Origin of the sequence: Paenibacillus sp. GCM10023250 (assembly GCF_042653205.1) — a bacterium.
Lineage (GTDB): Bacteria > Bacillota > Bacilli > Paenibacillales > Paenibacillaceae > Paenibacillus_Z.
Genome location: NZ_JBHSHY010000014.1, coordinates 56920 through 114590, shown reverse-complemented (window position 1 = coordinate 114590; position 57671 = coordinate 56920). Strand labels below are relative to the sequence as shown.

Genomic DNA, 57671 nt, shown 5'->3' with positions numbered 1-57671 from the left:
CCGCCTACGAAGAACTGGCCGGCTGGGCCGCCCGGCAGCTGCCGGGGACCGAACCGCGGCGCGACGACGCGGCGATGGCGCCTTACGCGGCGGCGATCCGCGCGTATCTGGAAGACGGCGCGCGGGACGCCGACGTTGCGATCGACCTGCGGGGCACCGCGTTCCAGCTGTCCGTCTGGCAGGAGCTTCGCCTCATTCCCTCCGGCGAAGTGCGCGCTTACGCGGACGTCGCGGAGCGGCTCGGCCGTCCATCCGCGGTGCGGGCGGTCGCCGGCGCGATCGGGGCGAATCCCGTGTTGTTCTTCGTGCCCTGCCACCGCGTGCTCGGCAAGAACGGCGCGCTGACCGGCTTCCGTGCCGGCATCGCGATGAAGGCGGAGCTGCTCCGGCGCGAAGGAGCGCTCAGGGCAACGTCGTGATTTTCTATTTCTTCGCATTGTCGGCCGCGGCGGCCGTGCTGCTGCTCGCGAACCCGCGCGGCACCGCGAATCGCTGGGCGGCGTTCTTCCTGGCGTGCGCCGCGGTCGGCGGGCTGGAGGAGGCGCTGCGCGAGGCGGGCCAGCCGCGCGTCGCGGACGCAGCGGTCTACGTCAATCAGACGTGGACCCCGCTGGGCATTCTCGCGTTCAGCTTGACGTACGCCGAGGCATGGCCGAGGCGCCGGAGGAACCGCGCGCTGCTGCAAGCCGCGCTGCTGATCCCGGCCGCCGCGACGCTCGCCGTGACGCCGATGGAGCCGGCGATCCGCGTCGACTTCGGCCTGCTGCTCTGTTGGGTGGGGCCGTATTACGCCGCTTCCTGCTGGGTGCTGCTGCGCGCACTGCTGGCGGAGTCGGATCCGCGGCGCAGACGGAGCCGGCTGCTGACGGCGCTGATCATCGTGCCCACCGTGCTCGCGGCCCTCGTGTTCATCAACGTGGCCCGGGCGATCGAACCGGACTTCGATTTCTTCACCTACATCTCCGTCTTCGTCATCTATTCGCTCGCCATGGCGCTCCTGTGCGTGTTCATGTACGGCTTCCTCGGCGTCAAGCTGCGGCTCGAGCGCGATCCGCTCGACGCGACGATGGAGGCGGTCAGCTCGGGCACGGCGATGCTCAATCATACGATCAAGAACGAACTCGGCAAAATCTCGCTCAGCACGCTCAATCTCGGCCATCGGCTGCCGGAGGACGACGACGAAGCGCGGCAGCATCTCGCCATCATCTCGCAATCCTCCGCGCATTTATTGGACATGGTGACGCGCATTCACGGGCAGACGAAGACGATCGTCCTGCGTGAGCAGCCGCATGCGCTGGAAGCCGTCGTCCGCGATTGCCTCGCCCGGCATGCCGACGAGCTCGAAGCGCGCGGGATCGCCGCCTCGTTCAGCGTGCTCGAACGCCCGTTGCTGATGCTGGACGCCGTTCACTTGCGGGAGGCGATCGGCAACCTGATCGCGAACGCGGCCGAGGCGATGGAACGGGGCGGCCGTCTGCGGCTGACGTTGGACGGCACCAAACGGCACGTGCTGCTGACGGTGGCGGACGACGGTCCCGGCATTCCGAAGGAACTGCAGCGGCGCGTTCTGGAGCCGTTCTTCAGCACGAAGAGCCGCACCGACAATTACGGGCTCGGCTTGTCGTACGCGTACAGCGTCATGCAGCTGAGCGGAGGGACGCTTGCCGTAGGCAGCGAGCCGGACCGCGGCACGCGCGTGACGCTGGCATTCCCGCGCAAGAAACAACGGAAGGACTGAATGTACGGACATGAATGCGATCCGCGTAGTTCTGGTCGAGGACGATCCCGGCTGGATCAAAGCCATCACCGCCTTTCTGAACCGGGAGGAGGATCTGCTCGTCGTCGGGGCGGCTACGAACGCGGCGGAAGCGGCGTCGCTCGCCCGCACGCTGGCGTTCGATGTCGTTCTCATGGACATCCAGCTGACCGACCGCAAGCTCGAGGGCATCTACGCGGCGATGGAGATCCATGAGCTCGCGCCCCGGGCCAAGATCATCATGCTGACGTCGATGAGCGAGGAGACGGTCATGACGAAGGCGTTCACGGCCGGCGCCGTCAATTATATCGAGAAGACGAACTATCTCCATCTGCCGCACGCCATCCGCGCGGCGTACCATCATTCGGCGCCGATGGACGCGCTGCTGAAGGAGTTCGCCCGGCTGAAGCGGGAGGAGCAGCTGAAGCCGCTCACCGCGGCGGAGCGCGAGGTGTTCGAGCTGATCGAAGCGGGCTACACGCAGCCGCAGATCGAGCGCAAGCTGTTCAAGGCGGAGAGCACGCTGAAGAACCAGGTCAACAAGATGCTGAAGAAGCTCGGCGTCCGCAGCAGCAAGGAAGCCGTCGAGAAAGTGAGGCGGATCGGGCTGGCGCCGGAGAAGCCGGACGGCGGGCGCGACGGGGCGGGAGGATCGGAGGAACCGCGGGCGTGAAGCCACGCTGGTGCGGCCGGAAGAGACGCAGGCAAACGCAATGGGCCTAGGGGTACTAGAGATTCTAGTACCCTCTTCGCCGTGCGTACCATGAAAGTTGGTTCTGCCCGAGGCCCGGCGGCAGCCATTATACTTGGCCTCGAGAGGAGCTGACGTGTGGACCATGAAGCGAAGCAAACCGATATACGTCGAAACGATCATCCGCACCGACATGGAGACGCTGTGGAACCATACGCAGCGGCCGGAGCTGCACCGGCAGTGGGATCTTCGGTTTACGGACATCACGTACCTGCCCCGCGCGACCCCGGAGGCGCCGCAAACGTTCGCGTACGCGACGCGGATCGGGTTCGGCCTCGCGATCGCCGGCACGGGCGAGTCGCGGACGGCGATGTATACGAAGAGCGGCGAACGGTTGTCCACGCTGGTATTCCGCTCCGGCCAGCCGTTGTCGCTGATCAGCCGGGTAACAGGTTACTGGAGATACGTGCCGCCGAAGAGGGACCGGAAAGCCAGGGCGGCCAATGCGCCCGAAGAAGCAAGCGCCGACGGAAGCATGGACGGAAACGATGGCGGAAGCGACCACCGAAGCGATAACCGAAGCGATCACCGAAGCGCCGGTAACGGCAACGAAGGCGTCCGGTTCATTACGCAGTTCGACTACCGGCCGCGCTTCGGCCCGCTCGGCCGTCTATTCGACCGCTTCGCGTTCCGTCCGCTGTTCGGCTACGCCACGGCTTGGAGCTTCGACGCGCTCCGCCTGTGGATTGAAGCGGGCATACCGCCGCGGGCCGCGCTGCGGCAGGCCGTCGTCCATTACGCGTGCGCCGGGACGCTCGCCTGCCTGTGGCTGGCGCAGGGGCTGCTGCCGAAGCTGCTGTTCCCGGACGCCGGCGAGCTCGCGATCCTGGCGGCGACGGGCTGGATCCCGGCCGGCTGCGAGCCGCTCGCGGCGCAGCTGCTGGGCTTGGGCGAAGCCGGCCTCGGCCTCGCCACGCTGCCGCTGCACCGCCGCGGGCGGTTTCTCGCTGCGCAGGCGCCGCTGCTGCTGCTGCTCGCGGGACTCGGCGCGGCCGGCGATCCCGCGCTGCTGCGCTCGCCGTTCAATCCGGCGCTGCTCGGCGCCGGCATGGCCGCGCTCAGCCTGGCCGCCGCGCTGACGGCGCGGGAGCTTCCGGACGCCGGACGCTGCCTGCGCGCGCCGCGGCCGAAGGGAGGGCGGGCGCGATGACGGCGGGCTCGATCAACGAGCGCGCGCTCGGGACGGCGTTCGCAAAGCTGCATCCGCGAATTCGGCAGCGGTTCGGCTTCGGCAGCCGGGACGGCATCGCCTCCATCGGCGAAGGCGTCATGGAACGGATCTGGTACAACAAGTGGGCGGCGGGACCGCTCTGGCTCGGCACGGCGCGCCACATCATGTTCCCGCGGGCGGGCGCGGGCATTCCATTCACGATCGCCAATTACGCGTACATGGACGATTTCGGCCGCGAGACGGTCACATGGAGCCGCCGGTTCCGCTTCCCGGACGCTGTCCGCAAGTTCGACGCGACGATGATCTACAGCCGGGAGCGCGGGCGCATCGTCGATTATTTGGGCACGAAGCAGCATTTGGCTGTCGACCTCGAGATGGCGGCCTCGCCGCGCGGCGGCATCCTGATCCGCTCGGGTGAGCAGCGCTTCTACGAAGGGCCGGTCGGGTTCCGCTTCCCCGAGCGGCTGACGGGCCGGGCGGAGGTGCACGAGTGGTACGACGACGAGGCCGATTGCTTCCGGATCACGGTCGACGTGGCCAATCCGCTGCTCGGGCCGGTCTTCCGGTACGCCGGCTGGTTCCAGGCCGCGACCGTGCCGATGGATGGCCGGCGCATCCCCGCCGAGGCGATGCCGACGCGCGCGGAATGCCGGGAGTGACGCCCGCCAGCCGTTAACGCGCTTGTCCGCCTCGCTGATCGATGCTCCGGCCCTGCGGCGATTTCCGCGCGCCCGCGGCTTGCCCGTGCATCCCGTTAGCCGCGTCCAGCGCCGATTCGTAACCCGGCGGAGAAAACGGTATAATGGAGCCACGAAGCGAGGAAGGATGAGGAAATTGATCGAGATCGAAGCCTACACCGTAGAGAAAATCAAGGATCCGTTCGGCATTTTGCCCGGGGAGCGATACGAATTCAAGCTGGAGATCGACGTCGCGGAGGACGACGAGCTGTACGTCGAAGGAGGGCTGTACATTCGGGCGATCTACAGCACCGACGGAGAAGCCGGGAGGCTTGTCAAGTACGAGCTGTACAAACGGATGAACGACGCGTACTACGATTTCGAGCTGGAGGACGAGGAGGAGCGGATGCTCGAATCGTTTTGCGAGGCGCATTTCTCCGAGGCCGAGGAATAGAATAGAAGCGGGCGGGCTGCCGGCCGTTTCACGAAGGCGAGGCCCGTGTAATAAGGAGTACGGCAAGCGGATATGCGGGCCGACACCTCGTGAACAGGCGGTGAATGACATGACAGTCCATTATTTGTTGAACTGTTACAACAACCAAATTTTGGTGAAGCAGGTGGACGGCGAAGCCGAGGCCTTCCATGTCAACATTCAAAGCAACAGCAATCCGCTCAGTTTCGGCAACACATTGTACGCGGCTTCGACCAAGGAGCAAGCGGTACGGATCGCCAACCAGCTTTGCGCGTTCTACTCCATGGCGAGAGTGAACGGCTACCGGCTCGAAGGCACGACGTTCCGCGGCGAGAACAAGCCCGACATCGCCGTCGAGGACGTGCTCAAGGTCGAACGGACGAAGGACGAAATGCACGAATTGCTGCAGCGCGCGTAGCCTCCGTGCATGCGCTCCCAATCCGGCCTAAAGCCCGAATACGCACAGGACCTTCGCCGAAGGTCCTGTTTTTTGCATGTCGTGCCGATATCCGGCAGAACCGGGCGCGAAAGTGGACATGGCCCGCGCCGGCGTCCTATAATGGAGGGTATGTTGTCGCCGGCCGGTGCCGGCCTTAACGAAGGAAACGGGGCATCGCACATGAGGAAATTCAAGAAATTTTACATCGAAATCACAAGCGTCTGCAATTTGGCCTGCTCATTCTGCCCGCCGACGGAGCGGGCGAAAGGCTTCATCTCCGTCGAGGACTTCACCCGGACGCTGGAGCAGATCAAGCCGCACGCCGACCATATATATTTTCACGTCAAAGGCGAGCCGCTGCTGCATCCCAAGATCGATACCTTGCTCGACCTCGCCCACGAGCGCGGCTTCAAGGTGAATCTGACCTCGAACGGCACGCTGCTCCACAAGGCCGGACCGAAAGTTCTCGGCAAGCCGGCCCTCCGTCAGATCAACTTCTCGCTGCACAGCTTCGACGGCCACGAGGGCTCGGTCGACAAGGAAGGCTACATCGGCAAGGTGCTCGCGTTCGCGAAGGAAGCCGTCGCGGCGTCGGACGTGCTCATCTCGCTGCGGCTGTGGAATTTGACGGAGGATAACGCCACGAACGTCGCGCGGCAGCGCAATCAGGCGATTCTCGACCAGCTCGAGCGGACGTTCGGGCTCGAGTTCCGGATTCAGGACCACTATACGCGGGGCAAGGGCATCAAGCTCGCCGACCGCATCTACCTGAACCACGACCACGAGTTCAAATGGCCGGACCTGAAGGAGAAGGAAGACGAGAGCCGCGGCTTCTGCCACGGCCTGCGCAACCAGGCGGGCGTGCTCGTGGACGGCACCGTCATTCCCTGCTGCCTGGACGGCGAAGGCGTGATCGATCTCGGCAACATTCACCAAACCGCGTTCTCGGACATCATCGAGGGCGAGCGGGCGAAGCGCCTGTATGACGGCTTTTCCCGCCGCGAGGTGGTCGAAGAGCTGTGCCGCAAATGCGGTTATCGGCAGCGGTTCAGCATCTGAAGGAAAGAGGGTGCGTAACGATACATGGCATACACGACATCAAATCCCAATCGATCGGTCGTGCGGCTGGGGGATGATCGGAAGCTCCGGGTCCCGCTGTTCTACATCGCGGCCGCGATCCTGCTCGCCAAGCTGGCGCTGCTTCGCTACTTCCTGTTCGGCGAGATCAAATGGCCGCGGCTGTTCGCCGACGCGTCCGCGCTGCTCGTGCTCCTGTGCGCGCTGGAGCTCGCGACGCCGGCCCGGCTCAAGGCATGGGCCTACGGCGGCTTGAACCTGCTCGTGTCGCTCCTGTTTTTTTCGTCGGCCGTTTATTTCGAGCATTTCGGCTCGGTGCCGACGTACACGGCGCTCTATGAACTGCATCAAGTGACCAAGATTCAGGACAGCGTCGAATCGACGATCCGCTGGAGCCACTATTGGTTTTTCCCGGACATGCTGATCGGGCTCGCCGTGTGGATCGCCGCCGCGGCGGCCGCCAGACGCGGAAGCCGGGGCAGGGCGTTCCCCGCGGCGGCGCCGATGTACCGCGTCGCGCTGAGCGCGCTGTTCATCCTCTGCGTCGCGATGTCCGCACGGATCATCCACGTCGGCATGCCGATCGAGAACGAGCTCGTCGAAGCGGAGGACGAAGGCTTCCTGAATTACCAGGTGTCCGCGGCCATCAAGGCTGCCAAGGACAACAGCATCGCCTCCGAGGGCAACACGGCGGACTTCGTCAAGCAGGCGAAGGACCTGCAGGCGACGTACCCGTACAAGGACAAGCCGGGCGGCGCGCCCGCCTACTTCGGCTCGCAGAAGGGGAAGAACGTCATCGTTATCCAAATGGAGGCGTTCCAGAACTTCCCGATCCACTTGAAGCTGGGCGGCAAGGAAATTACGCCGGTGCTGAACGGGCTGGCAGACGGAGGCCTGTACTTCCCGCATATCTTCCAACAGATCGGTCAAGGCAATACGTCCGACGCGGAATTCATGTCCAACACGTCGATCTATCCGACCGCGAAAATCGCCATGTCGACCGGCTACGGCGACCGGAACCTGCCGAGCCTGCCGCGGCTGCTGCAGCAGAACGGCTACGCTGCCGACACGTTCCACGTCAACGACGTGACGTTCTGGGACCGCAACAAGCTGTACGCGGCGCTCAATTTTAACCGGTACTACGACAAGCCGTATTACAAGAACGACCGGTTCAACAGCTTCGGCGCATCGGATGAAGAGCTGTACCGGGTAGCCGTCGAGAAGCTCGGCGAGATCGCCAAGACCAAGCAGCCGTTCTACGGGCAGATGATCACGGTGTCGAGCCACTTCCCGTTCGACGTGCCGGCGGACCGCGCCAAGCTGACGCTGCCGGACAATCTGAAAGGGACGCAGCTCGGCAATTATTTGCTGGCCGTCAATTACACGGACTACGCGATCGGCACGCTGATCGACCGCCTGAAAGCGAGCGGCTTGTGGGATGATACCGTGCTCGTGCTGTACGGCGACCATTTCGGCCTGCAGCCGACGGACAACGACCCGGGCGCGGTCTCGAAGGCGCTCGGCGTTCCGTACGACCCGAAGGTGTCGCGCTTCAACATCCCGCTCATCATTCATCTGCCGGGCGAGCAGCAGGGCAAGGTGGTCGATCGGGTCGGCGGGCAGGTCGACATCATGCCGACGATCGCGAACCTCCTCGGGATCTCGCTCGAGCAGGCGAACTTCACCGCGTTCGGGCACGATCTGCTCAACATCGACCATAACGTCATCGGCTCGCGCTATTATTTGCCGACCGGCTCGTTCTTCAACGACAAGATTCTGTTCGTGCCGGGCAAAGGCTTCGACGACGGGACTGCCGTCGACCTGCGAACGCTGAAGCCGGTAACGGACTTGGCGCCGTACCGCAGGGACTACGACTACATCCTGAAGCTGATGGACGTGTCGGACAATTACGTCCGTTCGCTGCCGAAGCGCTAAGCCGAAGGAAAATGAGTCTTATGTGATAAAAGCTGATATGGCGATTGACAGGCCGGTATGCCGCCGTCGCGCCGTCCGTTCGCGCGTCACAAAGCCGCGTCCCGATGAGGACGCGGCTTTGTGGCGTTCGCGCCGCGAACCCCCCGGACTAGAAGGCGCTCGCGGTAGAAGCGTATAATAGAAGCGTCGGGGGTGAACGCGATATGGTGAAGAAAGGGTTGCTCATGCTCGGCGTTTTCCTGGTGCTGATCGCCGCTCTGGCGGGCGCGGGGCTGTGGTATGTCAAGCCGCAGGAGAAGCTCGATCTGGCGTACCAGACCGTAGCGCTGAAGCAGCGGGCGATCGATATGGCAAGAAACTTGAGCACGACGCTGACGCTCTCGGAAGCGGACGTCGACAACATCGCCAAGGCGTACATTGCATCCAATCCGCGTTACGGCCCGGACGTGACGGTGACCGGGGCGCGCTTCGACATCGAGGACGGCCGCATCGCCGCGCATTATAATTTCAAGGTGAAAAACCGGATTCCGGCCGGTATCGTCGTCTATTACCGCGTCCAATGGCGCGATCCGAATCTGGTGGCCGTCGTTGACGAAGCGAAGCTGAGGAGCCTGACGCTGCCGAAGCGCTATATCGGCGATATCGTCATTCCGCTCGGCAGCCGCGTGCCGAAGCCGATTCGCGTCCGTTCCGCGGCGATTCAAGGCGACAAGCTGGTCATTACGGTCAACAAGCCCACCTTGGCCGAGCTGACCCAGCTGCTGCGCCGGGAGCTCGGTTTATAGGCGGGCTTGAGATAGAGGGCGCAAGCGCCTCCGCGGGGTTAACGCAGTCTTGAGAGCAGCGGGCGGAGCGTGCCGATCATGAACGTGCCGACGGCGGCTTTGATGAAATCGCCGGCCAGGAACGGATAGCAGCCGCTTGTCATCGCGGCGCTGAAGCTCAGCTTCGCTTTGTAAGCCAGCCACGGCACGCCGCCGGCGTAGGCGAGCGCGACGCTGAACAGCACGAGGCTGAGGAACAGCAGGATATAGCCGCCGCGGTTCAGCTTCTTCGCGCGGGCGAACAGCCGGTCGCTGGCGAGCCCGATCAGCAGCGCGGATAGCGGGAACATCCATATGTAGCCGCCCGTCGCGCCGAAGATGACGGAGATGCCGCCGCTGCCGCCGAGAAGCGGCAGCCCGGCTGCCGTCAGCAGGACGACGATGAAGATGCTGAGGAAGCCGTAACCGGCGCCAAGCAGTCCGCCCGCGAGCATGACGGCGAGCGTTTGCAGCGTGATCGGCACGGCCGAGAACCACAGCGGCACCTTCACGAAGCTGAAGGCGACGAAGAGCGCGGCGAACAGAGCGGTGAAGACGACGCTGCGGATCCAGTCTGCGGAATCGGCGCGCTTGACGTCCGCGATGGCGGTTTGCGCGCTGTTGGTCGGTAAGGTAGTCATTGTCTTTTCTCCTCCTAAATGTTAACCTTGTTATCCGTGTGTGGTTAACAAATAGCATCATAGCATGGGAGTAAACTTTTGGGAAGAGGGAATTCTGGTTGGAAGATCGCGTTGAGCACAAATTGGTATTGGAGCACGTGACCATCCCGGGCGCGCCGGATTCGGGGGAGGCGGCGCCGCGGCTGGCAGACGTGCGTCTCGAGCTCGGGCCTGGGGAATGGGTCAACCTCGTCGGCTTGAACGGCAGCGGCAAATCGTCGCTCGCCCGGCTGCTTGCCGGCCTGGTCATCGACGGCGTGCAGGGCACGTGGAACCGCGGCTTCGCTGGCGCGCTGCCGTCGCCTTACGTCATGCAGCAGCCCGACGCGCAGCTGTTCGCGGAAACGCCGCGGGAGGAAATACGGTTCGCGCTGGAATGGCGCGGACTGCCGCCGGCGCGAATCGTAGCGGAATCGGAAGCGGTCTTAATCGAGACCGGCCTCCATGCCGTCGCGGACCTGACATGGGACAAGCTGTCCGGCGGCCAGCGCCAGCTGGCGGCCGTCGCCGCGGCTTCGGCGACGCGAACGCCGCTCATCGTCTTCGACGAAGCGACCTCGATGCTCGACGAGCAGTCGCGCCGGGGCGTGCGCGCCATCGCAGCCAAGCTGCACCGCGAGGGGACGGCGGTCGTGTGGGTGACGCAGCGGCTGCAGGAGCTGGGCGCCGGCGACCGGGTGGTCGCAATGGCAGCAGGCCGCGTCGCGTTCGACGGCAGCGGCGGACGGTTTTTGTACGGCGCCGGCTATCCGCTTGAGGTCGGCGCGGAGCAACCGCCGTGCGCGGCCTGCGGCCTGCGGCTGCCGTACGTCTCGCGGCTGGCACTCGAGCTGGCGCGCGCCGGCAGGCTGCGGCCGCCGTTCCCCGAGGCCGACGATGCGGACGGCTGGGCCGAGGCGTTGAGGCAGGTGACGGTGCGATGAACGGCATGCAATCGATATCGCTGCGTTTGCACGGGATCAGGCTCGTCGATGAAGCCGGCGCGCGGCCGGGGAGCGGCACCGCCGCAGCCGCCGACGTGCTGGAGCTGGCGCCAGGGACGATCACCGTGCTCGCGGGCGCGAATGGCGCGGGCAAGACCCGCCTCCTCGAGACGATCGCGGGGCTCCGCGAGCCCGCCGGACTGTCCGCTGCCTTCGGCGACGACGCGATGTGGCTGCGCAAGCGGACGTTAGGGCGGACGCGGCTCGTGCCGAATCCGCGCGCGCTGCTCGCCTACGCGTATGCCTGCCAATCGCCCGAAGAGCAGCTGTTTTTGCGGACCGTGCGGGAAGAGCTTCGCTACTCGCTTCGCCCGTACGCGCTGTCGGAAGCCGAGCTCGAGCGGCGGACGGACGCCGCCTTGCGGGCCGTCGATTGGGATCGCCGCTGGCTGGCGCGCGATCCGTACGCGATGAGCGGCGGGGAGCGGAGGCGCACGGCGCTCGCCTGCCTGTTCGCGCCGCCAGCGGCGTGGCTGCTGCTGGACGAGCCGACGGCCGGTCTCGACGCGGACGGCCACGAGCTGCTCGCGGAGCAGCTGCGCCGCCGCGCCTCGGAAGGGCAGGGCGTGCTCTTGATCTCGCACGAGAGCGACTGGGCATTCGCGCTCGCGGATCGCATCCTGCTGCTGCACGCGGACGGCGCCGTCCGCGCTTGCAGCCGAAGCGAGCTGCTCGCCAATCCGCAGTGGCTCGCCGAGGCGGGCATGGACGTGCCGGATTGGCTCAAGGTCGCGCGGATCGGGCTGGCGCTCGGCGCCCCCGAGGCCGCGGTTTGGGATCCGCGCGGGCTGGCCGGCGCGCTGGCGGCACTGCCGCCGGACGATGGCTTCGCCCGCGGGCACGCACAAGCGGCGGCTGCCGCCGGGGCCGCCGTCGCCGAAGTAGGCGTCTCGCCGCCCGAAGCGGCTGCTGCCGCGCCCGCGCCGCTGCCGTTCGCCCGCGCCGCGTCCATGCCTGCCCGGCAGCCGTTCCGGCTCCGGCCGGGCGCGGACGACGTCTCGCCGATCGCACGGTTCGACGCGCGCGCGGTCTGGCTGACGTACATCCTCGTCTCGACCGCGATCTTGAACGCGCGGGGCTGGACCGCCATCGGCGCGTCCGCGGCGCTGGCGGCGGCGGCAGTCTATTTCGGCCGCATCCCGCTTCGCCGCTGGAAAGGCGCGATCCGGGCGATCGCGACGTTCACGGTCGCCGTGTCGCTGTTCGCCGGCTTCGGCGGCGCGGCGGGAACCGCCGGTGCAGGGACCTCGGCCGGCGATGGCCCGTGGAACGCCGCCGCCGCGCTCGAGTCATTCCAGTCGCTCGTCCGGCCTTTCATCGTTATGCTGCTCGGCTTCGGCCTGCCGATCGCCGTGACGCCCTTACGGCTACGGCGCGCGCTGGAGCAGCTGTTCGCCCGGTTCGGCCGGATGCCGGCATGGGGCACGAAGCTGCTGCTGACGATTACGCTCCTGCTGCGCTTCGTGCCCGTGCTGCTCGCGGAATGGGAACGGTTCGCGCGGATCGCCGCGGCGCGCGGCAAGCGGACGGGCGGCTTCCTGCGCGGCGGCGTCCGGCGGATCGTCGAAACGGCGCTGCCGTTCATGCTGTCGCTGTTCCGGCTGGGCGACGCCGTGACCGACGCGCTCAAGAGCCGCGGCGTTGGCGCGCAGACGCATCCGACACTGCTGGCCGCCGAGGCCTGGCGGGCGCGCGATACGGTCCTCGTGCTCGGCGGCGCGGCCGTCTGCGCGATGATGTGGCTTTGAAAAATAGGAATTTCACCCGGAATGGGCTATTATAGGTTAGTAGATTCCGAAAGGAGGGGTCCGATTCGATGACGCAGCGACTGCAACCGAATCTCAACCGCACTTATATGTTAACATTGCTTGAAAGGCTGCTGAACACGCCGAGCCCGAGCGGCTTCTGCGACGCGATCATGAAGGTGATCGAAGCGGAAACGTCCAAGCTGGGCTATGAAATGACGCGGACGCCGAAGGGCAACGGCATCATCGCGATTCGCGGCGCGAATCCCGGCACTGACGGCGCGATCGCGCTGACCGCGCATGTTGACACGCTCGGCGCCATGGTCCGCTCGATCAAGCCGTCCGGGATGCTGCGGATGACGCCGGTCGGCGGCTACGCGATGGCGACGGTGGAAGGGGAATATTGCCTCGTACATACGCGGGACGGCCGCGCTTACGAAGGCACCGTTCTGACGACGATGCCCTCCGTCCACGTCTACGACGACGCGCGCGACCAGAAGCGGGTCGAAGCGAACATGGAGGTCCGTATCGACGAGCCGGTCAAGAACAAGGAAGACGTCCTGAAGCTCGGCATCGGCGTCGGTGATTTCATCTCGTGGGATCCGCGGACGCGCATCCTGCCGAACGGGCTCGTCAAGTCGCGGCATCTCGACGACAAGGCGAGCGTGGCGGCGCTGTTCACGCTGCTCGAATGGATGAAGCGCGAAGGCCGTACGCCGGAGCGCGACGTGAAGATCATCATTTCGACGTACGAGGAAGTCGGCCACGGCAGCTCGCACATCCCTCCGGACATCTCGGAGATGATCGCCGTCGACATGGGCGCGCTCGGCGAGGACCTGTCCGCGACGGAATACGACGTGTCGATCTGCGCGAAGGATTCGACCGGCCCGTACGACTACGCGATGACCTCGGCGCTGATCGCCCTCGCGAAGCGCGAAGGGATTCCGCACGCGGTCGACGTGTACCCGCATTACGGCTCCGACGCTTCCGCCGCGCTGCGGGGCGGAAGCAATATCCGGGCCGCGCTGATCGGCCCGGGCGTGCATGCGTCGCACGGCATGGAACGGACGCACGCGGACGCCGTCGCGAATACGGCCGCGCTGCTGGCGGCGTACTTGTTCGAACCGCGCGCCTGAAGCGTTACCCGTAAAATTACAAGTGGACAACCGCAAAACCGACATTATATGATGAATAGTGGGTGATTCGACATGACGACAGAGAACAACGTATCCAATTCCAACGAAACGCAGGGTACGCAGGAACAAGGAAACGTTTCGGAGGCCGAATTCCGGCAGGTCGTTCAAGCGCTGCATGAGAATGGCCTGCGGGCGCTCCGCTTCAAATTCGAAGACGAGCAAGTGGACGGACAAGTGTTGAATCACGAGGTTTACGGACCGATTTTTACCTTCAAAATCGAAACGAAGGACGGTGGCAAATACGCGACGGGCTTCTTCATGCGCGAGCTGCTGCATACGTTCCAAAACAACGAAGATCCGGCGCTGTGGATGTCTTCGTTCTTCTTCGAGCTGATGGAAGGCAACGAGGGCAAGGACAAGCTGCTGCCGATGCCGCCGCAATCGGAGGACGAAGCCAAGGCGCTGATCGACAACGTCATCGTGCCGTACTGCGCCAAGACGGTCCGCGAAGAGTTCCCGAACGAGCAGATCTACATCGACCTGGATTTGCACGAGGAGCACGGGCCGGTACTGGAAGCCGGGTTCACGGGCATCACCGACGGCAACAATATCTGCGCGCTGCCGCTGCACGTGCTGATCGCGCACTTCCTGCTCAACCGCGATCCGGCCGAGCCAATGATCCAAGGCTTGTACCGCATTCGTCAAGAGCACGGACTAGAAGCGTAATTGCGGTGCCGCTAAGCGGACATAGAAAAAAGCCTGAGCGATCAGGCTTTTTTCGTTGTTATCCTTCGTTTCCATTCAGCTTGCCCCCGTTGTTCGCCGAATGAGGCGAATGCGGAAGCCGTCCAGGCTACGCCTGCAGCGGATCGGCCGGGGCGGCTACGGCGGCTTCCTGCTTCTCCGCGCGCATGTACAGGACGAGGCCGACGATGATCAGCAGGCCGCCGAACAGCTGGAAGCCGGTAACCATCTCGCGGAACAGCAGCATGGCAAGCAGGCTGGCCCCGACGGGCTCGGCGAGCACCGTCATGGAGATCGTCGTCGGTTTGACATATTTCAGCAGCCAATTGAAAATCATATGCCCGAACACGGTCGGCACGACGGCCAGCAGCGCAAACACGAGCCATTCCTTGGCGGGATAGCCGGTCATGGGAATGCCCAAGGCGAAGTTGTAGCCGGCGAAGCAGGCCGCGGTAATTCCGAACACGATGAGGCTGTACAAGTACGACGGGAGCCGGCGCATGAGCTGCTTCGCGATCAGCATGTTGATGGCGACCGCCAGCGCGCCGAGGAACGAGAGCAGGTCGCCGAAGAACGCGCGCTGCGACAGCCCGACGTCCCCGGAGCCGATGCTGATCGCCCCGACGAGCGCGACGAGCATGCCGGCGACGGCGATTTTGGACGGCCGGTCCTTGAATATGAAGTAAGCGCCGACCATGACGAAGACCGGCTCCAGCGCGAGCAGGATGGTGGAGCTGGCAATCGACGTATACGTGAGCGAAGCCATCCACAACAGGAAATGAAGCGCGAGGAAGATGCCGGCTGCGATCAGCAGCAGCCAGTCTTTCCGGCTGATCGCGGTCAGCGTCTTCAGCTGCTTGCCGCCGAACGGGAGCAAGATCAGAAACGTAAAGAGCATCCGGTACATGCCCTGCACGGAGACGGGAGCGTCCGAGGCGCGGACTAGAATGGGCGCGAAGGAAATCGCGAGCATGCCGACGAGAAGCGGGATGGCCGGCGAGATCGCGGGTTTGGAGGATTGCGAAGATGACTGCACGATGATGGTCCTTTCTGCGGCTTAGCTGTAATGAGCGTCGAACGGAGTTCGGCATCCTTCATTATGCACCTCCGGGCTGGTCCAGGCAAGAGAAGAAGCGCGATTCGGCGGACCGCGTCAGGCTGGCCCAGCATTCGTCATAATGTTGCCATTTGTGATGCATGGCGAAGTCTGTTATCATTTTTTTTGAAAAAAGACGGGCAGCTCCGGCAAGGCGGGCTGCCGAGGGGGAGACGAGACTAATGGGCGTTCCGGCAGGAGTGTGGGTGTGCGCGGCGATCATCGCGGTGCTCGTGACGTGGATGACGATCTGGGTGACCAACAAAGCGTATTCCAAGCGATGGGAAGACTCCGGTATGGACAAGGAAAAGGACAACGGAGACCGCACCGGGTAACGGCCGGTCCGCTTGCCTTTTATCATGAACGGCTTGGACCGCAAGCATAAAAGCATCAGAGGAGGAATTAAGCATGGATACCCCTAACGCGCTTCCGGATGTGCGCGTGTCGCAGGTCTTCAACGCGTCGATCGACAAAGTATGGCGCGCCATATCCACGTCGGAAGGACTGGCCGCCTGGTTCATGCCGAACGACTTCGCGCCCGTCGTCGGCCATGAATTTCGGATCGATGCGGGCCCGTTCGGCATGCAGCCGTGCGTGGTCAAGGAGATCGAGCCGCCGTCGCGCATCGCGTTCCAATGGGGGACGGAATGGACGGTCACGATTCTGCTCGAAGACCAAGGCGATAACCGGACCGCCTGCACGCTCGTCCATGCCGGCTGGCGCGCGGACGGCATGACCGAATTCAATATGCCGCACGCGGCCGTGCGGGAACGGATGGGCGAGGGCTGGGTCGGCATAGCGGCCAAGCTCGGCGCCGTCGTCGAGGCTTGACATGCCGGCGCTGCCTTCCGGCAAGCACGAAGCCGGGCGGAGCTTGACCTCCTTGTGAAAACCCGTGGGTTTCGGACCGCGGGTTTTTCTGGTACCCTTTACATAGGACGAAAAGGAGGAATGTTCCATGTTATCCGCTGCGATTCAATACATTGGACAAGTCGGCGTCATCCTGAGCCGCAACGGCTTTAAACTGGCCGTCGACCCGTTCCTGAAGCCGGATGCGCCCGGCGGCCCGCCGACCGAGTGGGTCCGCGCCTACCCGCCGCCGGTGGATCCCCGCGATCTGACCGACTTGAACCTGGTGCTCGTCACTCACGAGCATGGCGATCATTTGGATCCCGTCACGCTGCGCGCCATCGCGGAGGCTTCGCCCGGCTGCAAGTTCGCCGGTCCGGACGTCTGCGCCCGCATCCTGGTCGAGAAGGGCATTCCCGCGGAGCGCGTCATCAGCCTGCGGCACGGCGAGGCGTTCCCGTGCGAGGGCGGATTGACGATTCATCCCATCCCGGCGTGGCACGAGACGCGCATCGTGGACGCCGAGGGCTGGGACCGCTTCCTTGGGTATATGTTCGACTGGGACGGCATTACGATCTACCACGCCGGCGATACGCTCGTCGACGAGGTGCTAGTCGCTGCCTTGAGGCCGTTCCGGATCGACATCGGCATGCTGCCGATCAACGGGCGGGACCTGTTCCGCAACCGGCGCAGCATCGACGGCAACATGAACGCGCGCGAGGCGGCCGAGCTCGCGGCGGACGTCGGCATGGATTACGTCGTGCCGCTGCATTTCGATCTGTATATGAACAACAGCGAGGGCATCGTCGGCTTCGTCGGCGAGCTGTTCAACCGGTTCCGCGGGCAGAAATATCACATCTTCCAGCCTGGGGAAGTGTGGGTCTACGTCAAGACGAACGAGATTTGAACGCCGCCTTGGCGCGGCCGATGGGAGACTGCTTGCCGGAGGCTTAAGTTTTACGAATGATCTGCTTGCATAATTGAGAGGAGCGATAAGTGATGAAATACCGCAAATTGGGACGGACGGGACTCGAAGTGTCCGTCATCGGCGTCGGCACGTGGCAGTTCGGCGGCGAATGGGGCCAGCAGTTCGCGCAGGCCGAAGCCGACGCGATCCTGGACCGGGCCGCCGAGCTCGGCATTAACCTGATCGATACGGCGGAATGCTATGGCGACCATCTGTCGGAGTCGCTGATCGGCGACTACTTGTCCCGCCGCAAGCGCGAGGACTGGATCGTGGCGACGAAGTTCGGCCACCATTTTCACGAACGGTTCACGCGAACGGACGATTTCTCGCCCGCGGACGTCGTCCGCCAGCTGGACGCGTCGCTGAAGGCGCTCAAGACCGATTACGTCGACCTGTACCAATTCCATTCCGGTCCGGACGCGGTCTTCGACAACGACGAGCTGTGGGCGGTACTGAACGAACAGAAGCAGGCCGGCAAAATCCGGCATCTCGGCACGTCCATCGGCAGCAATGCCAATGTCCATCAGACGGACGCGTCGACACGGGTCGGCTCCGAGGTGATCCAGGTCGTGTACAACCGCCTGGATCAAGTGCCTGAGGAGGCTGTGTTCCCGTCCTGCATCCGCCAAGACCTCGGCGTGCTGGCGCGGGTGCCGCTCGCGAGCGGGTATTTGAGCGGGAAGTACAAGCCGGACGCCGTCTTCGACAAGACCGACGTCCGCCATCGGCACGACCGCGAGAGCACCGTCAAGAAGCTCGAGGAGGTGCAGCGCATCGCGGCCGAAGAGGTGCCGCAGGGTGTCGACATGGCGGCCTGGGCGCTCGCCTGGTGCCTGAAGCATCCGGCCGTCACGGCCGTCATTCCGGGCTGCAAGAGCCCGGAGCAGGTCAACTCCAACGCCAGCGTGGTCGCGCTGCTGGAGGACGGCCATCCGCAGGACGTAAGCCGCTGATCGGACGGAAGCGCAGCGATTTCGCGGGCTGTGCCCCTAGCGCCCTTTGCGCTTCTAGCGCCGCGTGCATCGCAAGCCGTGTATGCCGCGGGGGTCGCAGGCGCTTCCGGCCCGAAACGAACGATGCCGATCACGATAAACCGTTCCCCGAGGGGAGCGGTTTTCTTGTATTCGCGGCACTTGAGGCCGAGCAGAATCGACAAGCAGCGAGCGAGACCGGCAGCACCCGCGTCTTGGCCGGAACGGCGGCATCCGGGGGCTTTTCGGTTCCCGCGGCGAAACGGCCGAGGCAGCTCCTGTGCGCCTTCATGGCAGAAACTTCCATCCAAGCGGGAGCCGCAAAATAATATTGCTGATCTCTGGTTCAGAGTGGTAGTTTAGTAGATACCAGGCAATTTACGAGACGCGGGGAGGTTGAAGGACGGTACATGAAGGCTTTAGGATGGACACGCCGGCTGGCGGCGCTGTTGGCTTTGGCTTCGGTCGGATGGGCTTCTCCCGTCCATGCGGAGACGGCGGACGAGGCGCGGCCCGAGCTGGCCTCCGAAGCGGCCGTGCTGATCGAAGCCAAGACGGGAACCGTCTTGTACGCGCGCAATGCGGAGAAGCAAGAATATCCGGCCAGCATCACGAAGATCGTTACGGGCATCGTCGCGATCGAGGACGAGCGGGATATGTCAGCGACGGTCACGGTCTCGAAGGAAGCGCGCGGCGAGGACGGGACGCGCGTTTATTTGGCGGAAGGCGAGAAGCTGCCGCTGCTGAATTTGCTCTACGGCATGCTCATGAACTCCGGCAATGACGCGGCGACGGCCATCGCGGAGTACGTCGACGGCTCGAAGGCGAAGTTCGCGGAGCGGATGAACGAATTCGCGAAGGACAAGATCGGCGCGGCGAATACCCATTTCGTCAATCCGAGCGGGCTGCCGGACCCCCGGCAATACACGACGGCGATGGACATGGCGAAGATCACGCGGTACGCGATGCAAAACGAGCTGTTCCGCACGATCGTCGGCACGAGGCGCATGCCCTGGAACGGCCAGGAGTGGAAGTCGGAGCTGATCAACCATAACGAAATGCTCGGCCAGTACGAAGGGACGACGGGCGTCAAGAACGGCTATACGGGCGATGCCGGCTTCACGCTCGTCACGTCGGCGAAGCGAGACGGCATGGAGCTGATCGGCGTGCTGCTGAAATCGCCGTCGAAGTCGCTGCTGTACCAAGACATGACGAAGCTGCTGGACTATGGGTTCCGGCAGTTCGAGCTGCAGCGGGTATCGGCCGCGAATCCCGCCTATCCGCTCGCGGCCGAGGCGAATTTTGTCCAGACGGGTCCAATGTACGCGGCGGTGCCGAAGGGCGAGACGCCGGCCGTATCCGTCGCGCCGGACGGCACGGTGACCGTACGAACCTCGCTCGGCGACGCCGAGGCAGGGCGGCTGCAGCCGTCGGTCCCGTCGCTTGCGGCCATCGCGGCGCGTTATCCCGCGGTTAAGGCGGCGGCGCTTCACGCGGACGGCAACAAGCGCGCGCCGGAGCCGGGAGCGGTCACGAAAGCGGAAATATTCGTCGTATGGATCGGCATGCTCATCTACCTCGGCCTGATCGCGGCCATCCGCGCGAAACGTCAGCGGCTGGAGCGGGAACGCAGCTTCTAGCGGCTGCCCGAAAATGTTTCCGGGCAGAGGTAAATCGGACACAGGCGGCGTATATATAGCATGTAACCGTATCCAAAACGAGGAGATGGTAGCGATGAAACTATCGGTGGAACAGTCGGCCGCACGTTGGTATATTAGGGAAATGGATTTGTCGGACGGCGATCATTTGCGCATATTCGTCAGGCTTGGCGGCAGCGGCAGCGTTCAACCGGGCTATTCGCTCGGCGTGATGAAGGACATCCCCCGGAACCCGGGAATCAAGGACGTCGTGGAAGGCATCACGTTTTATATGGAGTCGGACAATCTATGGTTTCTGGAAGACCGGGAGCTGATCATCCGGTTCATGGAGCAGGAAGACGACATCTCGATGGATATCGAATGAATGTGAAATCGACTACTTAAATCGGCGCGAGAAGATTCCCGGCCCGAGAAACGGAGCGACAGACGTGAAGCTGTACCACTTCAGCGAAAATCCCGACATCCGCCGGTTCGTCCCGCGGCAGCTGCCCTACCGGCTGCACGAGCCGCCCATGGTATGGGCGATCGACGAGCGCCGCGCTTACAACTATTATTTTCCGAGGGACTGCCCTCGGGTGTGCTATTGGACGGAAGCGGAGACGACCGCCGAGGACCGGGAGCGGTTCTTCGGCTTTTCCAATGCAAGCCATATCGTCGCCGTGGAGGCCTGCTGGCTGGACCGTATCCGGGACGTGAAGCTGTACCGCTACGCGTTCGAGCCCGGGCCGTTCGAATCGTACGACGGCAACGCGGGTTATTACGTCGCGCGCCAGGCGGTCGAACCGGCGTCGTTGGAGCGGCTGGACGACTGCCTCGGCTTGCTGGCGGCGGCCGGCATCGAAGTCCGCGTCACGCCGTCGCTCCATCCGCTCAAGGACGCGCTTCCGTCGTCGACGGTGAACTTCTCGATGATCCGCATGGCGAACACGCGGCCCGAGCCGTGAACCGGCGAGCGGACGCCCGCCCTTGCCCTGGGGGGCGGATGCCCACTATAATGGTTCCATGAAGCCGGCAAGGACGTGAAGCAGCATGGATTTCAAAAAATACAAGACGTTTCAGGTCGTCGCGGACACGCTCAACCTGACGCATGCCGCCGCCCGGCTCGGGTATACGCAGCCGACGATCAGCCTGCAGCTGCAATCGCTCGAGCAGGAGCTCGGCGTGACGCTGCTCGGCCGAAGCGGTAAAAAGACGTTTTTGACGCCGGCCGGCAAGCTTGTCAAGCAATACGTGGACCAAACGTTCGCGCTGATGGAGGAGATGGAGGCCGAACTTCGCAAGCTGGAGCATCCGCACGGACTCCTGACCGTGGCCGCGCCCGAATTTTACTGCACCCAATACTTATCGCTCATCCTGCATTCGTACATTGCCGAGAACCCCGACGTCAAGCTGCAGCTGTTCTCTTGCGACAGCAACGACGCTATGAAGAAGGTCGCCGCGAATGAAGCGGATCTGGCCATCATCGCCGGGCCGTGCAATTCGCCGCAGATGGAGACCGTGCCGCTCGGATGGGAGGATCTCGTCCTCGTGACGACGCCGGAGCTCATGGAGCGGCATGAGCTGTCCGAATTGCTGGAGACGTACCCGTTCATCACATACAAGTCCGGATCCAACATTCAGCGGCTCGTGAACGAATGCCTGCTCGACTACGGCTTCGCGCCGGACAAATACATCGAATGCGTCTCGGACGAGACGATCAAGCGCACGGTGCTCTACAACACCGGGATTGCCCTGCTCGGGGCGGCCCTCGTCGAAGAAGAGCTGCGCAAAGGAACGCTTGCGGAGATTCACCGGTTTCCGCGTAAGATTGAGACGAATATGGTCATTCTCAAGAAAAGGAGCGCAGAACAAAACATTCGTTCTTTCGCGGACATCGTCCAGCGGATATGGAAGGAATGGGACTGACGCGGATTTTTCGCGAGACGCTTCCCCTGTCGGCTTCGGCCGGCGGGGGTTATTCGCGCTGCGGCGGCGTTCATCGCTCATCATTGCGATTTTTAATCGTAACCATTGGATTATTCAATTTTTTTCGCAAAAATCGCTATGCTACAATTAGGAAGACAGTTTGAAGAAGGAGTGCTGCATATGAACGCGGTAAAGAAAACGGACATCTCGGTAATCGGCGTACCGCTGCATTATGGTGCGGATCGCAAAGGCGTGGATTTGGGGCCGGACGCGATTCGGGGAGCTCGCCTTCATGAACGGCTGCAAGCGCTCGGCTACGCCGTCGCAGACTTGGGCGACCTGCAGGTGAATCGGACGCTGCAGCCCCCGGTGCCGGGCGAGAAGCTCAAATATTTATCCGAAATCGCGCGGGTGAACGAGGAGCTGTACGCCGCCGTCGCGGCCGAAATGGGCAAAGGCCGGTTTCCGCTCGTGCTCGGAGGCGACCACAGCATCGCGATCGGCACGATCAAAGGCGTGCTGTCGCACGTGAAGCGGCTCGGCGTCATCTGGTTCGATGCGCATACCGACGTGAACACGGCGGAGACGACGGAGTCCGGCAACATCCACGGCATGTCGCTCGCGGCCGCGCTCGGCTACGGCCATCCCGATCTCGTCTCCATCGGCGGGGCGGACGTGAAGCTTCGTCCTGAGAACGTCGTCATCATCGGCGCGCGGTCCATCGATCCCGGTGAACGGGCGTTTCTGAAGGAGAAGGGCGTCAACGTGTTCACGATGCACGACATCGACAAGCACGGCATGAAGCAGGTCATGGAAGACGCGCTGGACATCGTTTCGAACGGCACGGACGGCGTGCATCTCAGCCTCGACCTGGACAGCATGGATCCGGGGGACGCGCCGGGCGTCGGCACGCCGGTCACAGGCGGCATGTCATACCGGGAATGCCACTTCGCGATGGAGCTCCTCTATGAGCGGCAGCTGCTCGTGTCAGTGGAGGTCGTGGAAGTGAACCCGATGCTGGACCACCATAACAAGACGGCCGTGGCGGCGGTGGAACTGATCGGCTCGGCGTTCGGCGAGCGAATCCTGTAAGGCCGGCCGGCGACAGCCGGGCGAGCGAAAAAAAACGACAGAACTGAGAGGAGCGTGACGGGGTGACGAACGAGACAACCCGCATCATTGAACAGACGGAGCGCTTCGGAGCGCGCAACTATCATCCGCTGCCGATCGTAATCGCGAAGGCGGAGGGCGTATGGGTCGAGGATCCCGAAGGCAACCGCTACATGGATATGCTGAGCGCGTATTCCGCGCTGAACCACGGCCATCGCCATCCGCGCATCGTGGAGGCATTGAAGGAGCAGGCCGACAAGGTTACATTAACGTCCCGCGCGTTCCACAACGAGCGGCTGGGCGAATTCTACGAGAAGCTGAGCCGTCTGACGGGCAAAGATATGATTCTGCCGATGAACACGGGTGCAGAGGCGGTCGAAACGGCGGTCAAGGCGGTCCGCCGCTGGGCGTACGACGTGAAGGGCGTGCCGGAGGACCAAGCGGAAATCATCGTCTGCGACGGCAATTTCCACGGGCGGACGGTCACCGTGACGTCGTTCTCCTCCTCCGACGAGTACAAACGGGGCTTCGGGCCGTTCACGCCGGGCTTCCGGATCGTACCTTACGGCGACCTGGAGGCGCTGCAGGCGGCGATCACGCCTAATACGGCGGCGTTCCTCGTGGAGCCGATCCAGGGCGAGGCCGGCATCGTCATGCCGCCGGCCGGGTATCTGAAAGCGGCAAGCGAGCTTTGCCGCGCCCATAACGTCTTGCTCGTCGCCGACGAGATCCAGACGGGCTTCGGCCGCACCGGCCGCGTGTTCGCGTGCGACTGGGAAGGCGTCGTCCCGGACATGTACGTCCTGGGCAAGGCGCTCGGCGGCGGCGTGTTCCCGATCTCGGCGGTCGCGGCGGACACGGCGGTGCTCGGCGTGTTCGAGCCGGGCTCGCACGGGTCGACGTTCGGCGGCAATCCGCTCGGCTGCGCGGTCGCAGTCGCGGCGCTGGATGTGCTCGAGGAGGAGGAGCTGGTGAAGCGCTCCGACGAGCTGGGCACGTATTTCATCAACTTGCTGCGCGGCATCGGCAGCCCGGCGATCAAGGACATCCGCGGACGCGGGCTATTCATCGGCCTGGAACTGCACGGAGAGGCGCGGCCGTACTGCGAGCGGCTGAAGACGCTCGGCCTCTTGTGCAAGGAAACGCACGAGACGACGATCCGCTTCGCGCCGCCGCTGACGATCGAGAAGGAACAGCTCGACTGGGCGTTCGAGCGGATCGCGCAGCTGTTCGCCTGACGGCCGTTCCGGATGCGTTGCTGCGGTCTGCTAGCCGCGAAGAAGCGGAGAGCTTAAGACGACGACAATAAAAAAGCGTGAGAGGTGGCGTAAGTACGATGGCGGAAACCAAGCGGGAGACGGATACGATGCGCGAGACGGAATCGACGAAGAAGCTGAGCCTGATCCAAGTTCCGTTCGGCTTGGGCACCGGCAGGCCGGGCAGCGAAGCGGCGCCGGAATCGATGCTGCAGGCAGGGCTGCTCCGGCAGCTTCGCAAGACCGACTTCGTCGTAGCGTCGGAGTCGAACATCGAAGGCGGGATGGACGCCGGGGCGCCTGCGGACGAGAATCGCCGCGGCGCGGCCAAGCACCTGCCCGTGGTGCTGGAGACGGGCAGGCGGGTCGCGGCTGAGGTCGCGGGCGCCGCGGGCCGCGGCGAGCTGCCGCTCGTGCTCGGCGGCGACCGCAGCGTGACGATCGGCGTGTTGGCGGGATTGGCCGCCGCCGGGAAGCGCGCGGGCGTCATCTATTTCGACGCGCACGCCGGGCTGAACACGGAGGCGGCGAGCCCGACTGGCGGCATAGGCAGCATGGCCTTGGCCGCGGCACTCGGCCTCGCGAAGCCGGACGCGCGCGACTTCGCGGACGGGCTGGACGGCCCGGCCATCGACAAGCGCCGCGTCGTGCTGATCGGCGTGCGCGACGTCGAGCCGGAGGAGCGGGCGCTCATCCGCGCCGAAGGCATCGAAGTCTTCACGATGCACGAAGTCGACCGGATGGGCATCGAGGCGGTCATCCGCCGCGCGGTCGCCATCGCCGGCGAAGGAACTGACGGCATCCACGTCAGCTTCTCTGCGGATTGTCTCGATCCGCTCGAGGCGCCTGGCGTCGCGCTGCAGGTGCCGGGCGGCTTGACGTATCGGGAGGCGCACTTCGCCTGCGAACTGCTGGCGGAGACGGGGCACGTGGCGTCCATTGACGTGGTGGAGGTCAACCCGCTGCTGGACGAGAGCCGGCGCACGTCCCGGCTGGCGGTTGGGCTGATCGCTTCCCTGCTGGGCAAACGAATCCTGTAAGCCAACGACAGCCGCAGCGTTGTCGCGATTCCGAGAATCGCGCGCGCAGCGGCTGTTATCGTGAGGACGCTATTCGAGGCCGAGCTCCTTCAGCTTGTTGTACAGCGTGCCGCGGGAGATGCCGAGCCGCTTGGCGGCCGCGCTCTTGTTGCCGGCCGTCCGGGCGAGCGCATCGCGGATGAGCCGCAGCTCCTCCGACGGGCTGGCGCTCGCTTTGAGCGGCTTAAGGTCCGCGGCCGCGGATCCGTCTGCGCCGCCCGTCTCGGCGTCATCGACGGTGTCCGCTCCGGCGGGGGGCTCCGCTTCCAGGCTCGGCTGGCGCGCCTGCAGCGCCGGAGGGAGCTGCTCCATCGTAACGTAATCGCCGTCGCACAGGATGGCGCAGCGCTCGACGACGTTGCGCAGCTCCAGGATATTGCCCGGCCAGTCGTAGTTCGCGAAAGCGAGCATGACTTCCGGCGACAGCGCCGGCAGCGGCTTCCGGTACTGCAGCGAGAATTGCTTCAAGTACATCTGCAGCATCGCGGGGATGTCTTCCCGCCGTTCGCGAAGCGGAGGCAGCGTAACGGACACGACGTTCAGCGCGTAATACAGGTCCGCGCGGAAGACGCCTTCGCGCACCAGTGCGTCCAAGTCGGCCGTCGACGCGGCGACGATGCGTGCGCGGGCGGCAATCGGCCGGTTCCCGCCGAGCCGCCGGAACGTCTCCTGCGAGAGGTACCCGTACAGCTTCGCCTGCAGCTCGAGAGGCATCCGTTCGATTTCGTTAATGAACAGCGTGCCGTCCTTGGCCTGCTCGAGCAGGCCCGGCTGGCCGCCTTCGCTGCCGGTGAACGCGCCGCCCCGGAAGCCGAACAGCTCCGTCTCCAGCAGGCCGGCGGGCACGATGCCGCAGTTCGCGGTCAGGAACGCTTCTCCTGCGCGCGGACTGTAGCCGTGAATGATCTGGGCCAGCTGCTCCTTGCCGGTTCCGCTTTCGCCGAGCAGCAGCACCGGCGTGTCCGCGGCGGCGACTTTCTTCGCCCACTGCATGACGCGTCCGAGCGCGAGCCCGCGGCCTTTCGCGAACGAGAACAGGCCCGGATCGGCGGCCTTGTATTGATGGGAGAGCGAATGCGCGGACGTCAGCTGCTCGTTCAGCTTGACGAGCTGCGTAATGTCCTGCTCGGCGGCGATGCCGCCGATGATCTCGCCTCTCGGGCCGCGGACCGGCGAAGCGCTGATGAGCACGTGCGTGCCTTTCCGCGGACGGTGGTAGGCGTTGCGGATGAGCCGACCTTCGTCGAGCATTTTGAGTACCATGAGCGTTTCCGTCTCGAAATGCTCGCCGATGCGCCTGCCGACGATGTCCTCGCGCGGCAGGGCGTAGATCTCTTCGGCGACCGGATTCCAGCAGATGACCTCGCCGCTCCGGTCCACGACCGTTACCGCGTCGGTGACCGTATCGGACAGCGACTCGAAGTACGCCTGCCACCGCCTTCGCTCGTCGAGCGCGAAGGCGAGCAGCGCGTCCGCCGCGATATAACCGGCCCAGCTGCCATCCGGCCGCTGCGCGAGCAGCGCTCTGCCTCCGCCGAGCGATTCGGCCTCCAAGGCCAAGAAGGCTTCGGCGGCCGAGTGGTCCGGCTCGAGCCGGACCACTCGGCAGAGGTACGGCGAACCGGACAGCAGCGAGGCCGCCGGCTCCGCGGGCTGGCCGGCGAAGACCGTCTCCAGGAAAGCGGCGTCGGGCGGCAGCAGAAGGACGGCTTGCGGCCCGCCGGTCTGCCCGGATGGCACAACGACGGCTTCCCCGCGCTTCAGGACCGGGAGCAGCTCGCCGATCGTCGCGGCGGGTTCTGCCGCCGTCAAGGGACCTTGAAGGGAAAGCTGTTCAACGTTGAACATATTTGTTCGTCTCCGCATCTATGTAAGGTATGACTGTAATCTACCATGAAAGCCGTTCGGATTCAACGAACCGCGTTTTTCGAAGCTGTGTTTACTTGTTCATTTCCGTGAATAACAATTAATTTTAGACAAATATATGTTCAGTGATTGAAATTGATTGTATAATTAGAATCGGAAATTGAACAACTATGTACAAACCATTGGAGGTTTGCCGGCATGGACCTGCTTTTGAAAAACCTGTTCCAAACGCTCGGCAAAAGCCGCTCCGCGAACCGCTTGGCCAAGAAATACGGTCTGCGCTTCGGCGCGGGCCGCTTCGTTGCCGGCGAAACGATCCGGCAGGCGATCGACGCCGTGCGCAAGCTCAACGACGAGGGCCGGATGGCAACGCTCGATCATCTTGGCGAATTCGTGTTCAGCGCGGAGGAGGCGGAGCAATCCGCGGACATGTGCCTGCAGACGCTCGACGCGATCGCGGATTCGGGTGTCCGGTCGAACCTGTCGCTCAAAATGACGTCACTCGGCCTCGATATCGACCGGGAGCTGTGCGTCGGCCATATGAAGCGCATTCTGAACCGCGCGCGGATGCACGGCAATTTTGTCCGCATCGATATGGAGGATTACGCGCACTGCCAGGTTTCGCTCGATATTTACCGCGAATTGCGGCGGGAATACGACAACGTGGGAATTGTGCTGCAAGCGTATCTGTTCCGGACGGAGCAGGACGTACAAGATTTGAATGCCCTTCAGGCGAACCTGCGGCTCGTGAAAGGGGCGTACAAGGAGTCGCCGAGCGTCGCGTTTCCCGAGAAGAAGGACGTCGACGAGAACTTGAAACGGATCATCCGGCTGCACCTGCTGAACGGCAACTACGCCGCCGTGGCGAGCCACGACGAAGCGATCGTCGCCTATGCGAAATCGCTCGCCGAGCAGCACGGGATTAGCCGGGACATTTTCGAGTTCCAGATGCTGTACGGCATTCGGGAGGATCTGCAGAAGCGTCTCGTCGACGAAGGTTACCGCGTCCGCGTCTACGTGCCATACGGCATCGACTGGTTCGGTTATTTCATGCGGCGGCTGGCGGAACGCCCCGCGAACGTCTGGTTCGTCCTGAAGAACATGCTGAAAAAATAGATCCCGGGTGGGAGAGGAGAATGGCTATGACGACAATGCCAATCAACGAGATTAAGCCGTACGCGAACGAACCTTTCACGGATTTCGGCAAGCCGGAGAACGTCGAGGCGATGAAGGAGGCGATCGCGAAGATCAAATCCGATCTGGGACGTAACTACCCGCTGAACGTCGGCGGCCAGAAGATCGAGACGGAAGCGAAAATGACGTCGATCAATCCGGGGAACGTCGACGAAGTCATCGGCTACGTCAGCAAGGCGGACCGCGATATCGCCGAACGCGCGATGCAGGTTGCGCTCGAGACGTTCGAGACGTGGAAAAAGGTGCTGCCGCGCGAACGTGCGGAATACCTGTTCAAAGCGGCGCAGCTGATGCGCGAGCGCAAGCACGAATTCTCGGCGCTGATGCTGCTCGAATCCGGCAAGAACTACGTCGAGGCCGATGTGGATACGGCCGAGGCGATCGATTTCATGGAGTTTTACGCCCGCGAAATGATCCGCCTGAGCACGATCGACGAGACGATGCCGCTCGCGAAGATTCCGGGCGAAGACAACCGGCTGACGTACATTCCGCTCGGCGTCGGGGTCGTCATCCCGCCTTGGAACTTCCCGCTCGCGATCTGCGTCGGCATGACGACGGCCGCGATCGTCTCGGGCAACACCGTCCTGCTGAAGCCGGCCTCGACGACGCCGGTCATCGCCCATAAATTCGTCGCACTGATGGAAGAGGTAGGCCTGCCGGCCGGCGTCATCAACTACATTCCGGGCAGCGGCGCCGAAGTCGGCGATTTCCTGACGACGCATCCGAAGACGCGCTTCGTCAGCTTCACGGGCTCGAAGGAAGTCGGGCTGCGCATCAACAAGCTGGCGGCGGATACGGCGCCGGGCCAGATCTGGATCAAGCGCGTCGTGGCGGAGATGGGCGGCAAGGACGGCATCGTCGTCGACGAGACGGCCGATCTGGATGCAGCTGCGGCGGCCATCGTGGCATCGGCGTTCGGCTTCCAAGGGCAGAAGTGCTCCGCAGGCTCCCGCGCCATCATCGTGGAATCGGTCTACGACGAGGTCGCGGAGCGGGTCGTCCGGCTGACAGAGCAGCTGCAGGTCGGCCTGCCGGAGCATAATTTCGCCGCCGGCCCCGTCATCGACAACGTCTCCTATGCCCGCATCCTCGACTACATCGAAGTCGGCAAGGGAGAAGGCACGCTCCTGACGGGAGGCTCCAAAGCGCCGGGCAACGGCTATTACATCCAGCCGACCGTGTTCGGCGACGTCGACAGGAAGGCACGCATCATGCAGGAAGAGATTTTCGGGCCGGTACTGGCGCTCGCCAAGGCGAAGGACTGGCGCGAAGCGATCGACATCTACAACGATACGGAATTCGGCCTGACGGGCTCGTATTTCTCCACCGACGAGGACCGGATCGCCGAAGCGCTGGAAACCGTGCACTGCGGCAACCTGTACATCAACCGCAAATGCACCGGCGCGCTTGTCGGCGTGCATCCGTTCGGCGGCTTCAATATGTCCGGCACGGATTCCAAAGCCGGCGGCTACGACTACCTGCTGCTCTTCACGCAGGCGAAGCTCACGTCCCGCAAAGCGTAAGCAGGCTGCGCGGCCCCCAGAACGAAGCGTTGGGGGCCGCTTTTCCGCGCGAGGATGGAAGCGCTGACACGAATAAACGCGGTGCACGGTTCAACACGGCGAACAAAGACAAAACGCAAGCCGAAATCGAGTTCGAACCTACGAGGGGGATCTCAAGCCTATGTTGATCAAGGAGAAGTTGGACGTGCTCGGCGGCACGCGGCAGGTCATCAGGGAAGCGCTGGCGAAGTTAGGTTACGACGAGTCGTATTACGAGCTGCTGAAGGAGCCGCTGCGCCTACTCACGGTGCGCATTCCGGTCAAGATGGACGACGGGAAGGTCCAGGTGTTCACCGGCTACCGCGCGCAGCATAACGACGCGGTCGGCCCGACGAAGGGCGGCGTTCGCTTTCATCCGGACGTCACCGCGGACGAAGTGAAGGCGCTGTCGATGTGGATGAGCATCAAGTGCGGCATCACGAACCTGCCGTACGGCGGCGGAAAAGGCGGCATCCAGTGCGATCCGCGCACAATGTCGTTCGGCGAGCTCGAGCGGCTGAGCCGCGGCTACGTGCGGGCGATCAGCCAGCTCGTCGGCCCGACGAAGGACATTCCGGCCCCCGACGTATTCACCAACTCCCAGATCATGGCATGGATGATGGACGAGTATTCCCGCATTCGCGAGTTCGATTCCCCCGGGTTCATCACGGGCAAGCCGCTCGTGCTCGGCGGCTCGATCGGCCGCGAATCGTCGACTGCGCGCGGGGTCACGATCGTGCTGAAGGAAGCGGCCGCCGTGCTCGGCATTCCGCTCGCGAACGCGCGCATTATTATTCAAGGTTTCGGCAATGCTGGTAGCTATCTGGCCAAATTCCTGCACGACGCCGGCGCGGCGATCGTCGGCATCTCGGACGCGGTCGGCGCCCTGTACGATCCGAACGGACTCGACATCGATTCGCTGCTCGACCGGCGCGATTCCTTCGGCACGATTACCAATTTATTCCCGAACCGGATCACGAACGAGGAATTATTGGTGCAGGAATGCGATATCCTAATTCCGGCTGCCATCGAGAATCAAATCACGGAAGACAATGCCCATCGGATCCAGGCGAAGCTGCTCGTAGAAGCGGCGAACGGCCCGACAACCCCCGGCGCGACGGACATCCTGACGCAGCGCGGCGTCATGATCGTCCCGGACGTGCTGGCGAGCGCCGGCGGCGTGGTTGTGTCGTATTTCGAATGGGTACAAAATAATCAGGGCTATTATTGGACCGAAGACGAGGTGAACGACCGGCTGACCAAGATCCTCGTCGACGCGTTCCGCAGCGTCCATGACGCGTCGGTCGCGAAGAAAACCGACATGCGCTTGTCGGCGTACATGGTCGGACTTAAACGGATGGCCGAGGCCGTCCGGTGGAGAGGCTGGGTGTAGGATGGCGCAAACGAGCATTATTTTCCGGCTGGAGCTGGATCACAGGAAGGTCAGCTTCGGCGACGTGGCGGCGACGATCAGCCGCGCCGGGGGCGACATCACGTCTATCGACGTCATTCGTCCGGGGCACGATGCGTCGACCCGCGACATCACGGTAGATCTGCAGGACAACAAGGAGACGGCCGTCGTCGAGGCGCTGCGCAATTTGGACGGGATCAAGGTCGTGAACGTGTCCGACCGGACGTTCCTCGTCCATCTCGGCGGCAAGATCACCGTGCAGCCGACGCTCCCGATCAAGAACCGGGACGATTTGTCGAAGGTGTATACGCCGGGCGTCGCGAAGGTGTGCCGTGCGATCGCGGAGGATCCCGGCAAGGCGTACTCGCTCACGATCAAGCGCAACACGGTCGCCGTCGTCTCGGACGGCACGGCGGTGCTGGGCCTCGGCGACATCGGCCCGCACGCGGCGGCGCCGGTCATGGAGGGCAAGGCGATGCTGTTCAAGCAGCTCGCCGGCGTCGACGCGTTCCCGATCTGCCTCGACACGAAGGATACGGAGGAGATCATCCGGACGATCAAGACGATCAGCCCGATCTTCGGCGGCATCAATCTCGAGGACATCGGCTCGCCGCGCTGCTTCGAGATTGAGACCCGGCTGAACGCGGAGCTGGACATTCCGGTCTTCCACGACGACCAGCACGGCACCGCGGTCGTGACGATCGCCGGGCTGATCAACGCGCTCAAGGTGGTGGGCAAGCGGATGGAGAACATCCGCGTCGTCGTGAACGGCATCGGCGCGGCGGGCGTCTCGATCTGTAAAATGCTGCTCGGTGCAGGCGTCCGCCATCTCGTCCCGATCGACCGGGAAGGCGCGATCGTGCGCGGCGGCACGTATCCGTACCCGATGTGGCAGTGGCTCGCGGACCAGCCGCAGGTCGAAGCGGTGCCCGGCACGCTGAAGGAGCTGATCGCGGACGCGGACGTCTTCATCGGCGTCTCCCGCGCGCGGCTGCTGAACGAGGACGACGTGAAACGGATGAAGCCGGGCGCGATCGTCTTCGCGATGGCCAATCCCGAGCCGGAAATCGCGCCGGAGGAGGCGCTGCCCCATGTCGCGGTGTTCGCGACCGGCCGCAGCGATTTCCCGAACCAGATCAACAACGTGCTCGTGTTCCCGGGGCTGTTCCGCGGGGCGCTCGACTGCCGCGCGCGCGAGATCAACGAGCCGATGAAGCTGGCTGCGGCACGGGCGATCGCCTCCGTCGTGACGGCGGACGAATTGAACGATCAATATATCATTCCGAGCATCTTCAACGAAAAAGTCGTAACGTATGTACGCAGGGCGGTCATCGAGGCCGCAATATTGACCAACGTCGCGCGCCGGACGCCGCCGGATTTCCGGTAGGCAGCAGGTGACGCATCCGCTCATGCGCCGGCTATGGATTCGGCCGGCCGGTCCGCCGTCTTCGCGGCGCCGCCGAACGAAGCCGCTTAGGCAAGCCGCCGTCCTCTCCTTGCGGGAGGACGGCGGCTTTTTCGCGTTGCCTACGGATGCTTCGGGTCAGCCGGTGGACGGGCTGTTCGGCACATGGCCTTTCTGGTTGCGGTTGCGGTCCGTGGATCCGGCGACGTCGTTCTCCGCTTGACGGTCGCGAGTCCGCATGCCTTTCATTTTGCCGGGTAACCCGGGAATTTGATGACGGCCCATGTCATTCCCTCCTGACTCCTCGGACGTAGCCGGCCTGCGCGACGGCTGCCGGCCATTACTTAGAATGCCCCAAAGCGCGGAGCGCGCATTCAGCCAGACCCGCGGAGCCGGAAAAACGGTCCGCATCGGAGAACGCATTGTCCCGATCCGCCATGAAACGCCGCGGAGGGACCGCTATGATGAGGAAAGAAAACGTTTTCTATAGGGTCGGATGAGGCCGCTCGCCGCGACGAACGCTTCATTTCGCCCGCTACTTACGTTATGGAGGTTGCCTATGAACGAGACGATCGGCGTCGGCATACTGGGCTTCGCGCACGGTCACGTCAACGCCTATTGCGAGGAATGGACGAAGAAGCCAGCGCTGGGCGTCCGCGTCGTCGCCGGCTGGGATCACGACGCGGCGCGGCTGGCCGCGGCGGCTGGCGCTTACGGTTTGGAGGCGCACGAGGACGCGCCGGCGCTGCTCGCCCGGGAAGACGTCCGCGCGGTCGTCATCGCCGCGGAGACGTCGCGGCACGCAGCGCTCGTCGAGCTCGCCGCCGCGGCCGGCAAAGCGATCGTTCTGCAGAAGCCGATCGCGCTGACGATGGCCGAAGCGGACCGCGTCGTCGGCGCCGTCCGGCGAAACGGCGTGCCATTCACGCTCGCCTGGCAGATGCGGGTCGACCCGCAGAACGTCCAGATGAAACAATGGCTGCAGGACGGGACCTTGGGCCAAGCATTCATGGTTCGCCGCCGCCACGGCCTGAACGCGGGCTTGAACGCGGGCTTCGCGGATACGTGGCACGCCGATCCGGCGAGCAACCGCGATATTTGGGCGGACGACGCGTCGCATGCCGCCGATTTCATCCTGTGGCTGCTCGGCGAGCCGGAGAGCGTCACGGCGGAGATCGCCTCGCTGTACAATCCGCGCATTCCGAACGACAACGGCATCGCGATCTTTCGCTACGCCGACGGGCCCGTCGCCGAGATCTGCTGCTCGTTCACGTGCCATGCGGCGCAGAACACGACGGAGATCGTCGCCGAGCGCGGCACCGTCGTGCAAAACTACGGCGACGCGCCGAGCGCCAACGCGCCGCGGCCGGACGGCGCCGCGGGGCTCCGCCGGTTCGATCCGGCGGCGAACGCCTGGATGGACAGCGACATCGCTTCGCCGCCGGGCCATTACGAGCGCATCCGCGGCCTTGCGGAGCCGCTCGCCGGCTTCCTCCGGGGCGAGCGCGGCCCGATCGCGACGGCCGAGGAAGGCCGGACGGTGCTGCGCATGGTGCTGGCGACGTACGTCTCTTCGCGGGAAGGCCGTCGGGTCGCGCTCGAAGACGCGGCCGTCTACGACGTGTAGCGCGTGACCGATCTGCAAGCAAAGACCGAAGGGTAAAGATGGAATCGACTCGGCAGTGGCTCGACTTGAACAGACCTGTTTCATCATCCACTATCATCCAACATCATCCAATTCCAAACATGGGAGTGACGATAATGCCGGTAAAAATCGGATTGGTCGGATTGAACGGAATCGGGAATTTGCATGCCGCCTGCTATCAAGAGGAAGAGCTGGCGGACCTGGTCGCTGTGTGCGACGTCGTGAAGGAGCGCGCCGACGCGGCCGCGGAGAAATACGGGGTCAAGGCGTATTACAGCCTGAAGGACATGATCGAGCACGAGCCGGACATCGAAGTCGTCGACATCACGACGGGCGGCATCGACAATGGCAGCTGGCATTTCGAACCCGCGATGGAGGCGGTCGGCTACGGCAAGCACGTGCTCATCGAGAAGCCGATCTGCCATGACGTCCGCGAAGCGCGCGAGCTCGTCGCGTTCGCCGAGAAGCAGAAGGTCTACATCGGCTGCAACCTGAACCATTACTTCACGGAGCCGGCCGCCAAGGCGAAACAGTACGTCGACAACGGCGACATCGGCGAGCTCGTGTACTGCATGGCCAAGATGGGCTTCAACGGCGGAGTGGACAATTACGGCCTTGCCGGCAGCCCGAAGGTGAAGGGCCATCCGTACTTCCACATGAAGGCGTTCCTGACGCACCCGTTCAGCGTCATCCGCCACTTCTGCGGCGATATCACGCACATCCAGACGTTCTCCGACCGGCCGGGCTTCCGCCGCAGCGCCGGCGACGTCATGGTCTCGATCAACAGCATCCACATGAAGTTCGCGAACGGCGGCGTCGGCTACCTGCTCAGCCAGCGCGGCGACGCGGCGTACGGCCTCGGCGGCTGGTGGAGCCTCGAGATGGCCGGCTCGAAGGGGACGTTCTGCATCGAGAACTGCGTCGAGAAGTTGTCCTACTGGCGTGCTGAGAAGGGCATTCCGGCGATCAGCAAGCAGCCGGAGCCGGTCGTGACGGACTTCGGGACGACGAACTTCGAACGCACCTTCAACAACCGGCTGCGCGCGTTCCTCGAGGATGTGTCGTCGGGCGTACCGCGCGACCAGCTGCGCGCCAACGGCCGCGACGCGCTGGCCGTGCTGGAGTACACGTTCGCGGTCATCGAATCGTACGAACGGGGCGGCGAGCTCGTACGTCCGCATCCGCTGCCGCCGCTTCACGGCGATCCGCTGTTCATGCGCTAAGCTTCGTTCATTCCGAACTTTTCCCATTATAGGAGGTCATCCTTTCATGATTTCATTAGGCGTCAACTCCGTGCTGTTCAAGAACTACGATTTCGCCGAGGCGGCCCGCCTGATCGCGGCCTGCGGCTACGACGGCGTCGAAATTTCCGCCATCCAGGGCATGTGCGAGCATCTGGACCTAAACCGCTGGGAGGAACAGAAGGAAGAGCTGCAGGCGATCGTCCGCGAGCACGGGCTGAAGTTCCTGTCCATGGAGGTCGCGTCCCTCGCCGACGAACGTCTGATTCCGGCGTTCCAGGCGGCGGCTGCGATCGGCATCCCGGTCGTCAACGTCGGGCCGGGCGGCAAATCCGGCGCCCAGGCGGACCTCGAAGCGTCCATCGCGAACTTGGCGCGGCTGTCCGACATCGCCGCGTCGCACGGCGTCACGCTGTGCGTGAAAGCGCATGTGGGCAACGCGATCTACAACACGCCGACGACGCTCGCGGCCATGGAGCGGATCGCCTCGCCGGCGTTCGGCATCGACATGGACCCGAGCCACGTGCACCGCTCCGGCGAGAACGCCGAAGAAGCGCTGCCGGCCGTCATCGGGCGCGTGAAGCATATCCATATCCGCGATTGCAAGGGACGCGAGCAAGGACCGGGCCCGATTCAGCTGCAGGCGTGCGGCCGGGGCGACATCGACCTGTACGGCTATTGCGCGGCGATGGTGCGGGCCGGCTACGACGGACCGGTCGTGCTGGAGGTCATCGGCGCGTCGCCGGAGCATGCGATCGAAGAAGTGACGGCCGTCGCGGCCGAATCCTACGGCTACCTGAACGCCTGCCTCAAACAATTAGGCGCGCGCTAAGCGCCGCCAAGGAGGAACGACCATGTCCGCCAAACAACCGAATCTGATCCTGTTCGGCATCGACAGCCTGCGCCGCGACCATATGAGCGGGTACGGCTACGGCAGGCTGACGACGCCGTACATCGACAAGCTCGCGTCCGAAGGAGCACTGTTCGAGCAGCATTTCAGCCCCAGCATTCCAACGACGCCGGCTTACGCCTCCATGCTGACGGGGCGCGACGTCTTCGGCACGGATGTCGTGGCGCTGCGCCACGAGGGCCCGCTCGGCGGCCACGTGAAGACGCTTGCCGAGGTGCTGGAGGAGAACGGCTACAATACGACCTGCGTCGGCTTCACCGGCAACCCGTCGTCCCGCGGTTTCCAGACGTATCTGAACTATGAATCGTGGGTGCCGGACGAGACGACCGGGCGCACGCCGAAGGCCGAGAATCTGAACGACGTCGCGATTCCGGAGCTGGAGCGCCTCGCGGCCGATGATAAGCCGTTCTTCCTGTTCCTGCGCCATATGGATCCGCATTCGCCGTACTTGCCGCCGCTGCCGTTCGACCGGATGTTCTACGGCAAGGACGAGAAGGATCCGGCGAACCGCTCGATGGAGCCGGTGTTCGGCTTCAAGCCGTTCGGCGACTTCCTGAAGTCGTGGATCGGCGAGGACGTCACCGACCAGGAATACGTGACCGCGCAGTACGACGGCGCCGTGGCGTATATGGACGCCTGCATGCAGGCGCTGTTCACGAAGCTGCACGACATGGGCATCGAGGACGAGACGCTGGTCGTCATCACGGCCGACCACGGCGAGACACTGTACGAGCACGACTGCTTCTTCGATCACCACGGCCTGTACGACTGCACGCTCGTCGTGCCGCTGATCTTCAAGTTCCCGGGCCGCGTGCCCGCCGGCAAGCGCGTCGAGAGCGTCAGCGTCATCGCCGACATCATGCCGACCGTACTGAGCCTGCTCGGTGTGGAAGCCGGCGAACCGCTCGACGGCCGCAACCTTGTGCCGCTCATGAACGGCGAGACCGATTCCGCCGCGGAGCGGACCGAGCTGTACATCACGGAGTGCACCTGGATGCGCAAGCACGGCTGGCGGACGCCGGAATGGAAGCTCATCGTCGCGCTCGAGCCGGACTTTCACGGCAAGCCGGCGGTCGAACTGTATAACCTGATCCGCGATCCGGAAGAGAACGTGAACGTGGCGGAGCAGGAGCCCGAGGTCGTGGAATTCCTGCGCGGCCGCATGCTGGACTACATTGCCAAGCGCGAGGATGAAGTGAACCGGACGAACCCGATCTATACGAACACGAACTGGCACGGCCAGAACAAGCAGTTCACGTCCTCGGAAGAGGCGTATAATTCGCTTTACATCGGCTCCATCGTGAGCGCCCGCTCGCTGCAGGCGAAGGACAAGGTGAAAGAGCAGGAGCAGGAGAAAGAGACGGTCGGCAATGATTAGGGTCGCGGTCGTCGGCGTCAACCATATCGGCAAGATCCACTGCCGGGCATACGAGCATCACCCCGGCACGACGCTGGCCGCGGTGTGCGACCTGATGCCGGAGCGGGCGGAGGCGGCGGGCCGCCTCCACGCCGTGCCGGCGTACACGGATTTGCGCGAGCTGCTGGCACGGGAGCAAGTCGACGCCGTGATCGTCGCGACGGCCGGCGTCGAGAAGGGCAGCCATCACTACGAGCCGGCGATGACCGCTCTGGAGGCGGGCAAGGCCGTGTTCGTGGAGAAGCCGATATCCAACGATATCGAGGAAGCGCGCCGGATGGTCGCGTTTGCCCGGGAGCGGAACCTCCCGCTCGCCTGCAACCTGAATCACCGGTTCACGCCGGCGGCGTACAAGGCGAAGGCGCTCTTGGACGCCGGCAAGCTCGGCTCCCTGCTGTTCCTCAATATGCGGCTGACCATCCAAAATCCGCAGGAGGACACGGAGTGGCTGCACATGCGCGCGCTGCATCCGCATTCCATCGACGTCATGCGGTATTTCGCGGGGGACATCAAGCGGGTGCAGGCCTTCATGACGAAGGCGCCGGGACGCAAGTCGTGGTCGACGGTGTCCGTCAACATGGAATTCGCCTCGGGCGCCGTCGGCCATCTGACCGGCAGCTACGACATGTCGATGCGGCATCCGATCGAATATTGCGAAGTGGCGGGCCACCAAGGCCGGATCGTCATCGACAACGTCTACGAAAGCATGACATACTACCCCCACGACAGCGACGAGCTGACGGTCGTGCGCAATCCGCTGTTCGGGGGCATGAAAGGGTTCGACGACACGTTCGAGCATCGCATTAACCGGTTCATCGAAGAGCTTCAGGCCGGCGTGAAGCCGGCGGACATCACGGCATCGGGCGCGGACGCGCTTGCGGCGCAAGAGGTCATCGAGGCCGCGATTCAATCGCAGCGGCTCGGCGGCGCTCCCGTTACAGTCCCTTCGTAGGGATGCTGCAGGAGAAGGAGAGAGTTCACACATGAACAACAGTCAGGGCGCGGTATTATGGTTCACCGGCTTGTCGGGCGCCGGCAAGACGACGACGGCGGCCGCCGTCGAACGGCAATTGCGCGAGCGCGGGCGGCAGGTCGAGCTGCTGGACGGCGATGAGCTGCGGGCCGGAATCTGTAAAGGGCTCGGCTTCAGCATGGAGGACCGGTTCGAGAACGTGACGCGCATCGCCTATGTCGCGAACCTGCTGGCGCGCAACGGCGTCGACGTCCTGGTATCGGCCATCAGCCCGTACCGGGCCATGCGGGAGTATGCGAGAGAACGCATCCCGGGCTTCGTCGAGATCTACGTCGACTGCCCGCTGCACGTCTGCGAGCAGCGGGACGTGAAAGGGCTGTACGCCAAAGCCCGCGCCGGCGAGATCGGACGCTTCACGGGCATCTCCGATCCGTACGAGGCGCCGAAGGACCCGCAGCTGACGCTGCACACGGCGACCGTGCCGCTCGAGGAGAACGTCCGCACCGTGCTGGCGTACCTGGACCGGAAGCAGCACCGTTTCCAGCCTCCGGCCGGGAAGGAAGTGATCTAGGATGAAGATCATCCTCGTCTCCCTCGATACGCTGCGGGCGTCTCGGCTGGGCGGCTACGGCTACGGCAAGCGGACCAGTCCGCACCTGGATGCGATCGCGCGGGAAGGCGTCCTGTTCGAACGGGCGTACGCGGCGGACATTCCGACGGAGGTGGCGCACACGGGCGTGTTCACGGGCAAGATCGGCCTGACGACCGGCGTCGTCTCGCACGGCTCCGACCTGACCCACCTGCCGAAGTCGGTGGAGTGGCTGCCGAACCTGCTGCGGGCCGCCGGCTTCACGACCGGGGCGGTCGACAACCTGTACCAGCTCAAGGAATGGTTCGCCCGAGGCTACAACCATTACATCAATTCGGTCGGCGGCAACCGCTGGATCGACGGGATGAAGGTCAACGAGCTGGCGATGCCTTGGCTGGAGCAGCACAAGGACGAATCGTTCTTCCTATTCCTGCACTATTGGGACGCGCACACGCCGTACTTGCCGCCAGCTTCGTACGTGCCGGAATTTTACGAGGCCGGGCGGGATCCATTCGATCCGGCGAACAAGAGCATGGAGCCGGCGTACAACCATACGGCGTATCCGTTCTTCAAGCACCACCATTACGACCTAGTCGGCAGCGTCACGGATACCGCGTACTACGACGCGCTGTACGACGCCGAAATCCGGTATTTGGACGATCGCTTGAAGGAACTCGACGACCGGTTGGCGAAGCTAGGCATACGGGACGACACGCTCCTCGTGCTGTTTGGCGATCACGGCGAAAGCTTGACGGAGCATGACATCTATTGGGACCACTGCGGCCTCTACGAGCCGACGGTCCATGTGCCGGTTATTATGCGCTGGCCGGGGCGGATCGCGCCGGGCCGCCGCGTGCCGGGCCTCGTGCAGCAAGCGGACCTGCTGCCGACCCTGCTGGAGGCGGTCCGCCGGGAGTCGCCGGCGGGCATCGACGCGGCGCGTCTCGCCGTGCCCGAAGGCCTCGACGGGCGCAGCCTGTGGCCGGCCATCGAGGGCAGCGAGGCGGGCACGCGCGAGACGATCTATCTCAGCGAATGCGCCTGGCAGGCGGCCCGCGGCATCCGCAACGACCGTTACAAGTTCATCGCGACGTATGACGCGGGGCCGTTCCGCCGGCCGCCGCGCGAGCTGTACGACCTGCTGGAGGATCCGCTCGAGACGGTGAACCTGGCGGACGCGCGGACAGACGTTGCGGATGCCCTGGAGAGTCAATTGAACGCGTTCGTCGCGGAGAAGCTCGCCGGACGTCCGGATCCCATGAAGGAGCAGCTCGCGCGCCGGGGACTGCCGTTCCGGCGGCGCATCGAGCAGATCTTGAACGGCGCCGGCATGACGTGGGAGGCATGGCGGCGCAACCCGGACCGCGCGCTGTTCGACCGCGCGGCAGCCGAGAAGCAGCATCTGTAAACCGTACAGGACAGACTGACGTAAGGGTGGGTCATGCATGAGAGAAGCGATCCTGAGCAGCAACCACTACATGAAGTCGGAGTTTCCGTTCTGGATCACGCGCACGGTCCAAGGCAGCATCGACGAGCACGGCCACGAATTCGTCGAGCTGGTATTCGTCGTGCGCGGCAACGGCCAGCATTTATTCCAAGGATCGAGGTACGACATCCAGACCGGGGACGTGTTCATCATCAACCCGGGGGAGACGCACGCGTACGCGGTCGAGCCCGGGGAGCAGATGGAAATCATCAACTGCCTGTTCATGCCGTCCTTTATTCCGGACGCGCTCCTGACCGAGCTTGAAATCACCAATTCGATGGACTATTTCTACGTGCATCCGTTCCTCACGCACGACGTGCGCTTCAACCACCGCGTGAACCTGAACGGCCAGGAAGCGTCGCACGTGCTGGCGCTGCTCGAGGGCATGATCCGCGAGATGAACGGCCGCCCGTCCGGGCACAAGACGATCATCCGGCTGCGGCTGATCGAGCTGCTCGTGCTGCTCTCCCGGTCTTACTCGCTGCTGCAGCAGCAGCGCGCGCATCCGTCGCCCCGCCAGCTGGAGCGGGAGATGACGGCCAAGCGGATCCACGGCTACCTGGAGCGCAATTACGAGAAGAAGATTACGCTTCAGTCGCTGGCTTCGCTGTTCAACGCGAGCATCCGGCAGCTGAACCGGCTCATGCGCGAGGAATACGACCGCAGCGTCTTCGAGGTGCTGCACGAGATCCGGATCGAGCGGGCGAAGCATCTTCTGCTCGAGACGGACGAGAAGGTCATCGTCGTGGCGACGATGGTCGGTTACGAGGACCAGTCGTTCTTCAACCGGCTGTTCGCGCGCCACGTCGGCTGCTCGCCGAGCCATTACCGCTCGACGGGCTGAAGAGAAAGGAGCTGCTTCGCGTGAACGACCGCAAGCCGAACCTATTGCTGATCACGGCCGACCAGCTGCGCTACGATTGCCTCGGCAGCAGCGGCCGCTATCCCGTCCGCACGCCCAATCTCGACCGGCTTGCCGAACAGAGCGTCCTGTTCGCGCAGGCCTATTCCCATATTCCGGTCTGCGGACCGGCAAGGCAGTCGATGCTGCACGGCAGGCGGGCGGAGACATTCGGCGCCTTGTGGAATTCCGGCGCGTTCCTGCCGGTCGGCTGCCTCCAGCCGGAGCAGTTCACGTGGACGAAGGAGCTCCGGGAGGCCGGGTACGCGACCGCGTTCCTCGGCAAATGGGGCGTCAACCCCGACCGCGATCCGACCGCGTTCGGCTACGAATCGTATGTCGGCGAGCACGAGTACGCCGCCTTCCGCAAGCGCAATTACCCGGACGCGACGTACGCGAACGGGTTCTTCGGCGAGACGAACCCCGTGCCGGTCGAAGACGCCGGGACGCATTGGTTCGCGGCACGGGCGATCGAAACGATGGAGCGGCTCGGCGAGGAAGGCAGGCCTTGGCATCTGGCGCTGCATTTCTCCGAGCCGCATCTGCCGTGCCGGCCGTCGGGCCGCTTCGCGGACATGTACGATCCGGCGGACGTGCCGGAATGGGACGGCTTCCGCGAGACGTTCGCCGGCAAGCCGTACATCCAGCGGCAGCAGACATACAGCTGGGGCTTGCAGGATTACGACTGGCCGGACTGGGCGCCGATCGTCGCCCGGTATTACGGGATCATCAGCCAGCTCGACGACGCGGTCGGCCGGGTGCTGGACGCGCTGGAGCGGTCCGGCGCCGCGAACGATACGGTCGTGATCTTCACCGCCGATCACGGCGACATGTGCGGCTCGCACCGGATGATCGACAAGCATTACATCCTGTACGACGACGTCGTCCGCGTCCCGTTCATGATCCGCCTTCCCGGAGGGGAGCAGCCGGGGACGCGGAGCGGCGCATTCGTCTACAACCTGCTCGATCTGGCGCCGACGGTGCTCGAGCTCGCGGGCGTCGAGGCGGCGCCGGACCGTCCGTTCCACGGAAGGTCGCTCGCGCCGCTGCTGGCATCGCCGGACGGCTCGCCGCCCGACGGGTGGCGCGACGCGGTCGTCGCCTCGTACAACGGGCAGCAGTTCGGCCTGTATACGCAGCGCATGATCCGGACGCCGTCATGGAAATACATCTGGAACCTGACCGACGTGGACGAATTGTACGATCTGGAGCGCGACGGGGCGGAGCTCGTCAACCTGATCGGCGAGGAAGCGCACCGCGGACGCGCTGCGGAGCTGCGCAAGCGGCTATACGAGCAGCTGCGCGCCGACGAGGACCCTGCGGTCGGGAATGAGTGGACCCGCCGGCAGCTGCTAGGCGGGGCGATCGCGGACGATCGGGCATGAAGCCGCGGGCGGACAAGAACGTTCCTTGCGGACGGTCTAGTCGTTGGCGATGCGGGTCGGCATAGCTTTTTCCGGGCGGTGCTTATATAATGGACTCTAGTCAATGTCAGTTTAAGTGACATGTACGAGGAGGTCTATCATGTTCAAGCAGCTCTGGACAAGCCGCAAATCATGGTTCGGGTACGTCGCCGTCGTCCTGGCGCTGCACGTAATCGGCATCGCCGCCCTTGCGTACGCCGCGCGGGGCGGCGCCGCGTTGTGGAGCCTCGGCTTGCTGGCGTACACGCTCGGCATGCGCCACGCCTTCGATGCGGATCATATCGCCGCTATCGACAATACGGTGCGCAAGCTTATGCAGGAGCGGCGCAGCCCGCTCGGCGTCGGCTTTTATTTCTCGCTCGGTCATTCGTCGGTCGTGTTCCTGATGGTGCTCGCCGTCGCGTGCTCGGTCAAATGGATTCAAACGAACCTGCCCGCGCTGCAGGATGCCGGCGGCCTTATCGGCACTTCGGTCTCGGGCGTCTTCCTTATTCTTATCGGCGTGCTGAACTTCTTCATCCTGCTCAACCTGTACGGAATCTTCCGCCGCATGCGCGCCGGCGGCCAGAGCGGCGAGGAGCTCGAGCGGCTGCTGGAGTCGCGCGGCCTGTTCGCCCGGTTGTTCCGGCCGCTGTTCCGGCTGATCGGCCGCAGCTGGCACGCGTATCCGCTCGGTTTCTTGTTCGGCCTCGGCTTCGACACGGCGACGGAGGTCGGCTTGATGGCGATCTCCGCCGGCGCGGCGAAGAGCTCGGCTTCGGTGCTCGGCATTATGGCGCTGCCAGTGCTTTTCGCCGCGGGCATGAGCCTGCTTGACACGGCCGACGGCATGTTCATGGCGAAAGCGTACAAGTGGGCGTTCAACACGCCGCTGCGCAAAATCTATTACAACGTCACGGTGACGGCCGTGTCGGTCGTATCCGCGCTGCTGATCGGCGGCGTGGAGATTCTGCAAATCCTGTCGGAGCGGCTGCGGCTGCATGGGCCTTTCGCGGCCTGGGTGAACGGCATCGAGCTGGGCGATCTCGGTTACGTTCTCGTCGGCCTGTTCGCGCTGGCCTGGCTCGTATCGGCCGCCGTCTGGAAGGCGAAGAAGTTTGAGGAACGGACCGATTTGGCCGGCTGACGGCCCTTGCCGCTTGGCAGGGATCCGCTGCGCCTGCTATAATGGTGGCAAATAATCGAGGTGATCGCATGGCCAAGAAAGATAAATACCGCCCGGCTTCCGCGCAATCGAACGCGCAGGCGAAGGAAGAGAAGGCGGCGACGCTGAAGGACCTGCTCCGGCCCGACGTGCTCGACAAGCTGAAGGCAACGGCGCAGGACCTCAAGTCGGCGGAAGAGAAGCGGCGGGAAGACCTGCGCATTCAGCAGGAGGAAGCCCGCAAGGCGGAACAGAAGCGGCTTGAGAACGATTTCGAATATTTGCTCAACAACAGCAGCATGGATTGGCGGTCGAATAAGCGCTAAGCGGCCCTTACGAACAGCACTGACCGGGCCTCCGTCCGACATCCCTTTCCGCTTCGGCGGATGGGGATTTTTTTCTTTCGGCGCGGGCGAACGCGGGTTTTTTGCTCGCGGGACTTGCAATTTCGAAGCCGTATCGTGCTATAATAGCAGTAATTCAACCGTATCGGAGGTATCCAGGCAGACATCATGTGGACTTAATTCCCTGTCGTTCATGATTTTCGAATAGAACGGTCAGAGAGGCTTTGCCCCGTGCGAAGCGGAATGGGTTACGTGTGTCTAATCGGGATGACTCCTGCGGAAAGAACGCTTTTTTGGCGTCTCGCTGTGTAGCGGACGCTGCGTGCCGAGCCACTGCTTGGCCGGGCGTTCTCGTACGGTCATTCTTATTGCGACGTATCCGATTTCGACGTCAGCAGCCGCGGGCATGTGCCCCGCGGCTTTTTTTGCGCCGCACATCCCCTCTGCCGCATCTTCGAACATCATCGCCCCCGCCAGCAATTCGAACAATCGAAACGGAGTGGTGATGCATAATGACATTGATGACGATACGCGAGGTACAGAAGCATTTCGGCGATAAGGCCGTCCTGACTCGCGTGAACGCGGATATCGCGAGAGGGGAACGGATCGGCCTCGTCGGGAACAACGGCGCCGGCAAGACGACGCTCGCGAACCTGATCTTCGGCGCCCTGCAGCCGGACGGCGGCAAGCTGACCTATCATGCGGCCGGCCTGCGCATCGGGTATTTGCGCCAGTCGACCTCGTTTACGGTTCATGCGTTCGGGGATCATGCGGACGACAGCGAAGAAACACCCGAGAGCCGGCGGTTCCTGGAAGTATCGAGCCGCCTCGGCTTGAAGAACGTGAAGGACTGGGACGCCGGCCGGCTCGAAGGCTTGAGCGGCGGCGAGAAGACGAAGCTCGCGCTCGCGCGAGTGTGGGCGGCGAAGCCGGATATCCTGCTGCTCGACGAGCCGACGAACCATTTGGATTTTCACGGCGTCGATTGGCTGATCGGCGAGCTGCGGACCTTCGAAGGCACGACGCTCGTCATCTCGCACGACCGGTATTTCCTCGACGCGACGGTCGACCGGATCATCGAGCTGCAGGACGGCGAATCCGCCGATTATCCGGGCAATTATACGTTCTACCGGGAGGAGAAGGAGCGCCGCGCGGCGAGCCAGCTGCACCGTTACGAGGAGCAGCGGAAGTACGAGCGCAAGATCGAAGCGGAGATCGCGCGGCTGAAGACCTGGTCCGACAAAGCGCACCGCGATTCCATCAAGACGGCCGCGACGCGGGGCGGCATGAAAGAATTTTACCGGAGCAAGGCGAAGCGCATGGACCAGCAGATCAAGTCGCGGCTGCATCGGCTGGAGAGGATCGAGCACGACGGCGTCAAGAAACCGAAGGAGGAAGCGACGGTCGCCTTCGGCTGGGACGATCCCGCGAAGCGCGGCCGCCGGATCATCGAAGCCGACCGCATCGGGAAGCGGTTCGGCGAGCGGCGGCTGTTCGCGGATAGCTCGTTCTACGTCCAGCGCGGCGAGAAGCTCGGCCTGATCGGGCCGAACGGCGCGGGCAAGACGACGCTGATCGACATGCTGCACGGCCGTGCGGCCGTCGACGAAGGCCGTCTGTGGGTCAGCCCCACGGCCCGGATCGCCTGCTTGACGCAGGACGTGAACGACTTGGACGGCAGCCGGACGGTGCTCGAACTGCTCGGGGACGCGTTCGCGCTCCGCAGCGACATCGGGAGAGCGAGAACGCTGCTCGCGAACATGGGCTTGGGCGAGGCGATGCTGACCAAGCCGATGCATCAGCTGAGCCTGGGCGAGCGGACGCGGATCAAGCTGGCACGGCTGATTCTGCAGGAGCATGACGTGCTTGTGCTCGACGAGCCGACGAACCATCTGGACCTGGCGAGCCGCGAGCAGCTCGAGGATACGCTCGGCACCTATGCGGGAACGCTGATCATCGTTTCCCACGACCGGTACTTGATCGAGAAGCTGTGCGACAAGCTGCTGGTCATCGAGGACGGCGCGGTTCGGCGATGGGAGAGCGGGTATCGGGCGTACGCGGACCGTACGGCCGGCAGGGACGCGGACGATCGTCCGCAAGCCGGCGGCCAACGCGGGGCAGGCCGGGATAAGGCCGCTCAGCGGGCGGCCAAGCAGGCGGAGAACCAGCGGCGGGAGGAAGAGCTGCTGCTCGTCACGACGCGCATCTCGTATCTGCTGGGGGAGATCGGCAAGCTGAAGCCGACGGACGCCCATTACGCCAAGCTGGACGCGGAGCTCGCAGAGCAGATCGCGAAGAAGCGGGAACTGAACGGGAGCTGAGGCGGAGCTAAGGCAGATCTGACCAGAGTTGGACCTGAGGCAGATCTGACGCGGACCTATGCCGGATCTAAGTCGGATCAAAACTTCCCGCGGGCGGCAGTCGCACGGAGCCATAGAGGAGGCTGCGCGAATGTCGTTCCTGACGAAGCGCTTCGAAGGCCGAGTCATACGACCGGGGGGTATACGAGATCGAAGCGGGGCCGCAGCCATCCTCGGCCTGCACGAAAACACGGAAACGGAGAACGAGCGCGCGGAATACGATGTAGTAACCGTTTGCGACCGTGTATGTGACCGTATACATCGCCGCATACTAGAGGCATGAAACGCCGAACCGGCCAGCATTCGGCGATCCAATGGGGCGGTGATAGGCATGCAGGCCGAAGCGATTTTCGAATGGGATATTTATTTCATGGCCGGCGTCGGTTCGTCGCGGACGATCTTCGCGGAATGCGTGAAGGAGCTGCAGCGGCGTTACGCGGAATCCGGGAGAAGCTCGCGCATCCGCGAGCTGTTTCCGTACGGCGACCACACGCACAACTTTTATCGCCAGCTGCTGAAGGTCCGCTGCGATCTGTCGCGGCTCGGCCGGACGGTGCAGATCGGCGCCAAGGCGGTGGCGGATCAGGTGCGCCAGCTGTCGGCCGGGCGCCCCGTCCTGTTCATCGGGCACAGCGGAGGCGGAATCGCCGCTTACCAGACGGCGGTGCTCCTCAGCCGGGACGGCACGATCCCGGACTGGCGCGTCGTGCAGGTCGGCTCGCCACGGCTGCGGATCCGGCAGGAGCATGCCGGCAAAGTGCATTACGTGGTGGCGGTCAACGAGAAGGGCGAATGCGCTGACTTCATTACCCGCATCGGCAGCTGGGGCGGCTTCAGCCGCAGCCGATACGGCTTGCCGTATTGGAACCGCCGCAAGTATGCGCCGATGCATATCGTGCCGATCGCGACGATCGGCGGCCACCAGTATTATTTTCGTAAGGAAGCACCGTTCGTGCATCCTGAGCGGGGCTCTAATCTGCGCATGATGACCGATATGATATGGGAGCGCGTCGCGCGCGAGCTGGCATCCTCGGCGAATATGCTGTAATCTATGGTTGATTTGCCCGAGATCAGCCGGCTCGGCCGAATGGTTCGCGCGGCTGCCGGGAAGGGGCTGGAGCGGCGGCTCGCGGCGTTCTTCGGAACCCGCGCGTTTGTGGACGCGAGGGCTCGGCTTCAACGCGGGAAGCCGGGCCCGCTGTCCGCGCGCGAAATAAATTTCGAGTGCCCTCTTGAAATACTCTAGGGGGGTATTGTATGATAAGAGCGAAGGAGGCTTCGGACGATGGAACAAGTTGATCCTATCGCCCCTATCGAGCATATCGACCATGGGGAGCACTGCCATACGGACGGCGCGGAGCGCAAGAGCCATCATTCCGAGAAGGCGAAGGGCAACCTGACCTCGCGCCTGAATCGCATTGAAGGCCAAATTCGCGGACTGAAGGGCATGATCGAGCGGGATACGTATTGCGACGACGTGCTGAACCAGATCGCGGCGGTCCAGTCGGCCTTGAACGGCGTCGGGAAGCTGCTGCTGGAGCATCATTTGAACAGCTGCGTCATCGAACGCATTCAGGAAGGCGATCACGACGTCGTCAAGGAACTCATGAGCACGATGAATAAATTAATCAAATAAGCAGAGGGGCGATTATCCATGCAATCCGTTACGTTGAAAGTCGAAGGCATGTCCTGCAATCATTGCGTGAAAGCCGTTGAAGGCGCGGTCGTGAAGGCCGGCGCCGCCGGGAAAGTCGATTTGGCTGCCGGTTCCGTCGCCGTCGAGTACGACGAAGCCAAAGTATCGCTGGACGCGATTAAGGAAGCGATCGAAGACCAAGGTTACGACGTCGCGAAATAACGGAGCTGCCAAGCGGCTCCTTCCCGCGCTATGGCGCCTCTTTTTTTGCTCGAAAATATACCCCCTGAGGGTATGCGGGATCTTCAGCCGCAACTAAGCAGCGGAAGCAGATGCCGCAGACGCTGCACAAGCATAACTCGGGCAGGGTAAAGTCGTACTTACGAGGTGATGGAACATGGAAGAACAGCCGATCGAACAGAGGCAGACCACGCTGCAGATCGCGGGCATGACGTGCGCGGCTTGCGCGAACCGAATCGAGAAAGGCCTCGGCAAGCTCGAGGGCGTGGACCGCGCGAACGTGAATTTCGCGTTGGAACAAGCATCGGTGACGTACGACCCGTCCAAGGTCGGCGTCGCCGAGCTGGAGCGGCGCATCGCGAGCCTCGGGTATGGCACGATTAAGGAAGAAATCGATTTCCGGCTGGAGGGCATGACATGCGCGGCTTGCGCGAACCGGATCGAGAAAGGGCTGAACAAGCTGCCGGGGGTCTCTTCGGCCGCGGTCAACCTCGCGCTGGAAACGGCGCACGTGACGTATAACGGGGCGGAGGTAACGGTGCCGGACATGATTCGCAAAGTGGAGCAGCTCGGCTACCGCGCCATCCGCAAAGAAGAAGCCGGGTCCGGCGAAGATCGCAAACGTCGCGAGCTTCGGCGCAAGCAGGCGCTGCTCGTCGCATCGGCGGTGCTGTCGCTGCCGTTGCTGTGGGCCATGGTGAGCCACTTCTCCTTCGCGTCGTGGATCTACTTGCCCGCGTTTCTCATGAATCCGTGGGTGCAGCTGGGGCTGGCGACGCCCGTGCAGCTCGCGATCGGGGCGCCGTTCTATGTCGGGGCGTACAAGGCGCTTCGCAATCGGAGCGCCAACATGGACGTGCTCGTTGCGCTCGGCACGTCCGCCGCGTACTTCTATAGCCTGTATCTCACGCTGGCATGGGCTGCATCGCCGCATGCCATGCATGCGCCGGAGCTGTATTTCGAGACGTGCGCCATTCTGATCACGCTCATCCTGCTGGGCAAGTGGTTCGAGACGCTCGCCAAGGGCCGGACGTCCGAAGCGATCAAGAAGCTGATGGGGCTGCAGGCCAAGACCGCGCTCGTCGTCCGGGACGGCCGGGAAATGGCTATTCCCGTGGAGGACGTCGTCGCCGGCGACGTCGTGCTCGTCAAGCCGGGCGAGAAAATCCCGGTCGACGGCGTCGTGCTTGAGGGCCGGTCGGCGGTAGACGAATCAATGCTGACCGGCGAAAGCCTGCCCGTGGAGAAGGAGCCGGGCGCCGGCTTGTTCGGGGCGACGGTGAACCGGTACGGTGCGCTAAGGATGAAGGCGTTGAAAGTCGGAAAAGATACGGCGCTTGCCCGCATCATCAAGGCGGTCGAAGACGCGCAAGGCTCGAAGGCGCCGATCCAGCGCGTCGCGGACGCGATCTCCGGCATCTTCGTTCCCATCGTCGTCGGGATTGCGGTACTGACCTTCTTGATCTGGGAGTTCCTGATCGCACCGGGCGATTTTGCATCGGGGCTGGAGAAGGCGATCGCGGTGCTGGTCATCGCCTGCCCGTGCGCCCTCGGCCTCGCCACGCCGACGTCCATCTTGGCCGGTTCGGGACGGGCGGCCGAGCTCGGCATCCTGTTCAAGGGCGGCGAGCATTTGGAAGCGATGCAGGGGGTGCAGGTCGTCGTGCTCGATAAAACGGGCACGGTGACGAAAGGAAAGCCGGAGCTGACCGACGTCCTGATCGAAGGCATGGCGGAAGCCGAGGCGCTCCGATATGTCGGCGCGGCCGAGCGCTCGTCGGAGCATCCGCTTGCGGAGGCGATCGTGGCGGGCATCGAAGCGAGGGGCGTCGCGCTGCCCGCGGCGGAGCGATTCGAGGCCATCCCGGGATACGGCGTCCGCGCCGTCGTCGAAGGCAAGACGGTGCTCGTCGGCACCCGGAAGCTGCTCGATCGCGAAGGGATAGGCTATGCGCGGGCCGCAGCGGGCATGGAACGCTGCGAGTCGGAAGGCAAGACGGCGATGCTCATCGCAATCGGCGGCGAGTACGTCGGCCTCGTTGCCGTCGCCGACACGATCAAGGATTCGTCGGTCGCGGCGGTCGCGCGGCTGAAGGCCATGGGGCTCGAAGTCATCATGATGACCGGCGATAACCGGCGGACGGCGGAAGCGATCGCGCGGCAGGCCGGGATCGAAGAGGTGCTCGCCGAAGTGCTGCCGGAGGGCAAGGCCGAAGCGGTCAAGCGGCTGCAGGCGCAGGGCAGGAAGGTCGCCATGGCGGGCGACGGCGTCAACGACGCCCCGGCGCTCGCGACCGCGGACGTGGGGATCGCCATCGGCACGGGTGCGGACATCGCCATCGAAGACGCGGACGTGACCTTAATGCGCGGCGAGCTGACGAGCATCGCGGACGCGATCGCGATGAGCCGCATGACGATGGCCAACATTCGGCAAAATCTGTTCTGGGCGCTCGGCTACAATACGCTCGGCATTCCGATCGCCGCGGTCGGGCTGCTGGCCCCATGGGTCGCGGGCGCGGCGATGGCGCTCAGCTCGGTGTCGGTCGTGCTGAACGCGCTGCGCCTGCAGCGGGCGAAGCCGTGAGCGAATGCGCTGCGTATCGATGCGCGAGACGGTTTCGGCCGGCATCGGCCGCCTGATGGGCCGGATGAGCTGGATGGCTGGATGGGAACGTTAATTTTCACTCAATAACCAAGGGAGCTGCAACCGATGAAGAAGAAAGCACTGCTGCTGTCCGTCGCCGCCGCGCTTACGCTGGCATTGAGCGCCTGCGGGAACGATCAGGCCGGCAGGACATCGACTAACGCGCACGAAAGCATGTCCGACGCGGAAATGGGAGCCATGAATCATGAAGGCTCGGGCGAGGTTCCGGCAGGCTTGAAGCCGGCGGGCCATCCGGCCTTCAAGGCCGGGGACAAGGCGACGCTGCTCGCCGATCATATGCCCGGCATGAAGGGAGCGGAGGCCACGATCGCCGGCGCCTACGAGACGACGGCGTACGCCGTCTCGTATACGCCGGCGACGGGCGGCGCGCCAGTAACCGGCCATAAGTGGGTCGTCCAGGAGGAGATCAAGGACGCCGGGGACAAGCCGTACGAGCCCGGGGACGAAGTCGTGCTGGAAGCCGATCATATGAAGGGCATGAAAGGCGCCAAGGCCAGGATCGATTCCGCCGAGCAGACGACGGTCTATACGGTCGATTACGATCCGACGACGGGCGGAGCCCGCGTGACCGATCATGAATGGGTGACGGAGAGCGAGCTTGAAGCGCTGAAATAATCCCGGTAAGCGGCCTGCATGGATGGCAGCGGGATATCCGATCGCGGATGTTCCGCTGCTTTTTTGTTGTTCTGCCGGGCGGCGGTGCGCCGATCGGGCACTTCGGCACGCGGCAATTTAAGAAGCTGTTCGCGGAGACGAACGGCAAATAGCCGTCGGATGACTGAATGCCGTCGTAACGGCGGTTCGGTCACCCCACGGATATTCGTGAGCCCGGCTTGTGCCGGGCTGCGCGCGATCGGGAGCGTCCGCATAGCGGCGGACGCTCATCCGGCAGCCGGCCGCGGCGATCGGCTCAGTCTTCGGCGCCGTCTTCGTCCGCCCGCGGCGCCGGCGCTTCCGCCGCGTCCGATGCGGACGCCGCGGCCGGCGCCGTGGCCCCGGCCGGACGGGGCTTGCGCTTCGGCTTGGCGAGCTCGGCGTCGAACACGGCCTCGAGCTCCGCCATTTTGCGCGCGTCTTCGATATCCACCTTTCCCTTCAGCACGTGCTCGACGACGAGCGGCCACGTCGCCGCGAGCTTCTGCGCCGCCAGAATGCGGATCGCGTTCTTTACCAGCTTGCGCTCCTTGGCGTTGGAATAGACGTCCACGTATTGTTGAATCCGCGAGAAGTCGAGATGCGGGAACACCGCCCGGAAAATTTCCGCGGTCATGCGGGCGTCGTCGAGCGCGCGGTGCGCTTGGTTGTCGTCGCCGCTAATGCCTAGATCGGCCAGCGCGTTTTCCACGCTGACGTCGTTGGTGACGCCCTTATGCCGAATGTAGCCCTTGAGCAGGTCGAAATAGTTGACCGCGCGCCAATACGCGTCGTCCAAGCCGTGCATCCGCGTATCGAAGACGATCCGTTTCATGTCCTCGCCGCCCCATGTAATGATCAGAAACCGCTCGCTCGGCCCGAGCCAGGCCAAGAAATCGTTGACGACGGCCGGGAAACCCTCCGCGGCGTCGATGCCCTCCTGCGGAATGCCGGTTTTCTTCTGAATGAAGTCGTTCAGCTTGGCGAAATAAACCGGCTTCACCAGCGCCGTGAATTGGCCGGTCTGCCGGAGCTCGGCGTCCAGCCGGACCGCGCCGATCTCGATGACCTCCATCGGCAGGTCGCTGGCGAATTTTCGCCCGTTGAATTCAATGTCTAGTACGATGTAGTCCACGTCCGTTACCTCCGCTGCAAATGATCGCTTCCATTCTAACAGAATACCGCAGCCGCTGTCGCGGTGCAAAATCCGCCTGCCCGCATGCGCAGATAAGAAAAATCCCGACGAGATCGGCTGCGATTCACGTCGGGATGTGCTTTGGAGGACAGCTCGTGTCCTGTATTATTCTTCGATATCTGTCGAATATGCAAGCTCCCGCTGCGTCTCCAATTCGGCAAGCCGTTCCGTAAGCGCTTTGCGGATCGCGTTGTAGGAGTCGCTGCCGAGCACCAGCCGTTTCGGAGCAGGATTGAGATCCGCGCTGTTGATGATGATTTCGGCCATTTTGGCAGGATCTCCGAGCGAAGGAGCCTTCGCTTCCTCAAGCATGCGGCGCGCATGAATGGCCGGAGAAGCTTCGTACGCATCGATTTTCGGCGCAAGCTTCGAGCTCTGATAACGGAAATTGGTGCGGGCGCCCCCGGGCTCGACGATCGTAACCCCGATGTTGAATGGGGCTACCTCATACATCAAGGATTCGGCGAAGCCTTCGATTCCCCATTTGCTCGCATGGTACAGAGAACAGCCCGGGAAAGCCGCCTGGCCGCCCACCGAAAAGCTTCATTGACGACCTCGCGAATGGCCGAAGTGTCGGTCACGTCGAGTTTGGCAAGCCATAACCGGTCTCCGTAGGCTGCCTTGAGATCGTCCATGACTTCCAGACGACGGACGGTGCCTGCCACACGGTCTCCGCGTTTCAAAAGCTGTTCAGTCATATGACGGCCGAAGCCGCTCGATACGCCGGTAATCAACCAGGTTCTTTGCATAATGATAAATCCGCCTCCCATATGAATTCCAGTCATACAACTAACTGGTTAGTTAAATAATAGGACATTCGAACTCATTCGCCAATTCTCATCTTCTGGATGGGGAACCACTGAAGCTTTAAAAAAACTAACCCGCGTCCAGGTTAGTCAGTGTCTTCATTATAAAATTATGCATGCTGCATCATCTTCCCTCCCGGCCATCCGGTCCGCGAAGACCGGCGGCGGCGTGACGTTCGAAACGATGCGGTTATCGGTTCAATGGAAGGGTAGAGCTTCGCTCCACCAAGGCAACGGGGATCGTGACACGCGCGGTAGGCAGTTTTCCCTTGGTCAGTCATTCCAAGACGAGCTCGTAATTGCGCCCCACTGCCTTTTCTAGTTAAACGGATGGATTTCTCGAATGCTCCAGGGATCCGCGGTTAAACGTTGGCTTTCGGCGTATAGACGTTGATGCGGGCGATAGACGACGATTTGCCTGTCGGAGCCGTCTTCGAGCCGACGAATTTCAGTTGATGACTGCCGGCCGTATACGTGTAGATCTTGTCGTTACCGTTGAATGTGACGGTTTCCGGCATGCCGAGCGCGGCGATGACGGCATTGAACGTGAATTGGCTGAGACCTCTCGACGGGTCGGTCGGCGGAAAATAAAAACGAAGATCGTAAACGATGCCGGTCTTGCTGCTGACCCCGAAATCGTACGCGCCGCGGCCCATGCTGAAATCATACCGTTCGTATCCGTTGCCCAAGCTTTCCGAAGCGCCCCAAAGTTTATGAACCGCTTTGATGTTCGTTTTGCCGGATACGAAGTCGCTGCCCTGCACCTTGCCTTGTTTAGCCAGCGCCAAAATATCCTTGATTCGCCCGGTATCGTTTGTCGCTGCGGCTTGCGCGGCGGTCTTGGCCGTGGTTGTCGTTGCGGTCTTTGCCGTGGCGGCCGCCTGAGCCGGAATGACGGAAGCCAGCGTGCCGAGAGCGATCACGGCGGCAGCGATGCCGACCGCGGACCATTTGCGGAGATTTTTGCTGTTATTTATGAACTTCATCTTAATGCACCTCGTTAAGTTTGATTGGGGATCCCTTATGGATAAGATCTTAATTCATTCGCCGAGGACAAAAGTTACAATTAAATGAATGACCGATGACGAAGGGGTTACAGCTTGAATCAGGCCTAAGATCCGTGTAAAATCTTATCGGATGATAAGTAATGAGCGTGAAAGCGAGAAGGAAACTCCCGTATGCCCAGACCGAAATCGAACCAATCGTTAGAAACGCGGGTGATGATCATCCGGACGGCTGAGGAGCTGTTCATGGAACATGGCTACCGCGCGGTTTCGACGAGGATGATCGCGGACGGATGCGGCTTGACGCAGCCGGCGCTGTACCACCATTTCAAGGATAAGCAATCGTTGTACGTGGAAGTGCTGCGCCATGTCTGCGAAGGTACGCGGCAAGCCCTCGTACGGATCATTGGCGAGACAGCCTCCATGCATGACTGCCTGATCGCCGTGACTTACGAAATGATGGCGAATCATCCGCAAGATTTGGGCAGGATGTTCCGCGATATCCGCCACGAAATGGATGCGGAACCGCAGAGAACGATCTACGCCATGTGGAAGGACGCTTATCTCGATCCGCTCGTATCGATATTCGAGAGAGGCCGCCGCGAGGGACGGCTTCGGGATATCGAACGATTCGGCGTCAATCCCGAGACGTCCGCCAGGCTGCTGATGGCGTTGATCAACCAATCCATCGCCGCCCAGGCATCGAGTCCCGCGCCGTCGGCGGCTCCCCGCTCGGGCATTGCTTCCGGAGTCGACAGCGAGGATTGGGAACGGCAAGCCGCGATGCTCGTGAACGTACTGCTTTACGGTTTGTCGGACGTTGGACCGCCATCGGTCCAATAGCCGGCAGCCTTTTTTTACGCCGTTTCCTTATCGATTGATAAGGGAGACGGCGCAAGCCAACCAAAGGGGAGAAAAGAATGAACATGCTGGGCCGCTCGATGCAGTCGGTCGGAGGACGAAGAGGACGCTGGTTGACGATTGCGATATGGATCGTCGTCGTAGCAGCCCTGAACATCGGCCTGCCGAGCGCCAACGACTTGAAGGACGATACGCTTGGCAATTTCGGGCCGGACCAGCCATCCGTCCAGGCGCGGCACATCATCGACAAGGAATTTGCATCGGACGAAGGGATTCCGGCCTTGCTTACGTGGCATCGGGCATCCGGGTTGACAGACTCGGACTTGCAGGACATTCAATTTTTGTCGCAATCCATCGCGACGAATCCGCTGCCGTATCAGGACGGCTCCGTACCGCTGCACGCCATGCCGATTCAGGCGCTGAAGCAGCAAGTCTCCGATGACGGAACGACGCTGGTGCAGCCGGTTCTATTCGATCGGAGCGTTGGCAGCGACGAAATGAAGGCAGGCCTGACGGAGCTGGAGACACGGACCGACGCCGCGTTCCCCGGCGAGCATCCGTTCCGGTCGCCCGTCGATGCCGCGGACAGCCTCATCGTCAGGGCGACGGGGCCGGCGGGAATCTCCGTCGATGCGACGGGGCTGTTTAAGGATGCGGACGTTACGCTGCTCATGACGACGGTCTTGCTCGTATTGGTGTTCCTGCTGCTGATCTACCGTTCTCCGGTACTTGCGCTCATCCCGCTTATCGCCGTTGGCTTCGCTTATGGTGCCGTGACGCCGCTGCTTGGCTGGATGGCGGAGACGGCTGGATCGCATATGACTCCCAATCGTTGTCGATTATGACGGTGCTGCTGTTCGGTGCCGGCACGGATTACTGCTTATTCTTGATCGCGAGGTTCCGCAGCAAGCTGAAGGAAGAATCAAGCCTGTTCGCCGCGCTGCGGCGCGCATTCGGCAGCTCCGCCGGGGCGATTGCGATGAGCGGCCTGACCGTCGTCGTGTCGCTGCTCGTGCTGCTGCTTGCCGAGTTCGGCAGCTTCCGGCGCTTCGCCGTGCCCTTCAGTCTCGCGATTCTGATCATGATGATCGCGAGCCTGACGCTGGTGCCGGCGATCCTCGGATTAGTCGGAAGGGCCTCGTTCTTCCCGTTCATCCCGCGCACGCATGAGATGGAAGCGGAGCGCGCGCGGAAGAAAGGCAAACCTGTTCGCGTCAGACCGGCGCGCGTCACAACCGGAGATCGAGTAGGGGCGCTCGTCATTCGCCGCCCCAAGCTGATCGCCGCGCTGACGACCGCGCTGCTGCTCGCGTTGGTTCTTTGCTCCACGGGCATTAAATTCACGTTCGATACGCTGTCGTCGTTTCCGGCCACGATGGGATCCCGCGAAGGGTTTACGTTGATCGGCGAGCATTTTGGCCCGGGCAAGCTGGCGCCGGTACAGCTCGTTGTGCGGACGGATACTCAATCCGAGGAGGTCAAAGCCGCGCTTGCTTCGCTGCCGTACGTCGCATCCGTAT

The 57671-nt window shown here is 63.4% G+C and carries 55 protein-coding genes and 1 pseudogene (2 of these 56 only partly in view); 48 read left to right on the top strand and 8 right to left on the bottom strand.

Annotated features, from left to right (window positions below):
• The 10 genes from ACFPB1_RS13715 to ACFPB1_RS13670 form a co-directional block, all read left to right on the top strand.
• A protein-coding gene (locus ACFPB1_RS13715) for a methylated-DNA--[protein]-cysteine S-methyltransferase (protein ID WP_379226125.1) crosses the window boundary here: on the top strand, nt 1-419 show its 3' portion. Its footprint begins 109 nt before the window's first position; 419 of the gene's 528 nt are visible here — the last part of the coding sequence; its start codon lies off the left edge, out of view; it ends in the stop codon at nt 417-419.
• On the top strand, nt 416-1738 hold the full coding sequence (locus ACFPB1_RS13710) for an ATP-binding protein (RefSeq protein WP_379226123.1): 1323 nt from the start codon (nt 416-418) through the stop codon (nt 1736-1738). Before ACFPB1_RS13715 ends, ACFPB1_RS13710 begins: the two co-directional genes overlap by 4 nt.
• A gap of 10 nt (nt 1739-1748) precedes the next feature.
• A complete protein-coding gene (locus ACFPB1_RS13705; RefSeq protein ID WP_379226121.1) occupies nt 1749-2429 on the top strand; it encodes a response regulator in 681 nt (226 codons plus the stop codon).
• A 163-nt stretch (nt 2430-2592) separates the two neighbouring features.
• Nucleotides 2593-3657 (top strand): DoxX-like family protein, encoded by a 1065-nt coding sequence (locus ACFPB1_RS13700; protein WP_379226119.1) that lies wholly within the window; start codon nt 2593-2595, stop codon nt 3655-3657.
• Complete coding sequence (locus tag ACFPB1_RS13695) at nt 3654-4337, top strand: DUF4166 domain-containing protein (RefSeq protein ID WP_379226117.1); 684 nt, start codon at nt 3654-3656, stop codon at nt 4335-4337. The genes ACFPB1_RS13700 and ACFPB1_RS13695 overlap by 4 nt, the downstream gene beginning before the upstream one ends.
• Before the next feature lie 166 nt (nt 4338-4503).
• Nucleotides 4504-4809: a DUF6509 family protein gene (locus tag ACFPB1_RS13690; RefSeq protein WP_379226115.1), complete on the top strand. Its 306-nt coding sequence runs from the start codon at nt 4504-4506 to the stop codon at nt 4807-4809.
• Between the two features lie 109 nt (nt 4810-4918).
• The gene (locus ACFPB1_RS13685; protein WP_379226113.1) at nt 4919-5245 is read left to right on the top strand and encodes a hypothetical protein; all 327 of its coding nucleotides are present in this window, start codon (nt 4919-4921) and stop codon (nt 5243-5245) included.
• Nucleotides 5246-5446: 201 nt separating this feature from the next.
• Complete coding sequence (locus ACFPB1_RS13680) at nt 5447-6325, top strand: radical SAM/SPASM domain-containing protein (RefSeq protein WP_379226111.1); 879 nt, start codon at nt 5447-5449, stop codon at nt 6323-6325.
• 24 nt (nt 6326-6349) lie between these two features.
• Entirely contained in the window at nt 6350-8278 is a 1929-nt protein-coding gene (locus tag ACFPB1_RS13675; RefSeq protein WP_379226109.1) for an LTA synthase family protein, read from the top strand.
• Between the two features lie 203 nt (nt 8279-8481).
• On the top strand, nt 8482-9063 hold the full coding sequence (locus ACFPB1_RS13670; RefSeq protein ID WP_379226107.1) for a hypothetical protein: 582 nt from the start codon (nt 8482-8484) through the stop codon (nt 9061-9063).
• 38 nt (nt 9064-9101) lie between these two features.
• Here ACFPB1_RS13670 and ACFPB1_RS13665 read toward each other — a convergent pair whose 3' ends face one another.
• A complete protein-coding gene (locus ACFPB1_RS13665) occupies nt 9102-9722 on the bottom strand; it encodes a biotin transporter BioY (protein ID WP_379226105.1) in 621 nt (206 codons plus the stop codon).
• Between the two features lie 98 nt (nt 9723-9820).
• Between ACFPB1_RS13665 and ACFPB1_RS13660 the strand changes: the two genes are divergently transcribed.
• From ACFPB1_RS13660 to ACFPB1_RS13645, 4 genes are all read left to right on the top strand, one after another.
• A complete protein-coding gene (locus ACFPB1_RS13660) occupies nt 9821-10684 on the top strand; it encodes an energy-coupling factor ABC transporter ATP-binding protein (RefSeq protein ID WP_379226103.1) in 864 nt (287 codons plus the stop codon).
• Nucleotides 10681-12492, top strand: a complete 1812-nt coding sequence (locus tag ACFPB1_RS13655) for an ATP-binding cassette domain-containing protein (RefSeq protein ID WP_379226101.1) — start codon at nt 10681-10683, stop codon at nt 12490-12492. Before ACFPB1_RS13660 ends, ACFPB1_RS13655 begins: the two co-directional genes overlap by 4 nt.
• A 68-nt stretch (nt 12493-12560) precedes the next feature.
• Complete coding sequence (locus tag ACFPB1_RS13650; RefSeq protein ID WP_379226099.1) at nt 12561-13625, top strand: M42 family metallopeptidase; 1065 nt, start codon at nt 12561-12563, stop codon at nt 13623-13625.
• A gap of 72 nt (nt 13626-13697) precedes the next feature.
• Nucleotides 13698-14351: a hypothetical protein gene (locus tag ACFPB1_RS13645; RefSeq protein WP_379226097.1), complete on the top strand. Its 654-nt coding sequence runs from the start codon at nt 13698-13700 to the stop codon at nt 14349-14351.
• 127 nt (nt 14352-14478) lie between these two features.
• On the opposite strand, the gene ACFPB1_RS13640 is transcribed toward ACFPB1_RS13645, so the two are convergent.
• Nucleotides 14479-15405 (bottom strand): DMT family transporter, encoded by a 927-nt coding sequence (locus tag ACFPB1_RS13640; protein WP_379226095.1) that lies wholly within the window; start codon nt 15403-15405, stop codon nt 14479-14481.
• A gap of 242 nt (nt 15406-15647) precedes the next feature.
• Between ACFPB1_RS13640 and ACFPB1_RS13635 the strand changes: the two genes are divergently transcribed.
• The 11 genes from ACFPB1_RS13635 (at nt 15648) to rocF (ACFPB1_RS13585) (ending at nt 25221) form a co-directional block, all read left to right on the top strand.
• Nucleotides 15648-15800, top strand: coding sequence for a hypothetical protein (locus tag ACFPB1_RS13635; protein ID WP_379226092.1), 153 nt, complete (start codon nt 15648-15650; stop codon nt 15798-15800).
• 73 nt (nt 15801-15873) lie between these two features.
• A complete protein-coding gene (locus tag ACFPB1_RS13630) occupies nt 15874-16296 on the top strand; it encodes an SRPBCC family protein (protein WP_379226090.1) in 423 nt (140 codons plus the stop codon).
• A gap of 127 nt (nt 16297-16423) precedes the next feature.
• Nucleotides 16424-17221 (top strand): MBL fold metallo-hydrolase, encoded by a 798-nt coding sequence (locus ACFPB1_RS13625; RefSeq protein ID WP_379226088.1) that lies wholly within the window; start codon nt 16424-16426, stop codon nt 17219-17221.
• A gap of 92 nt (nt 17222-17313) precedes the next feature.
• On the top strand, nt 17314-18234 hold the full coding sequence (locus ACFPB1_RS13620) for an aldo/keto reductase (protein WP_379226086.1): 921 nt from the start codon (nt 17314-17316) through the stop codon (nt 18232-18234).
• A 428-nt stretch (nt 18235-18662) separates the two neighbouring features.
• Nucleotides 18663-19892, top strand: coding sequence for a D-alanyl-D-alanine carboxypeptidase family protein (locus ACFPB1_RS13615; protein ID WP_379226084.1), 1230 nt, complete (start codon nt 18663-18665; stop codon nt 19890-19892).
• Between the two features lie 94 nt (nt 19893-19986).
• On the top strand, nt 19987-20274 hold the full coding sequence (locus ACFPB1_RS13610; protein ID WP_379226082.1) for a HesB/YadR/YfhF family protein: 288 nt from the start codon (nt 19987-19989) through the stop codon (nt 20272-20274).
• 64 nt (nt 20275-20338) lie between these two features.
• The gene (locus ACFPB1_RS13605) at nt 20339-20854 is read left to right on the top strand and encodes a DUF6886 family protein (protein ID WP_379226080.1); all 516 of its coding nucleotides are present in this window, start codon (nt 20339-20341) and stop codon (nt 20852-20854) included.
• Between the two features lie 85 nt (nt 20855-20939).
• Nucleotides 20940-21815, top strand: coding sequence for a LysR family transcriptional regulator (locus ACFPB1_RS13600; protein ID WP_379226078.1), 876 nt, complete (start codon nt 20940-20942; stop codon nt 21813-21815).
• A gap of 180 nt (nt 21816-21995) precedes the next feature.
• Nucleotides 21996-22907, top strand: coding sequence for an arginase (rocF, locus tag ACFPB1_RS13595; RefSeq protein ID WP_379226076.1), 912 nt, complete (start codon nt 21996-21998; stop codon nt 22905-22907).
• A 62-nt stretch (nt 22908-22969) separates the two neighbouring features.
• Nucleotides 22970-24163, top strand: a complete 1194-nt coding sequence (locus ACFPB1_RS13590; RefSeq protein WP_379226074.1) for an ornithine--oxo-acid transaminase — start codon at nt 22970-22972, stop codon at nt 24161-24163.
• A 98-nt stretch (nt 24164-24261) separates the two neighbouring features.
• Complete coding sequence (rocF, locus tag ACFPB1_RS13585; protein WP_379226072.1) at nt 24262-25221, top strand: arginase; 960 nt, start codon at nt 24262-24264, stop codon at nt 25219-25221.
• Between the two features lie 69 nt (nt 25222-25290).
• Here the strand turns inward: rocF (ACFPB1_RS13585) and ACFPB1_RS13580 are convergent, their stop codons facing one another.
• The gene (locus ACFPB1_RS13580; RefSeq protein WP_379226070.1) at nt 25291-27108 is read right to left on the bottom strand and encodes a sigma-54 interaction domain-containing protein; all 1818 of its coding nucleotides are present in this window, start codon (nt 27106-27108) and stop codon (nt 25291-25293) included.
• Nucleotides 27109-27324: 216 nt separating this feature from the next.
• Between ACFPB1_RS13580 and ACFPB1_RS13575 the strand changes: the two genes are divergently transcribed.
• From ACFPB1_RS13575 to ACFPB1_RS13560, 4 genes are all read left to right on the top strand, one after another.
• A complete protein-coding gene (locus ACFPB1_RS13575; protein ID WP_379226068.1) occupies nt 27325-28242 on the top strand; it encodes a proline dehydrogenase family protein in 918 nt (305 codons plus the stop codon).
• 26 nt (nt 28243-28268) lie between these two features.
• Nucleotides 28269-29843 (top strand): L-glutamate gamma-semialdehyde dehydrogenase, encoded by a 1575-nt coding sequence (gene pruA / locus ACFPB1_RS13570; protein ID WP_379226066.1) that lies wholly within the window; start codon nt 28269-28271, stop codon nt 29841-29843.
• 160 nt (nt 29844-30003) lie between these two features.
• A complete protein-coding gene (locus ACFPB1_RS13565) occupies nt 30004-31254 on the top strand; it encodes a Glu/Leu/Phe/Val family dehydrogenase (RefSeq protein WP_379226064.1) in 1251 nt (416 codons plus the stop codon).
• A gap of 1 nt (nt 31255) precedes the next feature.
• Complete coding sequence (locus tag ACFPB1_RS13560; protein ID WP_379226062.1) at nt 31256-32659, top strand: NAD-dependent malic enzyme; 1404 nt, start codon at nt 31256-31258, stop codon at nt 32657-32659.
• Between the two features lie 156 nt (nt 32660-32815).
• Here ACFPB1_RS13560 and ACFPB1_RS13555 read toward each other — a convergent pair whose 3' ends face one another.
• Entirely contained in the window at nt 32816-32962 is a 147-nt protein-coding gene (locus tag ACFPB1_RS13555; protein ID WP_379226060.1) for a hypothetical protein, read from the bottom strand.
• Between the two features lie 274 nt (nt 32963-33236).
• Between ACFPB1_RS13555 and ACFPB1_RS13550 the strand changes: the two genes are divergently transcribed.
• From ACFPB1_RS13550 to ACFPB1_RS13470, 17 genes are all read left to right on the top strand, one after another.
• Complete coding sequence (locus tag ACFPB1_RS13550) at nt 33237-34304, top strand: Gfo/Idh/MocA family protein (protein WP_379226058.1); 1068 nt, start codon at nt 33237-33239, stop codon at nt 34302-34304.
• A 134-nt stretch (nt 34305-34438) separates the two neighbouring features.
• On the top strand, nt 34439-35545 hold the full coding sequence (locus ACFPB1_RS13545) for a Gfo/Idh/MocA family protein (RefSeq protein WP_379226055.1): 1107 nt from the start codon (nt 34439-34441) through the stop codon (nt 35543-35545).
• A gap of 46 nt (nt 35546-35591) precedes the next feature.
• On the top strand, nt 35592-36395 hold the full coding sequence (locus tag ACFPB1_RS13540; RefSeq protein WP_379226053.1) for a sugar phosphate isomerase/epimerase family protein: 804 nt from the start codon (nt 35592-35594) through the stop codon (nt 36393-36395).
• Between the two features lie 22 nt (nt 36396-36417).
• Nucleotides 36418-37851 carry a sulfatase gene (locus ACFPB1_RS13535; protein ID WP_379226051.1) on the top strand — a complete coding sequence of 478 codons (1434 nt, stop codon included), beginning with the start codon at nt 36418-36420 and terminating at the stop codon, nt 37849-37851.
• Nucleotides 37844-38842, top strand: a complete 999-nt coding sequence (locus ACFPB1_RS13530; RefSeq protein ID WP_379226049.1) for a Gfo/Idh/MocA family protein — start codon at nt 37844-37846, stop codon at nt 38840-38842. The genes ACFPB1_RS13535 and ACFPB1_RS13530 overlap by 8 nt, the downstream gene beginning before the upstream one ends.
• Before the next feature lie 31 nt (nt 38843-38873).
• Nucleotides 38874-39434 carry an adenylyl-sulfate kinase gene (gene cysC / locus ACFPB1_RS13525; protein WP_379226047.1) on the top strand — a complete coding sequence of 187 codons (561 nt, stop codon included), beginning with the start codon at nt 38874-38876 and terminating at the stop codon, nt 39432-39434.
• Between the two features lies 1 nt (nt 39435).
• On the top strand, nt 39436-40860 hold the full coding sequence (locus ACFPB1_RS13520) for a sulfatase (RefSeq protein ID WP_379226045.1): 1425 nt from the start codon (nt 39436-39438) through the stop codon (nt 40858-40860).
• A 37-nt stretch (nt 40861-40897) separates the two neighbouring features.
• Nucleotides 40898-41782: a helix-turn-helix domain-containing protein gene (locus ACFPB1_RS13515; protein ID WP_379226043.1), complete on the top strand. Its 885-nt coding sequence runs from the start codon at nt 40898-40900 to the stop codon at nt 41780-41782.
• A gap of 20 nt (nt 41783-41802) precedes the next feature.
• Nucleotides 41803-43224 carry a sulfatase-like hydrolase/transferase gene (locus ACFPB1_RS13510; RefSeq protein ID WP_379226041.1) on the top strand — a complete coding sequence of 474 codons (1422 nt, stop codon included), beginning with the start codon at nt 41803-41805 and terminating at the stop codon, nt 43222-43224.
• 139 nt (nt 43225-43363) lie between these two features.
• Complete coding sequence (locus tag ACFPB1_RS13505; RefSeq protein ID WP_379226040.1) at nt 43364-44389, top strand: HoxN/HupN/NixA family nickel/cobalt transporter; 1026 nt, start codon at nt 43364-43366, stop codon at nt 44387-44389.
• 68 nt (nt 44390-44457) lie between these two features.
• A complete protein-coding gene (locus ACFPB1_RS13500; RefSeq protein WP_379226038.1) occupies nt 44458-44733 on the top strand; it encodes a YqkE family protein in 276 nt (91 codons plus the stop codon).
• Between the two features lie 530 nt (nt 44734-45263).
• Nucleotides 45264-47072: a ribosomal protection-like ABC-F family protein gene (gene abc-f, locus ACFPB1_RS13495; RefSeq protein WP_379226036.1), complete on the top strand. Its 1809-nt coding sequence runs from the start codon at nt 45264-45266 to the stop codon at nt 47070-47072.
• Nucleotides 47073-47442: 370 nt separating this feature from the next.
• Nucleotides 47443-48159: a hypothetical protein gene (locus tag ACFPB1_RS13490; protein ID WP_379226034.1), complete on the top strand. Its 717-nt coding sequence runs from the start codon at nt 47443-47445 to the stop codon at nt 48157-48159.
• 237 nt (nt 48160-48396) lie between these two features.
• Entirely contained in the window at nt 48397-48747 is a 351-nt protein-coding gene (locus ACFPB1_RS13485; RefSeq protein ID WP_379226033.1) for a metal-sensitive transcriptional regulator, read from the top strand.
• A gap of 18 nt (nt 48748-48765) precedes the next feature.
• The gene (locus ACFPB1_RS13480) at nt 48766-48969 is read left to right on the top strand and encodes a copper ion binding protein (RefSeq protein ID WP_379226030.1); all 204 of its coding nucleotides are present in this window, start codon (nt 48766-48768) and stop codon (nt 48967-48969) included.
• A gap of 175 nt (nt 48970-49144) precedes the next feature.
• Entirely contained in the window at nt 49145-51571 is a 2427-nt protein-coding gene (locus ACFPB1_RS13475) for a heavy metal translocating P-type ATPase (RefSeq protein WP_379226028.1), read from the top strand.
• Between the two features lie 126 nt (nt 51572-51697).
• Entirely contained in the window at nt 51698-52267 is a 570-nt protein-coding gene (locus tag ACFPB1_RS13470) for a YdhK family protein (protein ID WP_379226026.1), read from the top strand.
• A 295-nt stretch (nt 52268-52562) separates the two neighbouring features.
• On the opposite strand, the gene ACFPB1_RS13465 is transcribed toward ACFPB1_RS13470, so the two are convergent.
• The 4 genes from ACFPB1_RS13465 to ACFPB1_RS13450 all read right to left on the bottom strand — a co-directional run bounded on the left by ACFPB1_RS13465 (nt 52563) and on the right by ACFPB1_RS13450 (nt 55272).
• Entirely contained in the window at nt 52563-53420 is an 858-nt protein-coding gene (locus ACFPB1_RS13465) for an exonuclease domain-containing protein (protein ID WP_379226024.1), read from the bottom strand.
• A 165-nt stretch (nt 53421-53585) separates the two neighbouring features.
• A complete protein-coding gene (locus ACFPB1_RS13460; protein ID WP_379226022.1) occupies nt 53586-54014 on the bottom strand; it encodes an SDR family NAD(P)-dependent oxidoreductase in 429 nt (142 codons plus the stop codon).
• Nucleotides 53933-54229, bottom strand: a complete 297-nt coding sequence (locus tag ACFPB1_RS13455; protein WP_379226020.1) for an SDR family NAD(P)-dependent oxidoreductase — start codon at nt 54227-54229, stop codon at nt 53933-53935. Before ACFPB1_RS13455 ends, ACFPB1_RS13460 begins: the two co-directional genes overlap by 82 nt.
• A 419-nt stretch (nt 54230-54648) precedes the next feature.
• The gene (locus ACFPB1_RS13450; protein ID WP_379226018.1) at nt 54649-55272 is read right to left on the bottom strand and encodes a DUF4309 domain-containing protein; all 624 of its coding nucleotides are present in this window, start codon (nt 55270-55272) and stop codon (nt 54649-54651) included.
• A 192-nt stretch (nt 55273-55464) separates the two neighbouring features.
• On the opposite strand from ACFPB1_RS13450, the gene ACFPB1_RS13445 reads away from it, so the two are divergent.
• Nucleotides 55465-56133 carry a TetR/AcrR family transcriptional regulator gene (locus ACFPB1_RS13445; protein ID WP_379226016.1) on the top strand — a complete coding sequence of 223 codons (669 nt, stop codon included), beginning with the start codon at nt 55465-55467 and terminating at the stop codon, nt 56131-56133.
• A 77-nt stretch (nt 56134-56210) separates the two neighbouring features.
• Nucleotides 56211-57671 (top strand): annotated as a pseudogene (locus ACFPB1_RS13440) (MMPL family transporter) (it continues 758 nt past the right edge of the window).

Bases quoted from the DNA above. Each gene is read 5' to 3' on its own strand.
- ACFPB1_RS13705 (WP_379226121.1), top strand. From the start codon at position 1,749: ATGAATGCGATCCGCGTAGTTCTGGTCGAGGACGATCCCGGCTGGATC.
- ACFPB1_RS13700 (WP_379226119.1), top strand. From the start codon at position 2,593: ATGAAGCGAAGCAAACCGATATACGTCGAAACGATCATCCGCACCGAC.
- ACFPB1_RS13695 (WP_379226117.1), top strand. From the start codon at position 3,654: ATGACGGCGGGCTCGATCAACGAGCGCGCGCTCGGGACGGCGTTCGCA.
- ACFPB1_RS13690 (WP_379226115.1), top strand. From the start codon at position 4,504: ATGAGGAAATTGATCGAGATCGAAGCCTACACCGTAGAGAAAATCAAG.
- ACFPB1_RS13685 (WP_379226113.1), top strand. From the start codon at position 4,919: ATGACAGTCCATTATTTGTTGAACTGTTACAACAACCAAATTTTGGTG.
- ACFPB1_RS13680 (WP_379226111.1), top strand. From the start codon at position 5,447: ATGAGGAAATTCAAGAAATTTTACATCGAAATCACAAGCGTCTGCAAT.
- ACFPB1_RS13675 (WP_379226109.1), top strand. From the start codon at position 6,350: ATGGCATACACGACATCAAATCCCAATCGATCGGTCGTGCGGCTGGGG.
- ACFPB1_RS13670 (WP_379226107.1), top strand. From the start codon at position 8,482: ATGGTGAAGAAAGGGTTGCTCATGCTCGGCGTTTTCCTGGTGCTGATC.
- ACFPB1_RS13665 (WP_379226105.1), bottom strand. From the start codon at position 9,722: ATGACTACCTTACCGACCAACAGCGCGCAAACCGCCATCGCGGACGTC.
- ACFPB1_RS13655 (WP_379226101.1), top strand. From the start codon at position 10,681: ATGAACGGCATGCAATCGATATCGCTGCGTTTGCACGGGATCAGGCTC.
- ACFPB1_RS13650 (WP_379226099.1), top strand. From the start codon at position 12,561: ATGACGCAGCGACTGCAACCGAATCTCAACCGCACTTATATGTTAACA.
- ACFPB1_RS13645 (WP_379226097.1), top strand. From the start codon at position 13,698: ATGACGACAGAGAACAACGTATCCAATTCCAACGAAACGCAGGGTACG.
- ACFPB1_RS13635 (WP_379226092.1), top strand. From the start codon at position 15,648: ATGGGCGTTCCGGCAGGAGTGTGGGTGTGCGCGGCGATCATCGCGGTG.
- ACFPB1_RS13630 (WP_379226090.1), top strand. From the start codon at position 15,874: ATGGATACCCCTAACGCGCTTCCGGATGTGCGCGTGTCGCAGGTCTTC.
- ACFPB1_RS13625 (WP_379226088.1), top strand. From the start codon at position 16,424: ATGTTATCCGCTGCGATTCAATACATTGGACAAGTCGGCGTCATCCTG.
- ACFPB1_RS13620 (WP_379226086.1), top strand. From the start codon at position 17,314: ATGAAATACCGCAAATTGGGACGGACGGGACTCGAAGTGTCCGTCATC.
- ACFPB1_RS13615 (WP_379226084.1), top strand. From the start codon at position 18,663: ATGAAGGCTTTAGGATGGACACGCCGGCTGGCGGCGCTGTTGGCTTTG.
- ACFPB1_RS13610 (WP_379226082.1), top strand. From the start codon at position 19,987: ATGAAACTATCGGTGGAACAGTCGGCCGCACGTTGGTATATTAGGGAA.
- ACFPB1_RS13600 (WP_379226078.1), top strand. From the start codon at position 20,940: ATGGATTTCAAAAAATACAAGACGTTTCAGGTCGTCGCGGACACGCTC.
- rocF (WP_379226076.1), top strand. From the start codon at position 21,996: ATGAACGCGGTAAAGAAAACGGACATCTCGGTAATCGGCGTACCGCTG.
- rocF (WP_379226072.1), top strand. From the start codon at position 24,262: ATGGCGGAAACCAAGCGGGAGACGGATACGATGCGCGAGACGGAATCG.
- ACFPB1_RS13580 (WP_379226070.1), bottom strand. From the start codon at position 27,108: ATGTTCAACGTTGAACAGCTTTCCCTTCAAGGTCCCTTGACGGCGGCA.
- ACFPB1_RS13575 (WP_379226068.1), top strand. From the start codon at position 27,325: ATGGACCTGCTTTTGAAAAACCTGTTCCAAACGCTCGGCAAAAGCCGC.
- pruA (WP_379226066.1), top strand. From the start codon at position 28,269: ATGACGACAATGCCAATCAACGAGATTAAGCCGTACGCGAACGAACCT.
- ACFPB1_RS13565 (WP_379226064.1), top strand. From the start codon at position 30,004: ATGTTGATCAAGGAGAAGTTGGACGTGCTCGGCGGCACGCGGCAGGTC.
- ACFPB1_RS13560 (WP_379226062.1), top strand. From the start codon at position 31,256: ATGGCGCAAACGAGCATTATTTTCCGGCTGGAGCTGGATCACAGGAAG.
- ACFPB1_RS13555 (WP_379226060.1), bottom strand. From the start codon at position 32,962: ATGGGCCGTCATCAAATTCCCGGGTTACCCGGCAAAATGAAAGGCATG.
- ACFPB1_RS13550 (WP_379226058.1), top strand. From the start codon at position 33,237: ATGAACGAGACGATCGGCGTCGGCATACTGGGCTTCGCGCACGGTCAC.
- ACFPB1_RS13545 (WP_379226055.1), top strand. From the start codon at position 34,439: ATGCCGGTAAAAATCGGATTGGTCGGATTGAACGGAATCGGGAATTTG.
- ACFPB1_RS13540 (WP_379226053.1), top strand. From the start codon at position 35,592: ATGATTTCATTAGGCGTCAACTCCGTGCTGTTCAAGAACTACGATTTC.
- ACFPB1_RS13535 (WP_379226051.1), top strand. From the start codon at position 36,418: ATGTCCGCCAAACAACCGAATCTGATCCTGTTCGGCATCGACAGCCTG.
- ACFPB1_RS13530 (WP_379226049.1), top strand. From the start codon at position 37,844: ATGATTAGGGTCGCGGTCGTCGGCGTCAACCATATCGGCAAGATCCAC.
- cysC (WP_379226047.1), top strand. From the start codon at position 38,874: ATGAACAACAGTCAGGGCGCGGTATTATGGTTCACCGGCTTGTCGGGC.
- ACFPB1_RS13520 (WP_379226045.1), top strand. From the start codon at position 39,436: ATGAAGATCATCCTCGTCTCCCTCGATACGCTGCGGGCGTCTCGGCTG.
- ACFPB1_RS13515 (WP_379226043.1), top strand. From the start codon at position 40,898: ATGAGAGAAGCGATCCTGAGCAGCAACCACTACATGAAGTCGGAGTTT.
- ACFPB1_RS13505 (WP_379226040.1), top strand. From the start codon at position 43,364: ATGTTCAAGCAGCTCTGGACAAGCCGCAAATCATGGTTCGGGTACGTC.
- ACFPB1_RS13500 (WP_379226038.1), top strand. From the start codon at position 44,458: ATGGCCAAGAAAGATAAATACCGCCCGGCTTCCGCGCAATCGAACGCG.
- abc-f (WP_379226036.1), top strand. From the start codon at position 45,264: ATGACATTGATGACGATACGCGAGGTACAGAAGCATTTCGGCGATAAG.
- ACFPB1_RS13490 (WP_379226034.1), top strand. From the start codon at position 47,443: ATGCAGGCCGAAGCGATTTTCGAATGGGATATTTATTTCATGGCCGGC.
- ACFPB1_RS13485 (WP_379226033.1), top strand. From the start codon at position 48,397: ATGGAACAAGTTGATCCTATCGCCCCTATCGAGCATATCGACCATGGG.
- ACFPB1_RS13480 (WP_379226030.1), top strand. From the start codon at position 48,766: ATGCAATCCGTTACGTTGAAAGTCGAAGGCATGTCCTGCAATCATTGC.
- ACFPB1_RS13475 (WP_379226028.1), top strand. From the start codon at position 49,145: ATGGAAGAACAGCCGATCGAACAGAGGCAGACCACGCTGCAGATCGCG.
- ACFPB1_RS13470 (WP_379226026.1), top strand. From the start codon at position 51,698: ATGAAGAAGAAAGCACTGCTGCTGTCCGTCGCCGCCGCGCTTACGCTG.
- ACFPB1_RS13455 (WP_379226020.1), bottom strand. From the start codon at position 54,229: ATGCAAAGAACCTGGTTGATTACCGGCGTATCGAGCGGCTTCGGCCGT.
- ACFPB1_RS13450 (WP_379226018.1), bottom strand. From the start codon at position 55,272: ATGAAGTTCATAAATAACAGCAAAAATCTCCGCAAATGGTCCGCGGTC.
- ACFPB1_RS13445 (WP_379226016.1), top strand. From the start codon at position 55,465: ATGCCCAGACCGAAATCGAACCAATCGTTAGAAACGCGGGTGATGATC.